General features: G+C 46.3%; 50 protein-coding genes and 1 pseudogene (1 of these 51 cut by a window edge). 15 read left to right on the forward strand and 36 right to left on the reverse strand.

Annotated elements, in window-relative coordinates; translation table 11 throughout:
- The 3 genes from BTJ40_RS12575 to BTJ40_RS12585 all read left to right on the forward strand — a co-directional run.
- Positions 1-2048, forward strand: the 3' portion of a protein-coding gene (locus tag BTJ40_RS12575; RefSeq protein WP_108733422.1) for a TonB-dependent siderophore receptor. It extends 70 nt beyond the left edge of the window; only the last 2048 of its 2118 coding nucleotides appear in the window; its start codon lies off the left edge, out of view; it ends in the stop codon at positions 2046-2048.
- Between the two features lie 53 nt (positions 2049-2101).
- Positions 2102-3295, forward strand: coding sequence for a PepSY domain-containing protein (locus tag BTJ40_RS12580; protein ID WP_108733423.1), 1194 nt, complete (start codon positions 2102-2104; stop codon positions 3293-3295).
- A gap of 202 nt (positions 3296-3497) precedes the next feature.
- Positions 3498-5270, forward strand: coding sequence for a cellulase family glycosylhydrolase (locus BTJ40_RS12585; RefSeq protein ID WP_108733424.1), 1773 nt, complete (start codon positions 3498-3500; stop codon positions 5268-5270).
- A gap of 174 nt (positions 5271-5444) precedes the next feature.
- On the opposite strand, the gene BTJ40_RS12590 is transcribed toward BTJ40_RS12585, so the two are convergent.
- From BTJ40_RS12590 to BTJ40_RS12600, 3 genes are all read right to left on the reverse strand, one after another.
- On the reverse strand, positions 5445-5975 hold the full coding sequence (locus tag BTJ40_RS12590; protein WP_157954051.1) for a T6SS immunity protein Tdi1 domain-containing protein: 531 nt from the start codon (positions 5973-5975) through the stop codon (positions 5445-5447).
- Between the two features lie 271 nt (positions 5976-6246).
- A complete protein-coding gene (locus BTJ40_RS12595) occupies positions 6247-6639 on the reverse strand; it encodes a DUF3224 domain-containing protein (protein ID WP_108733426.1) in 393 nt (130 codons plus the stop codon).
- Positions 6640-7132: 493 nt separating this feature from the next.
- Positions 7133-7813: a glutathione S-transferase family protein gene (locus tag BTJ40_RS12600; protein ID WP_108733427.1), complete on the reverse strand. Its 681-nt coding sequence runs from the start codon at positions 7811-7813 to the stop codon at positions 7133-7135.
- A 1014-nt stretch (positions 7814-8827) separates the two neighbouring features.
- On the opposite strand from BTJ40_RS12600, the gene BTJ40_RS12605 reads away from it, so the two are divergent.
- The gene (locus BTJ40_RS12605; protein WP_108733428.1) at positions 8828-10624 is read left to right on the forward strand and encodes a hypothetical protein; all 1797 of its coding nucleotides are present in this window, start codon (positions 8828-8830) and stop codon (positions 10622-10624) included.
- Between the two features lie 648 nt (positions 10625-11272).
- Here the strand turns inward: BTJ40_RS12605 and BTJ40_RS12610 are convergent.
- The 8 genes from BTJ40_RS12610 to BTJ40_RS12650 all read right to left on the reverse strand — a co-directional run bounded on the left by BTJ40_RS12610 (position 11273) and on the right by BTJ40_RS12650 (position 20719).
- Complete coding sequence (locus tag BTJ40_RS12610; protein ID WP_108733429.1) at positions 11273-14401, reverse strand: efflux RND transporter permease subunit; 3129 nt, start codon at positions 14399-14401, stop codon at positions 11273-11275.
- Positions 14398-15759, reverse strand: a complete 1362-nt coding sequence (locus BTJ40_RS12615) for an efflux RND transporter periplasmic adaptor subunit (protein WP_108733430.1) — start codon at positions 15757-15759, stop codon at positions 14398-14400. Before BTJ40_RS12615 ends, BTJ40_RS12610 begins: the two co-directional genes overlap by 4 nt.
- Positions 15749-16441, reverse strand: a complete 693-nt coding sequence (locus BTJ40_RS12620; RefSeq protein WP_108733431.1) for a TetR/AcrR family transcriptional regulator — start codon at positions 16439-16441, stop codon at positions 15749-15751. Before BTJ40_RS12620 ends, BTJ40_RS12615 begins: the two co-directional genes overlap by 11 nt.
- Before the next feature lie 382 nt (positions 16442-16823).
- On the reverse strand, positions 16824-17207 hold the full coding sequence (locus BTJ40_RS12625) for a hypothetical protein (RefSeq protein ID WP_108733432.1): 384 nt from the start codon (positions 17205-17207) through the stop codon (positions 16824-16826).
- A gap of 659 nt (positions 17208-17866) precedes the next feature.
- Complete coding sequence (locus BTJ40_RS12635) at positions 17867-18445, reverse strand: AraC family transcriptional regulator (RefSeq protein WP_108733434.1); 579 nt, start codon at positions 18443-18445, stop codon at positions 17867-17869.
- Positions 18446-18472: 27 nt separating this feature from the next.
- Entirely contained in the window at positions 18473-18754 is a 282-nt protein-coding gene (locus tag BTJ40_RS12640; RefSeq protein ID WP_108733435.1) for a hypothetical protein, read from the reverse strand.
- Between the two features lie 310 nt (positions 18755-19064).
- A complete protein-coding gene (locus BTJ40_RS12645) occupies positions 19065-19430 on the reverse strand; it encodes a VOC family protein (protein WP_108733436.1) in 366 nt (121 codons plus the stop codon).
- 65 nt (positions 19431-19495) lie between these two features.
- Positions 19496-20719: a CaiB/BaiF CoA-transferase family protein gene (locus BTJ40_RS12650; protein WP_108733437.1), complete on the reverse strand. Its 1224-nt coding sequence runs from the start codon at positions 20717-20719 to the stop codon at positions 19496-19498.
- A gap of 276 nt (positions 20720-20995) precedes the next feature.
- Here BTJ40_RS12650 and BTJ40_RS12655 point away from each other — a divergent pair, with 276 nt between their 5' ends.
- The gene (locus BTJ40_RS12655) at positions 20996-21313 is read left to right on the forward strand and encodes a DUF962 domain-containing protein (RefSeq protein ID WP_108733438.1); all 318 of its coding nucleotides are present in this window, start codon (positions 20996-20998) and stop codon (positions 21311-21313) included.
- Positions 21314-21318: 5 nt separating this feature from the next.
- Here the strand turns inward: BTJ40_RS12655 and BTJ40_RS12660 are convergent, their stop codons facing one another.
- A complete protein-coding gene (locus BTJ40_RS12660) occupies positions 21319-22746 on the reverse strand; it encodes a TyrR/PhhR family helix-turn-helix DNA-binding protein (protein WP_157954052.1) in 1428 nt (475 codons plus the stop codon).
- Between the two features lie 196 nt (positions 22747-22942).
- On the opposite strand from BTJ40_RS12660, the gene phhA reads away from it, so the two are divergent.
- The 3 genes from phhA (at position 22943) to BTJ40_RS12675 (ending at position 25751) form a co-directional block, all read left to right on the forward strand.
- Complete coding sequence (phhA, locus tag BTJ40_RS12665) at positions 22943-23746, forward strand: phenylalanine 4-monooxygenase (RefSeq protein WP_108733440.1); 804 nt, start codon at positions 22943-22945, stop codon at positions 23744-23746.
- 268 nt (positions 23747-24014) lie between these two features.
- Positions 24015-24485: an Lrp/AsnC family transcriptional regulator gene (locus BTJ40_RS12670; RefSeq protein ID WP_108733441.1), complete on the forward strand. Its 471-nt coding sequence runs from the start codon at positions 24015-24017 to the stop codon at positions 24483-24485.
- Positions 24486-24581: 96 nt separating this feature from the next.
- Positions 24582-25751, forward strand: a complete 1170-nt coding sequence (locus BTJ40_RS12675; protein WP_108733442.1) for a cation:proton antiporter — start codon at positions 24582-24584, stop codon at positions 25749-25751.
- Positions 25752-25820: 69 nt separating this feature from the next.
- Here the strand turns inward: BTJ40_RS12675 and BTJ40_RS12680 are convergent, their stop codons facing one another.
- The 4 genes from BTJ40_RS12680 to BTJ40_RS12705 all read right to left on the reverse strand — a co-directional run bounded on the left by BTJ40_RS12680 (position 25821) and on the right by BTJ40_RS12705 (position 30002).
- Complete coding sequence (locus BTJ40_RS12680) at positions 25821-26624, reverse strand: amidohydrolase family protein (RefSeq protein ID WP_108733443.1); 804 nt, start codon at positions 26622-26624, stop codon at positions 25821-25823.
- A gap of 101 nt (positions 26625-26725) precedes the next feature.
- Positions 26726-27373, reverse strand: a complete 648-nt coding sequence (gene lepB / locus BTJ40_RS12685) for a signal peptidase I (protein ID WP_108733444.1) — start codon at positions 27371-27373, stop codon at positions 26726-26728.
- A gap of 668 nt (positions 27374-28041) precedes the next feature.
- The gene (locus BTJ40_RS12695) at positions 28042-28953 is read right to left on the reverse strand and encodes a LysR substrate-binding domain-containing protein (RefSeq protein WP_108733446.1); all 912 of its coding nucleotides are present in this window, start codon (positions 28951-28953) and stop codon (positions 28042-28044) included.
- 752 nt (positions 28954-29705) lie between these two features.
- A complete protein-coding gene (locus tag BTJ40_RS12705) occupies positions 29706-30002 on the reverse strand; it encodes a DUF885 family protein (RefSeq protein WP_238151992.1) in 297 nt (98 codons plus the stop codon).
- Between the two features lie 21 nt (positions 30003-30023).
- Here BTJ40_RS12705 and BTJ40_RS12710 point away from each other — a divergent pair.
- Positions 30024-30191 (forward strand): annotated as a pseudogene (locus tag BTJ40_RS12710) (IS3 family transposase); the annotation flags it as partial.
- A 70-nt stretch (positions 30192-30261) separates the two neighbouring features.
- On the opposite strand, the gene BTJ40_RS12715 reads toward BTJ40_RS12710, so the two are convergent.
- The 7 genes from BTJ40_RS12715 to rmuC all read right to left on the reverse strand — a co-directional run bounded on the left by BTJ40_RS12715 (position 30262) and on the right by rmuC (position 35684).
- Positions 30262-30582, reverse strand: coding sequence for a hypothetical protein (locus BTJ40_RS12715; protein ID WP_108733449.1), 321 nt, complete (start codon positions 30580-30582; stop codon positions 30262-30264).
- Positions 30583-30651: 69 nt separating this feature from the next.
- A complete protein-coding gene (locus BTJ40_RS12720) occupies positions 30652-31053 on the reverse strand; it encodes a hypothetical protein (RefSeq protein ID WP_157954053.1) in 402 nt (133 codons plus the stop codon).
- A gap of 204 nt (positions 31054-31257) precedes the next feature.
- Positions 31258-31716, reverse strand: coding sequence for a hypothetical protein (locus tag BTJ40_RS12725; protein ID WP_108733451.1), 459 nt, complete (start codon positions 31714-31716; stop codon positions 31258-31260).
- Between the two features lie 417 nt (positions 31717-32133).
- Entirely contained in the window at positions 32134-32487 is a 354-nt protein-coding gene (locus BTJ40_RS12730) for a hypothetical protein (protein ID WP_157954054.1), read from the reverse strand.
- A gap of 318 nt (positions 32488-32805) precedes the next feature.
- Positions 32806-33270, reverse strand: a complete 465-nt coding sequence (locus tag BTJ40_RS12735; RefSeq protein ID WP_108733453.1) for a DUF2489 domain-containing protein — start codon at positions 33268-33270, stop codon at positions 32806-32808.
- Positions 33270-34199 (reverse strand): AEC family transporter, encoded by a 930-nt coding sequence (locus BTJ40_RS12740; RefSeq protein WP_108733454.1) that lies wholly within the window; start codon positions 34197-34199, stop codon positions 33270-33272. The genes BTJ40_RS12735 and BTJ40_RS12740 overlap by 1 nt, the downstream gene beginning before the upstream one ends.
- 6 nt (positions 34200-34205) lie before the next feature.
- Positions 34206-35684: a DNA recombination protein RmuC gene (rmuC, locus tag BTJ40_RS12745; protein WP_238151993.1), complete on the reverse strand. Its 1479-nt coding sequence runs from the start codon at positions 35682-35684 to the stop codon at positions 34206-34208.
- A 155-nt stretch (positions 35685-35839) separates the two neighbouring features.
- On the opposite strand from rmuC, the gene murI reads away from it, so the two are divergent.
- The 3 genes from murI to BTJ40_RS12760 all read left to right on the forward strand — a co-directional run bounded on the left by murI (position 35840) and on the right by BTJ40_RS12760 (position 42926).
- Positions 35840-36673, forward strand: coding sequence for a glutamate racemase (murI, locus tag BTJ40_RS12750; RefSeq protein ID WP_108733455.1), 834 nt, complete (start codon positions 35840-35842; stop codon positions 36671-36673).
- Positions 36674-36771: 98 nt separating this feature from the next.
- Positions 36772-39471, forward strand: coding sequence for a PD-(D/E)XK nuclease family protein (locus tag BTJ40_RS12755; RefSeq protein ID WP_108733456.1), 2700 nt, complete (start codon positions 36772-36774; stop codon positions 39469-39471).
- Positions 39468-42926, forward strand: a complete 3459-nt coding sequence (locus tag BTJ40_RS12760) for an exodeoxyribonuclease V subunit beta (RefSeq protein ID WP_108733457.1) — start codon at positions 39468-39470, stop codon at positions 42924-42926. The genes BTJ40_RS12755 and BTJ40_RS12760 overlap by 4 nt, the downstream gene beginning before the upstream one ends.
- A 93-nt stretch (positions 42927-43019) precedes the next feature.
- On the opposite strand, the gene BTJ40_RS12765 is transcribed toward BTJ40_RS12760, so the two are convergent.
- Together BTJ40_RS12765 and BTJ40_RS12770 are read right to left on the reverse strand one after the other, a co-directional pair.
- Complete coding sequence (locus BTJ40_RS12765; protein WP_108733458.1) at positions 43020-44750, reverse strand: ATP-binding protein; 1731 nt, start codon at positions 44748-44750, stop codon at positions 43020-43022.
- A 9-nt stretch (positions 44751-44759) separates the two neighbouring features.
- A complete protein-coding gene (locus BTJ40_RS12770) occupies positions 44760-45782 on the reverse strand; it encodes an SIR2 family protein (protein ID WP_108733459.1) in 1023 nt (340 codons plus the stop codon).
- 646 nt (positions 45783-46428) lie between these two features.
- On the opposite strand from BTJ40_RS12770, the gene csrA (BTJ40_RS12775) reads away from it, so the two are divergent.
- Entirely contained in the window at positions 46429-46617 is a 189-nt protein-coding gene (csrA, locus tag BTJ40_RS12775; RefSeq protein WP_108733460.1) for a carbon storage regulator CsrA, read from the forward strand.
- A 204-nt stretch (positions 46618-46821) separates the two neighbouring features.
- On the opposite strand, the gene BTJ40_RS22325 is transcribed toward csrA (BTJ40_RS12775), so the two are convergent.
- A complete protein-coding gene (locus BTJ40_RS22325) occupies positions 46822-46983 on the reverse strand; it encodes a hypothetical protein (RefSeq protein ID WP_157954055.1) in 162 nt (53 codons plus the stop codon).
- The gene (locus tag BTJ40_RS12780) at positions 46980-47513 is read right to left on the reverse strand and encodes a hypothetical protein (protein ID WP_108733461.1); all 534 of its coding nucleotides are present in this window, start codon (positions 47511-47513) and stop codon (positions 46980-46982) included. Before BTJ40_RS12780 ends, BTJ40_RS22325 begins: the two co-directional genes overlap by 4 nt.
- A 287-nt stretch (positions 47514-47800) precedes the next feature.
- Here BTJ40_RS12780 and csrA (BTJ40_RS12785) point away from each other — a divergent pair, with 287 nt between their 5' ends.
- Entirely contained in the window at positions 47801-47974 is a 174-nt protein-coding gene (gene csrA, locus BTJ40_RS12785; protein ID WP_108733462.1) for a carbon storage regulator CsrA, read from the forward strand.
- Positions 47975-48078: 104 nt separating this feature from the next.
- Here csrA (BTJ40_RS12785) and BTJ40_RS12790 read toward each other — a convergent pair whose 3' ends face one another.
- The 6 genes from BTJ40_RS12790 to BTJ40_RS23180 form a co-directional block, all read right to left on the reverse strand.
- Positions 48079-48759 (reverse strand): hypothetical protein, encoded by a 681-nt coding sequence (locus tag BTJ40_RS12790; RefSeq protein WP_108733463.1) that lies wholly within the window; start codon positions 48757-48759, stop codon positions 48079-48081.
- A gap of 326 nt (positions 48760-49085) precedes the next feature.
- Positions 49086-51593 carry an NACHT domain-containing NTPase gene (locus BTJ40_RS12795; protein ID WP_238151994.1) on the reverse strand — a complete coding sequence of 836 codons (2508 nt, stop codon included), beginning with the start codon at positions 51591-51593 and terminating at the stop codon, positions 49086-49088.
- An 847-nt stretch (positions 51594-52440) separates the two neighbouring features.
- A complete protein-coding gene (locus tag BTJ40_RS12800; protein WP_108733464.1) occupies positions 52441-52863 on the reverse strand; it encodes a hypothetical protein in 423 nt (140 codons plus the stop codon).
- Between the two features lie 667 nt (positions 52864-53530).
- Complete coding sequence (locus BTJ40_RS12810) at positions 53531-53713, reverse strand: hypothetical protein (protein ID WP_108733465.1); 183 nt, start codon at positions 53711-53713, stop codon at positions 53531-53533.
- A 163-nt stretch (positions 53714-53876) separates the two neighbouring features.
- Complete coding sequence (locus BTJ40_RS12815; protein WP_108733466.1) at positions 53877-54515, reverse strand: hypothetical protein; 639 nt, start codon at positions 54513-54515, stop codon at positions 53877-53879.
- Positions 54516-54803: 288 nt separating this feature from the next.
- Complete coding sequence (locus BTJ40_RS23180) at positions 54804-55055, reverse strand: hypothetical protein (protein WP_157954056.1); 252 nt, start codon at positions 55053-55055, stop codon at positions 54804-54806.
- 263 nt (positions 55056-55318) lie between these two features.
- On the opposite strand from BTJ40_RS23180, the gene BTJ40_RS12825 reads away from it, so the two are divergent.
- A complete protein-coding gene (locus tag BTJ40_RS12825) occupies positions 55319-55642 on the forward strand; it encodes a hypothetical protein (RefSeq protein WP_108733467.1) in 324 nt (107 codons plus the stop codon).
- Between the two features lie 203 nt (positions 55643-55845).
- Here the strand turns inward: BTJ40_RS12825 and BTJ40_RS12830 are convergent, their stop codons facing one another.
- From BTJ40_RS12830 to BTJ40_RS12845, 3 genes are all read right to left on the reverse strand, one after another.
- Complete coding sequence (locus tag BTJ40_RS12830; RefSeq protein WP_108733468.1) at positions 55846-56361, reverse strand: YcxB family protein; 516 nt, start codon at positions 56359-56361, stop codon at positions 55846-55848.
- A gap of 474 nt (positions 56362-56835) precedes the next feature.
- The gene (locus BTJ40_RS12840; protein ID WP_108733470.1) at positions 56836-57045 is read right to left on the reverse strand and encodes a hypothetical protein; all 210 of its coding nucleotides are present in this window, start codon (positions 57043-57045) and stop codon (positions 56836-56838) included.
- Positions 57045-57560: a hypothetical protein gene (locus BTJ40_RS12845; RefSeq protein WP_108733471.1), complete on the reverse strand. Its 516-nt coding sequence runs from the start codon at positions 57558-57560 to the stop codon at positions 57045-57047. Before BTJ40_RS12845 ends, BTJ40_RS12840 begins: the two co-directional genes overlap by 1 nt.
- Between the last annotated feature and the right edge of the window lie 111 nt (positions 57561-57671).

Raw genomic sequence — 57671 nt, forward strand, 5'->3', positions numbered from 1 at the left:
AAGCAGGTCAAAAGATAGAGGAGGTTGAGGTTATTGGCAGAGCCCAACAGTTTTACCTCGACTCAAATACTCAAGTTGGAACCAAAACAGACGCAGACCTTCTGAATATTCCTATGTCTGCGCAGGTGCTGAGCGAGCAACTAATTGAAGATCAGGCCGCCCGCGATATCACCGACCTGTATCGCTCTATCGCTGGAGTTAGCGAATTCAGCTACTCCGGGGTCACCTTCCGGGGTTTCCGGGACGATGAAAGTGTATTTTACGATGGTGTCCGTGGTGACCCATTCTCCGGCTTTAGCGTACCTCAAGTATTTAATGTAGAGCGCATTGAAGTGTTGAAGGGGCCCTCCGCTGCTCTCTACGGCGGCGGTGAGCCCGGTGGGATGATTAACTACGTCTCCAAAAAACCAACCTTCTTTGAGAACCGTGAGTTAAAAGTCACCACTGGCAGTGAATCACTATACGGGGCATCTATGGAACTCACAGGCGGCTTGAACGAAAGTGTCGCCTACCGTTTAGGAGGTTTTTATGAGTCTCAAGATAGCTTCCGCAATAATGCGGATAGCGAGAATACCGAACTTGCCGGTGGGCTATTGTTTGACCTCAGCACAGATACTCAACTGACAACGACTTTTGATTACATTGAACAAAACCTAGGTGGCAATCGCTTGCGTGGTGTGCCCGTTGATGATGATGGCAACTTCCTGGTAGACCCGTCATACAACGCCAACGAAGAGTTTGATTATCAAAACCTGGAAGCTTTGGTTTTACAGACCAATGTGAAGCATAACTTCACTGAAAAACTGAATCTTAATGCAACTGTTCGTTATATGGATAACGAAAGAGAGCAAGCTTACCACGAGTCACGCGGTTGGGTAGATGTTAATGGTGATGGCGAGGCAGATGCAGAAGATGAAACTATTCAGCGTGAATACCGCGACCAGTACCGTGCAAATGAAGAACTGAGTCTTACTCTGGATTTTGTGTATGACGCTCATATAGCGGGAATGAATCATCAGGTTTTGTTTGGTGGTGATTACCACGATGTTGATACCGAATACGATTACTTACGTGCCCGCTATGAAACTGACGGTGTTACCAACCTCAATATCTACGAACTGAATTACGGAATAACCGATCCATCAACTTACGATCTTACCGATATGGAAAGAGATGGCATTACCAGCACCCGAGCCAGCTTCTACATTCAGGATACTATAGCACTGACTCATCAATGGTTTTGGATGCTGGGCGCACGATTTGATCAATTTGAAGAAACGGAAAAAGAAAGTGGTAATAGCTATAAGGATGATGACATAACCTACCGCACAGGCATCACATACAAGCCCTCAGAGTCGCTGTCTCTCTATGCCAACTACTCCCAAAGCTTTAACCCAGTGAGTGCAGACGACTTTGAGGATGGCGCACAGGAACTTGAACCCAGCACTGGTGATCAAGTGGAGATCGGCCTGAAGAAAGAGTGGCTAGATGGACGTATTCTTACCACCCTGGCCTTCTATCAGATCGATAAGGAAAATATGGCATTGAGCAATCCCGATTACATCAGTGCCGACGAAACACCGAATGAAGTGGAAATTATCAATCTGGGCTTGGTTGAAAGCGATGGAGCTGAATTTACTTTGGTGGGTGATATCACTGAAAAGCTCAGTTTAACGGCTAACTATGCCTATAACGATACTTATATTTCTGAAGGTGATTCAAGTAACGTATCTGAATCAGGTCGGTTCGTAAATGCCCCGAAACACCAAGCTGGCTTATGGGCCCGTTATGACATTGGAATCTGGGACTCAGCATTTGCTTTTGGCGCCGACTATGTCAGTGAGCAAATCAGTTTTGACGACCAAAAAGTAAAACCCTATACAGTGTTCGATGCCAGCTGGACAACTCACTGGGATGATATTCTCCTGAGTATCAATGTAAACAATATTTTCAATAAGGAGTATGCGGTGAGTGGCTTTAGTGAGAGAAATGGCCATTTTCCGGGCCAACCAAGAGAAGTCATTGCCCAGCTAACCTACAGCTTCTAACTTCCTACCTGTTATATCGCCAGTGGATTTCTGCTGGCGATATCCCATACAGCATGAAAAAAGCAACTTGGTATCAATGGCATCATTGGCTTGGTGTAAAACTCTCGATATTGCTATGTTTTATTTTAGCAAGCGGCACCCTAGCTGTTATATCCCACGAACTTGACTGGCTAACCCAGCCAAACCTCCGCGCAAAGCCAACACCCTACTATCACCCTATCCCATGGGGACAAGTGTACTCCAGTATCAAGCTAGAGAGCCCAACTGACCGACTCCTTTCGCTCTCTGCTCCAATCCATCAGGGGTTTGCCATTGAGGGAATCGCTAAAAGACAAAGCGGTGATCGATATCGAATATATCTCGACCCCACAGATGGTAAGTTTCAGGGAATCGGCCCCTGGTACAATTGGCAAACCGTTTTACGCAGACTGCACCGGCACCTAATGCTGCCAGCAACTCTGGGCATCACGATAGTGAGTTTTTGTGCGTTTATTTTCCTTGGCCTTCTCTTTTCTGGACTAATCCTTCATCCCAAATGGGCCTCCGGCTTAATTCAATGGCCCCGCCGGAAAAACCCACGAATTTTTTGGGGGGATCTACATCGATTGGCCGGTCTCTGGAGCAGCTGGTTAGTCTTAATAGTATCAATCACTGGTGTATGGTACTTGGCCGAACGGTGGGGGCTGGATGCAGCTTACCCAGAAGATGCCAAGCCAATTTCAGACTATCACAACCAATCAAGCCCACTGCCATCTCAGGAAAATTTTGATCGGATAGTAAAACAGGCCAGAGCTTTGCGCCCAGAACTAAAGATCAAGTTTATTCGCTTCCCTCAGAATGCAAGGCAGTCTCTCGTAGTTGAGGGACAAGCCAACAACTTATTAGTGAGGAATCGAGCTAACAATATGACGTTTGACCCAAATAACGGAACATGGCTATCATCTCGCCACGCTGAAAATTTGTCGCTCCATGTACGCATTTCAGAAGCTGCAGACCCATTGCACTTCGGAATATGGGGTGGTTACCCTACAAAAATCATCTATTTTATCTTTGGATTGATACTTACCAGCGTTGCTATATCTGGAACCTATATCTTTGCCTTACGACAGGCCAAAATGGCTAAGAATGAACCTCTAATAAGCTTAAATCGTTGGGGCCTTGCCTGGCAGAATATGGGAAAACTACGCTGGATAGCTCTAGGGGGAGTTTTACTGGCCTTGGGGTTTATACCCTTTTATATTCTTTAAGCAAATTTGGAGCCCAATATCTATTCCCCCTATAAGGAATACTGTGGGTAAGAACTAGTAAAAGCCTATTCACCTCAGTCACCAAAAAACAAAAAATTACCAGTTGGATAGTTACAACCTTTTGTTCCGGAACCCAACAGCATCACACTTGTCCCAATTTACGTATAATTTGAGTTATTAGCTGATTAGGGGCAATAGTTACATGTTAAAAATGAAAAATGGGAATTTAACCGCTCTTATAACGCTAGCAATTAGTTTCTGCATAAGCGCAGGAAACACAAAAATTGCACTTGCAGCAGAAAATACAAATCCGGTTGATTACTTTGGAGAAATGCAAGTAAGTGGGAATAAAATAAATGGCTCCAACACCGGGGAGTCAATGCAAGTAAAAGGCATGAGCTTTTTCTGGAGTAATTGGACTACATATTACAACACTGAAACAGTCGACAGAATGGTTGATGAATTTCAAGTAGAAATTCTAAGGGCTTCATATGGCGTCGATGACAATGGAACCCCCTACGACAATGACGAAGATAAAATACGAACGGTTGTTGAAGCAGCTATAGACAGGGGCGTTTACATAATTATTGATTGGCATTCACATGGAGCACACAACAATGTTGATGCGGCAAAAGATTTTTTCTCCAGAATGGCACAGGACTATGGCAGCTTTGATAATGTGATATTTGAAGTCTATAACGAGCCAACCTATGTTACATGGAGCACCGTGAAAGAGTATGCAGAGGAAATAATCTCAGAAATAAGAAAATACTCTAACAATTTAGTAGTTGTTGGATCACCTACATGGTCCCAGGATGTTGGCTCTGCTGCGGATGACAGAATAAATGATGATAACGTTGCTTATTCATTACACTTCTATGCCGGAACCCATTTTTCATCATTAAGAGACAAGGCCGATTATGCCTTGAGCCAGGGAGTACCACTTTTTGTTACAGAGTGGGGCTCAGTAAATGCAGACGGTAACGGTTCGATTAACTACGATTCGACCAATGAATGGTTGGAGTGGATGGATGAAAACCAGATATCATGGGCCAATTGGACAATTAATGATAAAGCAGAATCATCCAGTATCTTTTACTCGGATGGAAGCCTTACGGAGGCTGGAAACCTCCTAAAAGGTATATTTGAAGATTCGGTTCCAGGTCGGGCATGGATTAACATCAACAATGATACTGTCAATACTGATGAAGGCAGCGATGACAGTAACAGTAGCGACAATAGTAATACCGATGATGGCGAGACTGGCAGTGAAAATGATGATACCGGAAATACAGATAGTGGCAACTCTGATAATGATAACTCCAGTGCAGATTCAACATCAGCAGTAGTATTTAGTAAGACATCCGACTGGGGTAATGGATTTAATGGTAAATTGACCATTAATAATAGTGTATCAAGCGATATAGAAGACTGGGTTTTAGAGTTTGATTTTGATGGACAAATAAATTCATTCTGGACTGCAGAGATTATATCTCATTCAGGAAATCATTATATTGTTAAGCCTTTAAGCTGGAATTCAACGATAGCCCCAGGGGAATCGATAGAACTGGGCTTTACTGCAAAGGGCGGCCAGGAAGTTACCAATATCATTCTCAACGACAATAGTACCAGTGTCGACGAGCCAGATGAAACTGACAACAACAATAGCGATTCCAAAAATGAAGATGCCGACTATAAGGTAGAGATAAGCACTATCAAAGATTGGGGTACCGGCTTTAACGGCCAGTTTCAAATTAATAATACTGGCTCAGATAATATACAAGATTGGGTGTTAGAATTTGACTTTGAAGGACAAATAAATTCATTCTGGACTGCTCAGATAATCTCCCACTCAGGAAACCACTATATTATTAAGCCGCTAAGCTGGAATTCAACAATACAATCAGGACAATCACTAGAATTAGGTTTTACCGCGATAGGCAACCAGAGCATTACCAATATAACCCTTAAGTAAAATTACACTCTCGTTATTAGAGAGAGGACATCAGGCAGGTTAATTCAGACCGCCAAACTACATACATCTGCAGTAGATATTCTCTAACGCTTCAGTGCGACTGCATACACGATAAAAAAATCTACAGATGTACGCAGTTTGGCGGTTTTTCATCAACTTTTGAATAACAATCTATTAATCAGCTAGCTCTAAACTGATACCTGATATCTTGGTTCCTGGTGGTACATCTTTAAGCTTATAATAAAGCTGTCCCATTAGAGAAATATGGACTGTTACATCGCAGGTACTTATATTACCAATAACCATATTTCCACCAAAACAAGGGGGCTTTTTGAAGCTATAACACTGTCCAGAGTTCAGGATAATGCCGGACTCCCTCAGTTTCGCAACGAAATCCGGTGCATATCTTGTACCAAACTCTTCGTCATTTCCCCAGGGGTCTTCCCTGAATTCCTGATATCCCTTTTCGAGTGCATCAGATTGCCCCCAGTTAACATCAAGAAAGAATATACCATTTCCTGATCTGTAGAAGACATCACCAAGTGCAGTTATCAATAGTGGTTCAGCAGACTCGCCTACCAACCAGTGCCAATCCAATAAGAGCTCATTTTTATTTATGCCAGATACTGGTGCAAATAAATCATCGTAGGTTGTTTCGATCTTAATCGCTTTTTTCAGATTCAAGATTTTCTTTAGAAACTTCACTAATAACCTCCTTGTACTTATGTATATCACAATACCGCAGGAAGGAGCTTAACAGAAGCTCACTATAATTGAAGCAACAACATCCAGCCGACTGATTGGCTATTAAAACCACTCACTGCAAAAAATAAGCGTACATAACCTCAGATTGAAGCTCTATACGCAGGGGGTTCAACCTGAGATGACTATATCAACCAAGTTTACAGCACTTCTCGTTAATTTTGCCTTGGCAGCTCTAAAGACACACTAAGTACAATAAGTCTACAAGTTGTTATCAACTATGAGAGTAATCAAACTCATAGAAGTGCTGTCCATCGTCCATACGGATAGACATTTTCCCAGACAAACCGACAAGTTCTCCAGTGGCTGAGTCAGGCACAACTTCTAGAGTAAGACGATCCTTACCTTTACTCATGGTGCCAAAGTGCTGTAAAACGAATGTGCCTCGTTTGCCATCCAATGTTCCGATGACTTGCTCTATAGCTACATATCCAGCCGACCCTTTTACAGGAGTCATTACACTTAACATTTCACCTCTACTTTCCGCTGAGAGTTCACCATAAAAAATTTTATTGATGGACATACGTCCCAAACTAGCCCCATCTACCCCTCTTGAGTATGGGTCCATAGGCTTAACAGTAACTTCGAACATTCCTGAGATCTTCATACTGGTTCCATTAAAAGTAAAGATATTTTCAATACCGCCACTTCACACCGAACTTGAATTGGCCTTTTTGGCCACCACGTGAGCACGACGGTATGTAGAAGGTCAATGATACTGTATATATGAACAGATAAAAAGAAGGGATTTATCAATTAGATATGATGATTGGATACAATCAAGGCTCAAATAGAAAGTATGTGTTTATAACGACCTCAAATGTCTTTATTAAAATACCCAAAATTGTAGGCGCAACCTTTTTAGGCTCAAAGGAATCAAACCAGGAATAGAAGTCGAAAGGTCAAACCAACGCCTAATACAGTATAAGCCAACCGTCAAAAAACCGGGCGAATAATGTGTTCCTCACTCGAACTCCAGAATACCTGGAGTAATCACAAAAGAGCACTTCTATTTGAATAAAAAATTTTTTGGCAGTCACAAGCGTTATTAAAGCTAAAACTTCACTTGTGACATGCCACACCAATACTAAAAACAATTATCAGCTACGTAAGTCCTCAATCACCACACCCATATTTCGAACTTCATCTTCATGCAGTGTTTCTCTCCAGGGCTCTTGTAATGCATCAGAAATCCACTTTTTCATAGAGGGCAAGCTTAGTAAGTGATCAATATACTGTTTAGCTACACCACTAAATTTCAACCCATAGTTTTGTGCACGGATAGCAACTGGCGCAAAGAAAGCATCCACCGCTGTAAACTCCTCTCCGGTAAGAAAAGGCCCTTCAAACCGCTTTAAGCCCTCCTGCCAAAGCTCATCAATTCGATTAATATCTTTCTGTAACAGTGGTGGAATCTCAACCAAATCCACAATCAAGCCACAGTTCATGGCACAGATATTCCTCAAGGCCGAAAAACCAGAGTGCATTTCTGCGCAAGCACTCCGGGCCCAGCTTCTTGCCAACCTATTGATAGGCCAAACCTGAGGAAAATCTTCTGCAACGTACTCCACTATGGCAAGGGAATCCCAAACAGTAATATCTCCATCAATCAAACATGGCACCAATCCAGTAGGAGAAAAGCTATGAAATTTCTTCCAGCTTCCACCCTCTTCAAATGTAACCAACTGCTCATTAAAGGGGATTTCCAAGTGGTGCATTAACAACCAAGGCCGCAGTGACCAAGATGAATAATTTTTATTTGCTATAAACAACTGATACATTCACTTTCCTTAGTAATTAATAATAAGACTCCAATAGCCACGGCTTTGTAATTTAGATTTACTTCTGCCAGTTAGCTATTATTGACATAGACGCAAAAACTCAAATTTCTCTTAATCTCCACACCAACTTCCAACATTCTTACCCAGCTCCATCAAGTTTTTCAATGATAAATTGCAAGCATTCTCTGTCAGCAGTAGTATTAGCCAATGTATAACGCAAATTATAATTTTTTGACTGATACTTATTTCCACAAGAACAATTCAATCACTGTCCATCCCACTGTGGATCTGAATTAAAGTATGATATTGCAGGTGTAATAGCCAGCTTCTTTCTTTTTTAGTGGGAGTCTGATCCCTCGTATTATGCAGCAAACTTGTACCGCTGGCTTTCTGCAAAGGTCATAGCCACTTACTAATTTATCGGAACCCTTCTCCAAAGCATTAAACTTGGAACCTGAGATCTGCTCAAATAAACTGCTTATTGACCTCCTATGAATTGAGCCAGATTCATTCCTGGCTGCCAGTGATTTGCTTACGAAAAATCTATTATGTTCCTTCATTTTAACTAGTGAAAACCAGCTTTTGATGAATAAAAAGTATACAGAATTAATAAGCTGCTAATACTCTATGCCCTACTCGCCCCCGATCTGAAAATTAACTATATACCAAGTGCCTAATACATATTTCTTTACTTGCTTACAAGCCAAACTATTCTACTAGCCGCCTGGGGGAAAATTGGGAAACGTCACACTAAAATTGGCAATTATCTCATTAAGTAACTAGCTTTTAACAAACTCATCATCGCAATAGCATTCTGCTACCTCAAACATCAATCTGTATAGTACTATTGAGGAGGAAATAATCTAGACAACATTCTTGCCCCCAGAACCATCCTAATCTCTACTTTTTAAGGAATATTGCTCTCCTGTAAGGACTGGCATATTCAGCTCAAACCTGCCTTTTGACCCGTAGTATCACCCGCCAAAGCGGTCTGTAGTAGAGGAAGGGATGCTCATGAAAGTTACATCTTGTTTTGCACTCTCAATCTTTTTGGCGACACTGGTTGCACCCAGTGCGAACGCACAGTGGAGCGGAAACGATGAAGAATCCTCGGGGTACCCTGGCAAGCACTGTAAAAGAGTTAAGCCCCGGTTCGATAAGCTGTTTAAAGCTCCAGTAGATGAGTGCTTCAATGGTGTAGGTGAACCCTACCCAGAACTGATTGACGGCGTATGTTCCGCAGGTGAACCCAAACGAAACGGCGCCCAGATCTGGGGTATGGCTGAGTCACCCCGCTTTCTCTACTGGGGTACTGGGGCAAATGTCCCCTGTACCGCACAAGCCTCTCCAAATGCCATGTTGACGCCTATCTTTGCCCCCAACCAGGGCTGGGTATGTGAGTTTGCAGAAGGAATACTCGCTCAAGAGAACCCAAATCTTAAAAATCTTGGTGATTGGCGTGCTCCAATGGCCTATCGCATGGATACCTGCACGCTTGAGGTAACGGAAATAACCCCTACCTACGACCCCCTGTTACAAGACACGTTGGGCTTCCGCTCTGGCGGTTACGCGGATGATGTGGTATTTCTCGCCGGCCCCGGAGGTGTTCAGGAGGGAATCGCCGGTGAAGGTGGCGGTAACAGCATCATTATGATGGCCTGGCAGGCGAGTACAGGACTCTACCTCGGGTCAAAGAAGTTTCCCCAATACTCCAATATTCGCAAGTTCCTAACTCATGAGGGAGTTCTGTATACCGGCGTGGCTCTTCAAGAGTCCCTTGGTGGCACAGGAGAGGTTTTACGCTGGATGGGTAATATACATCACCCATTTAAGTTTGAAGTTGTCGGCACAATGCAGAGCACCCCAGCAAATTTCACCGTGCATGATGGCCGCTTGTTTTTCTCAACCTGGCCAACTGGAGATTCTCAGACCGGGCAGATCCGCGCCTATTCTGGCATCGTAATGAGCCCCAAAATTCCGGAAGGCGGATTCCTGCCTGAAGACGTAACAGAGTGGGAAGAGGTCTGGAACATTACAGAATATGAGCCAGACACTGTTTCATCTAGTGCCTATGCAGGTGGCGATATCACCTCATGGCGCGGCAAGCTCTACTGGGGCACGATTAACATCCCGCTGGGGGGTTTTAGGGCACATGTTCTCGCCTATGGAGAAACCTGGAATAACCCGATTGGTGAGCTAGAAACCATTATCGCCACCCACAGAGCAACAACAGTGTTCCGCGGTGATCGATTTGGCAAAAAGAAGAGAAAGCCCAAAGTGGAGGTTCTCTACGGATATAAGAGTGTTGAGGTATGGGACCCTGACAGCAATATGTTTGTAGAGAAGAGTACTTTGGCAGGCCCGCCCAAACTAGGTAGAGCCGGTTTAGGGTGGCCATTTAATGTCTATACTTGGCGCCTCGGCGTGACGGGTAGCGATATGTACTTGGGAACTCTGGATGTGAGTAGACAGTTTGCAGGCCTAATTGAAAGTGGAACTGATCCAGCCAACGAACTCCCCGCAGAGCTTCTAATGCTTTTGGAAGATGCACTTTCAAATCCCAAGACCTCAGGCGGGAAGCTCTATCGTTTCTTCTCACCAAATCGCAGGGCTATTCCAGCAACATTCAATGGCGTTGGCAATTCCGGGAACTTTGGTTTTCGCACAATGATCAACCATCCCAAGTTCATGTGGCTTGGCACTGCAAATCCTTTTAATTTAGACCCAAGGGGTGGGTGGGAGCTATATAGATTTGCTCCTATAGCCCCAGGAAAACCTAAGTGGGTTAATGACACCGAGTTGGATCAATAAGGAATTTCCCCTTTTTACTCCGATTCTCTAGAAGCTTCTCACCTGAAATAGGTGAGAAGCTTTTTTACTGCCTTAACACTGACGCCGAAAATTCATCAACTGGATTTAATCATTATTTTTATCGACCTGATTATTAGGCTCCTAGAATAAAATCTTCCCGAACTCCTTTTCACGAGCTTAATAACTGAGCACTTCAGGCAAGTTACTGCAAGGTAAAGAGAAGCGAAATCTGCAAAAAAAATAAAGGCGCAGACTCTAGTAAAAATAGAGTACTCATTCCGACATATGAAATATTTTTAATTTTATAAAAATGCACTAAAACACCTAACGCTTGTACCTGCTATCCGGTTTTACCAACCTGTTAATTGGGAGAAAAATTTTCTGAGCCGGGCCTATATGCCAGGGATTTTCAAAATCTGAAATTCAGGCGATGGAAATGGCGATAGATACGTCCAGAAAATTGAAATCCAATCAATAAATAGTCATTTTTAACTGCATGAAACGTAAAGTAGAAGCCCATTTTTCAGAGCTTCCTTATATCAGCACCCGTTATAGTTATTGCATAATTTCTTATACGGCAATTTTCATATATGGGCCGCCTTTGATTACTAGCAGTAGCGGTAAAAGAACTACGACTACAGAGTCTTTTTATCCCATTGTTACCACCCCACTCTGAAGTGGCTCTCCTCCGTCATTATCCTCTTGGGACTCGGCAAAACCAAAATCTTCCAATATCCCATAAAGCGCAGGCAGTACTAAGAGAATCAGAACCGTAGAACTACTAATACCAAACACAATACTTATTACTAGCGGTACTAATACCTGGGCCTGCAAGCTGGTTTCAAATAGCAGGGGCAACAGGCCTGCAACGGTAGTCAGTGAAGTGAGGAAGATTGCCCGGAAGCGGTCGCGACTGGCTTGACTTGCAGCACTGTGAACATCCATCCCTTCACGCACTCGCCGCTTCACAAACTCCACCAGCAAAATTGAGTCATTGACCACAATTCCTGTGAGAGAGACAAAACCCATCAAACTTGGCATGGACATATTGTGCCCCATGATCAGGTGCCCCCAAATTACACCGATCAGTGCCAAAGGAATAGCCATCAGAACAATCAGTGGCTCCACATAGCTTCGGAATTGCAATGATAGAAGTAGATAGATACCAATTGCCCCTATCAATAGTGCCCGGACAAGAGATGAAGCGGTAATTTTAATGTTCTTCATCTCCCCTTGCATGTCTACACGCAACCCTGGAAATTCACGGGTAAGTTCAGATAAAAACTTTTCCTGGGTGTCACCGAGTACCTGGACAGTATTTGCTTTCTCAGTGAAAACATCAGCATACACACTCACTACCCGCTCGCCATCAATACGCTGAATTCGGGCGTATTCCCGATTCATTTCTATATCTGCAATTGCAATCAGCGGAACACGTTGTTTAGTAGATGGGTGAATGATAACCAGTTCATCGAAACGGCTAAGCGCCCCTCGGGAATCTGCATCCATACGTACCTGGATCTCATAGGTTTCACCCCGATACTGGATCTCATCTATTTCCATGCCCTGGTAAGCAGCCCGCAGCTGATTGGCGACATTGCTGGCATCTATTCCAGAGGCATAGGCGCCCTCACGCATTTTTACTGTGAGCTGAGGTTTGCCGGGACGCAGGTCGTCCACCACATTCACAACGCCATCGTATCCGCGTAGCCAATTCTGCAAGCGGATGGACACCGCCTTTAACTGATCTAACTCCAAACCAGTAAGGCGTATGTGAATTGGGCGCCCGGCAGGGCCGAACGATGGCTCTTTATAAAGAATGGCGATTGCCCCAGTAGTATCACCAGCGGCCTCACGCCACGCATGGCGCAATTCATCAATGCTGGTATTACGCCCCTCAGCAGCAAGCAAGTCAACGTTAATGGTGGCTACATGGGGGCCTGTTTCAAAGGCATCTCCGTTGACACCAAAAGTTACACTTGTGTGATTCACCAGAGGTGCACTTTCATTTTCAGATAGCCCTGAGACAACTCGATCTAGTGCTGTCAGTTGCTTGTCGACCACTTTTTCCATATCGACAAGAGAGGTCCCCTGGGGCATCAAGATCCGAGCCTGTAATAAATCGCCCTCCAAGGTAGGGAAACCCTGGAACTTCACGATACCTGCCGTCATCAGACTTACAGTCACCAGAAATAGGCTAAACACTCCGCCGACAAAGGCGTAGCGATATTTCACAGCCCAGTCCGCAGCACGTCCCATATTTTCTCGCCAATCTTCAAAGCGCTTGGCAAACGCCTGCTTCCAGGCAGGTGTGCGACTTTTGTGCTCAAGGGCATGACGCAGATGCGCCGGCAGAATTAAAAAAGCCTCCACCAAGCTGATGAGCAATACAGAGATCAAAACAATTGGCAGCGCCTTAAGTACCTGCCCCATATCTCCGTTAATAAAAATCAGCCCTCCAAATACCATCACTGTAGTAGCGAAAGAGGACAAGACACCTCGGGCCACTCGCTTGGTGCCATTAATTACCGCGTCCAATGGAGGGCTTCCTTTGCGGTGCTCAGTCGCAATACTCTCCGACAGGACAATGGCATCATCCATCAATATACCAATAGCAATCAGCAGCCCCACCAGGCTGATCATGTTAATGGACACTCCCATAGCCGTGATCAATGCGAAAGAACCAAGAAATGAAACCGGTAAGCCCATCACCACCCAAAAGACATAGCGGCCACTAAAAAACAGATAGAGAGCCAGGGCTACCAGAATCAGGCCCTGCCAGGCATTAGCCATAATCATCTGCAAGCGATCGGCAACAATAGAGGCGCTGTCCTGGGTTAAGGTCAGTTTCATGCCTTCAGGCAAGTTTGCATTTTCACGATCTAAAAATGCGCGCACGGCTTCGAGCACATTCAAGCTATCATCCACACTATTCTTCTCGACACTGAGAAGCGCCGTGCGACGCCCATCAAAAATGATTTTATCTTCTGCCAACTCAAAGGCATCGTAAATTTTTGCAATATCGCCAAGTCGAACTTCCGCCCCATCAACACCTTTGAGCACGACGAGATTTTCCAACTCTGCCACCGTGCGACGCTCTTCTGTGAAGCGCAGCTGGTATTCTCGAGCAGGGGTGGAAACCTTACCGGCAGGCATGTCGATAGCTTGCTGGTCAATAATATTGGCCAGGTCCATCACACTGAGCCCGTACTGACGCAAATTGTAATCTGAAATTTCAATCTGGAGCTGGTGGTCAGAAAAGCCGGAAATGCGCACGATAGGGATCGCGGGATCGCGGAGTAATTCGCGGCGATAATGCTCTGCCAACTGGTTCAATTGAGGTAGAGGAAGGTTGGCACTGATGGCAATACTTACCACCCGCTGAGTGCGACCTAACTCTTCGATCACCGGACGCTCGCTCTGGGCTGGAAGCGAGTTGATACTGTCTACCGCAGACTCCACATCAGCAACAAACTGGTCCATATCACCTGCTTCTTGCATTTTTAAGGTCATCAGGCCCAGGTTATCTTTCGCCTCACACGATCGCTCATCAATAAAGCTGATTCCATCGGTGGCATCTTCCAATGGAAGGCAGATACTATCTTCTATCTCGGCTGCTGCAGCGCCGGCATAGGGGACCGAGACCTGAACCTCAAACTTTTGGATTTCCGGCATAGTTTCGCGTTTCATGCTAGGTAAAACAAAAAGTCCACTTAGCATTAGTGCAACCATCAATAAATTAGCTGCCGTAGGGTGACTGGCAAAATAACGAATCACTGCTGGGTACCTCTAGTACTCGCGGTCACAGGTTGCTCATCATCGACCACAGAAACTGCCATGCCGTTAATCGCAGGAATAACATCAGTCACAATAACCATCTCACCGGGATTCAACCCTTCGCGGATCACAGTAGTATCCCCTTGGTGGTAATCTATCTGTACAGGGCGTACTCGTAATTGCCCATTTTCTATCAGATAAACTTTGCCCTCGTGCAAAGCACTACGGGGTATTGCGAGCACCGGAGTCGCGGGAGCCAATAACTCTACGCGGGCATACATACCGCGAAACAACGGTGGTTTTTTACCGGTCAGCGCTTTGCCATAAGGATCGTCTACCGCAACGACAACGGAGAGCGTTCGACTGGTACTATCAAGAGTCCCGCCCAAGCGCACGACTCTTCCCTGCCATTCACTGTCCCCCGGGCCACCGACCAGAGAAATCCGCGCATCCAGACCCAGCAGCATTTTGGGCAAGTCATCTGGGGTTGGATTGGAATCAATGCCCGGTCTTAGGTTACGCAATAGTGGGGCTACATGAACCATGGGAAGCTCTGCTGCAATTTCTACTTGGGCAAGGCCGCTTGCATCAAATAGGCGAGCATTGCCGGCAACATATTGGTTTTCCTCTACATGAACTTCGCCAATACGAGCATTAAATGGCAGGATCACCTGGGTGCGCTCCAGGTTGTATTTACTGTCCCGTACCTGAGCTTCAGAACGAGCTATCTGGGCTTCAATCACTTTACGGCGAGTCGGGAAAAGGGAAAGCTGGCTGCTCTGGTTTTGCACTTCTTGGCGCAAGCGCAACATATTTTGCTCTTCAATATCTACAGTCGAGCGGGAGACGGTTCCCTTAGCAACCAACTTTTGCTTGCGAGCGAGTTCTTTCTCACCCAATTTGAGAGTACGCTCGGCTATTTCCAGAGAGCGTTTACTATTTGTCTCCTCCACATCCAACTCTTGCAAGTTAGCGCGGTTTGCAGCCAGGTCGCTTTCCGCCTGGGCCAGGGCAAGCTGATAGCTGGTGTCGTCAATCTTCAGCACCAATGTACCGGCGGAGATAATATTTCCCCGCTCCAATTCCGGAGCTGTATATACCACCCTGCCACTGACTTCTGCATTGGCTTCCAGGAAAGTACTGGGCTTCACCTCCCCATATGCAATGGCTTGAGCTCGTAACGGTAACTCCTGCACTTTTATTGCGTCTACCGTCGTTATAGGAGCCGTGATCGCATCGTGTTTAGGCTCACCTTTAGTGGCGACCAGGGCCATAGATACAACTACCCCCACCGCAATCAGTGCCGGTAATGCTAGCCGGCGATTCATCAGTGCTTTCATATGAGTCTTAATTTCCATTGCCGACTTCCTCGCCTTTGGTCATAGATTTATTGGAAACACCACGGAGTAACAGTTGAACGGTATGGTTAATCCATCTCTCCCCACTTTCCTCCCCCAGAGCAAAGCCAAATTCCTCCTTAAAACGGGCGCCAGCAATAAAGGGGAAGGCAATCAAACTGGAAAAAGAGATTGGCATCAGGTCAATATCCAGATCCTCTCGCAACTGGCCGCTGGACTGGAGGATTTCCAGTAGCCCGCGCAGCTTAGGCACCAGTTTTGAGGCCAACCTGTCGGCAAAGAGTTCACGCATTCGGCCAGATTTGGAAGCTGCTTCATCAACAATCAGGCGAGGAATCCATGGCTCCTTGATATATAGTCGTATCATTCTGCTCATTGCTTCTCTCAGTAATTCTAAAGTGGGCTCCCTCCCATCCAGCCCTGCACTGATGAAAGCGGGGCCGTACTGCATAATTTGGCTCTGAATTACCTCGATAATCAGCCCTTCCTTGCCGCCAAAGTGGTAACTGATCATCGCAGAATTCACCCCTGCCCCTTGGGCAATCTCCCTGATAGAAATATCACGAAAGGCCTTATCCCGAAGTAGTGTGTAGGCTGAATGCATAAGCGCTTCGCGCACCTGGGATTCACGCTCAGGATCTTTTGGGCGCCCGCGGCCACGGGTGGATGGCTTATCAGTCAAAGAAACATACCCTTAATTAATCAAGCGATTAATTAAATGCCAGAAGCCGCCCAGATACAAGCTCAGTTTATGACTAATCGGTCAGCAGTTAGAGTGATTACCGTTTGGTAGCGAGGAATTGTCGATTCAATCTGGCAAGCCGCCCCTCTAAGACAGGAATCGGGTTTTCTCTACTTTCCTAATGGAACTTGGTGACCCAATGATCTGCGACATATATCCGCAGCAAATAGGCAAATCCGCCTGTCGTTGCACGCAGCCCGGTAGACTGAAAGCATCAAAAAGTTGGCCCGTCATAATGTTACAACATTACCTGTGAGGACCTTTTAGGAGGCACGGTGTAAAATTTACGGTAAACACCGCCAGCGCTCTATATCTACCCAATCTACGAAAAGGCTCCACGACGGAAGTTGTATACAGCCACCTGAGAAAGAATAAATAGTGTAAATGTCACTATCAAGCCAGTCAGCATTACGGGTTCATAGCCCTCAACCAATACAGAAATTACTCGTGAAGAACCATTAAATAGGAAGTACACCGAGGCAGGAAGTATTAATAACCACTCTTTGCGAAACGCTCCTATTGCCGTAATGATAGCAAGGCTAAGTGTCGGAGCACCAAGGGTACGTAGATTGGTGAAACCATAATTAGTTGTGGCATCAAATCCAGCGAGGCCATTAATGATCTCAGGGAAAAGCATAGTCACTAAGCCTGCTAAACCCAATACAAGTACAAATATACCGGAAAGAAATTGTGAGAAACGAATCATATTAAATACTCCATTTGGTTGGTAAAGCGAAAAGATTGAGTATTTGAATACCTTCTGAAAATTTCCTTATTATCTCTACTAGGCTTTCAGGGGCTCCTTAACTTGGATAGCCGCCGGAAATAGGCCAAAGCGATGTTCCTAATCGACCGTATCAAGCTTCACTATTCATTGATTACATAGGGGCCAGAGTGATTTGCGTTAGAGCTTCCAGCAAAGAACCGTTGCCCTACTGCCCATTACTTAAATGATATAAGTAGTAACTTGCAGCCCAATTGGACTTTTGGCTCCACTTTCAGTGTTGCTATTCAGGATCATTAGAATCCACGAATAATCGCGTTTATTGTCCTTTTCAACAGGCATCAACAAGTAAAGAATAGTGAACGATTTATATGCAACGCAGGTATCAGTTGTAGCTCGCGCTAGGAAGGTACCAATCAGACCTCTAGGGTGATAACTAATGCGCTTCGGGCAAAAAATAGAACCAATATCACAATTTGCTTCAGCAGTGAGAATATATTCATTCTTTAGCCCCTCAGTAACAAGAGGGTTTAAATATAAGGACATATCGGTGAAGACGTACGCTGTTAAAACAAGGACTAGGTTAAGCGGTAAGTCAACAATTCACTTGAAACATCCAGTCAAGGATTTGTACAAATCCGTCAAATCGCCTTTTTACGCATTTGGGAAGGGGCTACTTGGTAGTGCTGTTTAAACACCCGGGAGAAGTAGCTAAGCTCGTCAAAACCGCACTCCAAAGCAATCTCTGTCAGGCTAAGATCGCTATTTAGAATCAACCTCTGTGCTTTCTCCATTCGTTTCGAAGCAATATATTTCGTGGCACTGCAGCCATAGACTTGCTTGAATTTACGAGTAAATGTTGACTCACTCATATGACAAAGAAAAGCTAGATCCGCCAGTTTCAGCGAAGTGTACAAGTGAGCTTGCACCACTTCCTGTAGCTTAGGTTGCTGCCTGATGAACAGCTGCCCCAACATCTTGGCAACTCTTCCACTACTATCAAGCCTGGGGATAAGCTCTACTAATTCTCGAATCTTTAATACCACCAGTGGCTCACTGAATACTTCTGACTTCTGGATATAGTCAATTATGCTACGCATATAATTGGAGAGCAGTACAGATTCCTGCAGGCACTCAGCCGACGGGTGCTGCTTGAGGGTCTTATTACTCTCTTTAACAACACTCCTACTTTCACCATTATTACCAAAGACATCAGGCATACCATTTGGGTAGAGTCGCTGTAATAGCTATGACGTTAGCCGAAAACCGATGAAATTAATTTCATTGTTTATTCCACCTTCACGCCACTGATTAATAAAATTATCTGTCTTCATTAGCACAGTAACACCTGGGCTCAAGGTGAGGGTTTCATCACCACAAACCAGGGTTGAACAGCCACTGATGACGTAAACAAGCCTTGCCTCATCAACCAAACGGCCTTGATAACTTAACGATGCCCTGAATTTACGCTGACCAAGTACCATTTTTCCTTGTATTTTAAATACAACTGATTCTTCACTATCTGGCATAAATTATTATCTTTATCAGGGACTTAGTCATTTGTAATAAAACATGAAGCACATCAGCTTTTCAATCAGAGAAAACGACCAATCGAAAGTGATAACCAAAGCTTCTCCGGCAGGGAATCAAGTTAAATCCAGGGGTGATAAAGAACATACACTACAAAGAATCTTCTAACCTAAGAGACTCAAAAGCCTCTGAAATGAATAAAACAACTTAATTTTTATCGGCACCATCTATTATCGCAATATATCTGGAATCGGGTTTTACATTACCGAACTAAAACGAGCACCTCCACAAAGTTATTTCTAGAAGTTGCTACACCACCGCGTTAACTTCCACCTTATTCCCTACCGGATCAAAAAATACTAATTGCCGTACATTGCGCCCGGGCACATCCATTAGGTGATTGGCGACTCCCAACGCATCCAGACGCTGCTTAACCGGCTCAAGTGCATCTGCACGAAAAGCAATATGGTCCAGGTAGGGCCTCTCAGGCTGCTCATCACTTACTTCATCATCAATCAGGTGCAAAATAGCCCTGCCATTGCCATAGAGCCAGAACCCATCATTCTTGAAGTTTGGCCTATCACCCTCAATGAGACCAAGCACCTGTATATAGAAGTCTCGCACCCGTTTAAGAGTTTTCATTGGGGCGGTAATATTGACGTGGTCGAGTTCCATCTCTTAGCCCTAGGTTACAAGGCACATCCTTGTGCCTGATTAGCAGTAAGTTATCTCTCTATAACTTACACAATATTCTTGTTTCGCAACTCTTCTACTTGCTCGTCACTTTTGCCAAGCAAATCTCGCAATACTTCCTCAGTGTGCTCACCCAATACTGGCGGCGCCTGGGTGTAGTCGAGTGCGGACTCGGAGAAGATTACAGGGTTACGCACGGTCTTCACCTTTCCAGCTTCCGGATGATCCTGCTCAACCACCATACCCCGGGCCTGTACTTGAGGATCAGCAAAAACCTCTTCCAATGTATTGATAGGCCCACAGGGAACATGAGCATCACTAAGATGCTGGAGCCACCAAGCGGAATCGTGCTTACGAGTCACAGCTTCGATCTGCGGCACCAATTCTTCACGGGCCATTACCCGCGCTGAGTTAGTTCCGTACGCAGGATTTTCTGCCAGTTCTTCTACACCCGCGATTCCGCAGAAGCGTTTAAACTGATCATCATTACCCACTGCCAACATAAAATAGCCATCTTTTGAAGGGACTGCCTGATAGGGGACTATATTGGGATGGCCGGTACCCTGTCGCTCAGGGCTTTTACCAGAAGTAAGGTAATTTTGGGCTTGGTTAGCCAACCATGAAACCTGGGTATCCAATAAGGCGAGATCGATATGCTGACCAACGCCCGTATGCTGCCGGTGAACAACAGCTGCCAATACAGAAGATACCGCGTACATCCCTGTCATCAGGTCGGCTACTGCCACCCCCACCTTTTGCGGGCCCGCGCCCGGTTGCCCTTCTGGCACACCGGTAATACTCATCAGACCACCCATCCCCTGGATCATCGCATCATAGCCTGCTCGATTTTTGTACGGGCCAGTTTGCCCAAAACCTGTAATCGAGCAGTAGATAACACCAGGATTGAACGCCTTAATGGATTCATAATCCAAGCCGTACTTTTTCAGCCCATCTACTTTGTAGTTTTCAAGAAGAATATCGCATCGGGCTGCCATCTCCTTGATCAGGGCCTGGCCATCTTCAGTAGTGATATCTACGGTAACTGATTTTTTTCCGCGATTGGCACTTAGGTAGTAAGCAGCATCGGCAGTGTCATTTCCCTTCTCATCCTTTAGGTAGGGAGGGCCCCAGTGGCGAGTGTCATCCCCTCGCTCCGGGCGCTCTACTTTAATAACCTCAGCCCCAAAATCAGCAAATACCTGCCCAGCCCAGGGTCCGGCGAGAATACGACTTAAATCGAGTACCTTTAAGTGTGCGAGTGGACCTGCCATAACTTCCTCATATCGCTTACTTGCGGGTTAACCGCATATTTTTGCGGCAGCCTAACAGATAATTTGTGCCCGCGCCCTGATTGGCGTCTGTAGATATTCGTCTTAAACTTAGGAGTCTCTGAACAAACCCGCGATACGGCTAGCTTACGGAGCGATTCATAGTTAAGGCGCGACCTCGCAGCAATGCCTGGACCTTGCAAGAATTCGCAACGCAGAGATATTACGGATTTGTTCAGCGGCTCCCCTGATTGTGCAATAAAAATAAGGAGGCACAGCATGGCCGCAATAGAAGCGCAAAAATTTGAATCTTTTCGCGAGTTTTATCCATTCTACTTACAGGAACACAGCAACCTCACCTGTCGTAGGCTGCACTTTTTTGGTACCAGTCTGGTGTTCGCGACAATAATTGCGGCTGTAGTAACTTCCAATTTGTTGTGGCTGGCAGTTACTCCTATCGCAGGCTACGGGTTTGCATGGATCGGGCACTTTTTCTTTGAAAACAACCGCCCGGCAACCTTTAAGTATCCGTTCTACAGTTTTATCGGAGACTTTGTTATGTTTAAAGATATGCTGATCGGGCGAATCGAACGCTAAACAAACTATTTTTTATTGGCCGACAAGCCGTATTTCCGCAATTTGTTGGCCACAGCGGTATGAGAAATACCCAGCTCCTTAGCCAGCTCCCTGGTTGAGGAGTGACCTTTGATAATATCCGCCAACAACGCCCTCTCCAGTTGCTCCATCATTTCCTTATAGGTAAGTCCACGGCCCCAGTCCCGCCAGGGAAGTTCCGCCTTAACCATTAAATCCGGCACATCTGCACAACTGATCGACGCCGCCCCTCTAATCAAGCATTGACTGGATGCGGCCATTAAATAGTCCTTGAGGCCGTTGAAGTTATCCGGCCAGTCGTGGAGTTTGATCAACTCCACCACCTCGCTATCAAAATTGAGCTCACTAGCCTCTGGAGACTCCTGGCGCATTAAAGTACTGGCATAGCGCGGCAGAGCCGGTCGCATATTTCGCAACGGGGGCAAGGACATCGCTAACGACGAAAAGAGCTGCGCAAGTGGCGGCGCAATAGATTCCCTATCAATAGCGGTGGCCACCAATCTCAGCGATGCCGGCAAATTGCGGAGTTTTCTCAATAAATCAACTTGAGCTTCTGTTTTGAGAGTATGTATATCCTCAAGAATCAAAGTACCCGTTCGACGAAGATGTGAAGGCAGCTGTATAGTCCCGTCACGGGGGATAATTCGATAGCAATCAGCCCTTGAGGCCGATGGGGAGAGGTAATGTACCGCACAGGCAAACGTTGTCTTTCCTGTGCCCCGCTCACCCAGTATCAATAGAGGTGCGCTGAGTTCAGATAAGTCCTGCAACTGGAGGCAACTCCTTCGACGCAAATCAAAATCCCACAACACCATTGGTCTTGGCAGCTCAGTGACAAACTCACTGCTATCCCAAGGCTGTAAACGCAGTACCGCCCCAGCCAGTGAGTCAACCGCTCCGGGATTTCCCTCCAGAGTGATTGGGGACCAGTCCACACGAAAACTCTGCCCCCTTACCACCAGAGGCAGTCCGTAGCGAGGCACTGCAAAATCCCGCAGCAATTCAGCGACCTGCATAAGCGGCAGGAATCTCTGCAGCTGTAGACCTGGCACCTTGTCCAAGCTCACACCGAAGGCCCTTGCCGCAGCCAGATTCGCAGCGACCACCCTGCCCTCGCGATCCACACTAAGAACCGGATCAGTCACATGACTCAGCAAAGTGTCCAACTCGAAATGACGTCGCTCCAGAGGCAATAGAGAGATCCTCCGCACCCGCTTAACTCCAGGAACCTGGTGCAGGGACTTCTCGATAGTCTGGTATTGAGTAGCAAGCATCCCGGGCGCTATCAGATAGACCTTATCTCCACTGTCACCCCCGAGCTCACCAGAGGTCACATTTATCCGATATTTACCGAAAATTTGCATTATTTCGTGCAAAATGCCGACACGATTTGCACAAGTTATCTCTACTCGCACAGCCCCACCTGTAAAGAAATGTTTACAGAAAGTGTAATTTGAACTCCCTGGAAGGCGCAATAGCTCGCCGCTACCTCTCCCCACTAAGGGCACGCCTGGCTAAAAATAGAGGTCGAAACATAACAACAACAGGTTCAGCGGCAGGTGCTGGGCACTGGGAATCAGCGAGAGCTACCGAGCCGCAGGAGAGACATTCATGAAGAAAGAAGCAAAGAAGGCAAGCAAGTACGTTGCCCGTGAGCCCAATGAAGACGGCTTTATCGAGTATACCGACCTTGAACACCAAACTTGGCAGCGTCTGATTGAACGCCAACTGGATGTCTTACCTGGCCGCGCCTGCGATGAATATATGCACGGCCTGGAGCTGTTGGACCTACCGAAAGACCGCATACCCCAACTCGAGGAAATCTCCAGCGTGCTGCGCAGAGAAACTGGCTGGGAAGTCGCCCGGGTTCCCGCCCTTATCGGCTTCGAAACCTTTTTCGGTCTTCTAGCGGATCGTAAGTTCCCAGTTGCTACCTTTATACGCACTCCCGAAGAGTTTGATTATCTGCAGGAACCGGACATCTTCCACGAGATTTTTGGCCACTGCGCCATGCTCACCAACCCAGCATTTGCAAACTTCACGCAAAAATACGGACAACTGGGCCTTAAAGCCTCGCCTAAAGAACGCGCCTATTTAGCCCGCCTCTATTGGTTTACAGTGGAGTTCGGCCTACTGAACACCGACGATGGTTTGCGCATTTACGGTGGCGGCATTCTGTCTTCCCCGAAAGAGACACTCTACGCACTGAGTCACCAACCAGAGCGCTACGATTTAGACGCGGTTACCGCACTGCGCACCCCATATCGCATCGATATTGTTCAACCCATTTACTATGTCCTCAACAGCTTGCAACAACTGCAGGAACTGACAGAAATTGACCTGATGGCCAAGGTCCGCGAGGCTATTGAGCTGGGACTATTCGAACCCCGCTTCCCGCCCAAAGACGCAGCCTGATCTGCATTCAAGATTGGGCGGCCAACTTCCGCCCAATCTCAACTCTGCTAAAAAGCTCCCCCAGAAGCGTTGCACATCTAGGGAAATTCCACTACCAGCACCCTCCCCCTGAGCCTATCGTATCTGCAGTAGGTGTGATGGTAGTTCGATGACTTTCATCCAATAGCCCCCACACCCACTCGCCCAAATACCGTTAGGGGTAGCCAGGGAGGCAATGCGATCAGCGCAAGGACACAAAACCCCTGCTTTATAGGGAGCGCATAGCACTATGTCCTCACTTGACGCGATTGATAGAAAACTTCTTGCGATTCTGCAATCTGACGTCAGCCTTTCGATCGAGGAGCTGGCGGAGCGTGTGGGCCTGACAAAAACCCCATGCTGGCGCAGGGTGCAGAAACTGGAAAAGAGCGGCATCATTCGACGCAAAGTCGCCTTGCTTAATGCCGAGATTTTAGGACTTCCGGTCTCGGTGTTTGCCCAGGTTAAAACCGACCAGCACACACCGGAGTGGGCCGACAACTTTGCCGAACACATGGCACAGTTGCCAGAGGTAGTGGCTTGCTACCGTATGGCGGGCGACTACGATTACCTGTTGCGAGTGGTAGTCAGCGATATCACAGCCTACGACCGCTTTTACAAAGAGTTAATCCGGCATGTTGGCATCAGCGATATTGTCTCCAACTTTGCCCTGGAACAGATCAAAAGCACTACCGAGTTACCGATTCCATCCGGTGAATAAGGTCTCAGCACAACCACTTGGTAGGCACATAGCTCTTTCAGCTGTTCGCACATCTATGGATAATGGTTAAATCTCGCTCACCAACAAGGATGGCCTGTGGCGGACAGCTCCCTTTTCCAATCATTTTTCCTGATTTTTAGTGGCGCAGCAGTTGTTGCCTCACTGGCTCTGTTTGGACGACAACCGCTCCTGGTCGCCTACATAGCTCTCGGTGTTTTACTCGGTCCATCCGGCTTTGCAGTAATCGATAACCTGCGACTTCTATCTGATATGTCCAGCGTTGGGATTATCTTCCTGCTCTTCCTGTTGGGGCTGGATATGCAACCTCAGGCGCTGGTAGCTGTATTGCGCAAAGCTACATTTGTGGGAGTCGTAAGCTGTGCGATCTTCCTCGGCCTTGGCTTTGGCATAGGTTTGCTGTTCGGATTTACTACCGTTGAATCCTGGGTAATCGGCATGGCGCTGATGTTCTCTAGCACCATTATCGGTATCAAACTGCTTCCCACGACCGTACTTCACCACAAGCACTTGGGTGAACTTATGGTGGGACTTCTTCTTTTTCAAGACTTTGTGGCAATAGTCTGCCTAATGGTACTGCTGAGTGATAACACCGGTGACGAACAGATCTGGCAATTGGCTCTCTCCTTTGGATCGCTGCCACTGCTGATCCTTTTTGCCTGGCTAATAGTAAAATATATTTTATTGCCACTTTTTACCCGCTTTGACCGCTTTCACGAATACGTATTTTTAATGGCACTTGGATGGTGCATGGGCATGGCAGAGCTGGCAGAAGTTGTTGGCCTTTCAAGAGAGATCGGCGCATTTATTGGCGGTATCACGCTGGCTGCCAGTCGGATTTCACAGTACATCGCCCTCAGTCTTAAACCTCTGCGAGACTTCTTCCTGATCCTGTTCTTTTTCAGCCTCGGAGCGCAATTCAAGCTGGCCATGCTGCCCGAAATTCTACTTCCTGCCCTGGTCACAGCTGCCGCAGTGCTGGTAATAAAACCCGTTGTATTTCACTTCCTGCTTGGAAATCGCAGTGAACACAAGGTGCTCTCGTGGGATATTGGATTTCGACTTGGGCAAATTAGTGAGTTTTCCCTGTTAATCGCCCTGCTCGCTTATACGCAAAACCTGATTGGCAGCGCAGCATCACATTTAATCCAGGCAACCGCGATTCTTACATTCCTGGTGTCGTCTTACATTGTGGTGATGAACTTTCCCAACCCCATTGCAATCAAGGATGAGCTGCGAAGAGACTAAACCTCTTAGCCTCTTCCTGTAGCTGGATTTAGCAGACCACTGCAATCGACTAACAATGGTGACAGCTTATTAAAGCTTAAACACCCTTTCAGCATTCTTATATAAGAAGAGCTCGGCAACCTCATCCCCCAACTCCAGAAGGTGCATTTCCTTTAAACACATCTCCGGTGTCAGCATGGGATAATTAGTCCCGAACATCACCTTATTCTTACCGTGCGACTTGATAAATGAAACCAGCTCGCGGGGGTATCTTTTTGGCTTATAAGCAGAAGTGTCTATGTAGACATTGGGAAACTTGGTCGCAAAAGCGATCATTTCATTGTGCCAAGGATACCCAATATGGCCACAAACAACCTTTAGATCAGGAAAATCGAGAGCAACCCGCTCAATATGAGCAGGACGGCCAGAATCAGAGCTGCGCAACGGCCCGGTAAGGCCCACTTGCAAACAAACTGGCACATCCAGCTCAACACAAGCCGCGTATAGCGGATAATACAAAGGGTGAGTACAAGGCAACTCCCAGAGCCACTGCACAATACGCAACCCTTTAAAGTCATGCTCCAAAACGTACTTGCGCAGGGTTTGTACAGCCTCTACTGGCTTTCGCAAGTCCACTGATGCCAGACCGCAAAACCTGTCAGGATGAGTTAAAGTAAGATCCAGTACTTCATCATTGCTAATCAAGGCTCCGCTCGGCCCATGCCAAGCAGAAATCAATGCCTTGGACACATCTGCCATATCCATAGCTGACAGGGTCCACTCAAGGGGCACTTCTTTAAAATCCTGCCCCATCCAACGCTTCAAAGTATCAAAGAAAGGTTCAGCAAGAAAACGCTCTGTAGGATGCTGGGCCCAAACATCAATCACTTTCATGTTAGCAACTCCCTGCTATTGCAAGCCTTCCCTCTATTCTCTGGTAGCACAAGTATTACCAGTGAATAGCTGCACCCTTTTAAAGAAATATTATTGACTACCTACTTGAGAGGCATCGCCACACTACTAAAGAAATCTCTCTCCTTAGAAAAGGAAAACGCTAAAGATGTAACTTTGCCCATAACCCTATCACGGTCAACCAAGCCCCAATATCTCGAATCCAAGCTATCGTTGCGATGATCTCCCATGACAAAGTACTTACCTTCAGGGATCTCAATAGTCTTCCCAATGTATGGCAATTTCTTATTACCACTAAGCTTGAACTGATGTTCCCTGCCACCAATGACTTCCCTACCCAGGATGTCCGAACCCACCCCACTTTCCAGGCGATACTCAAGCTGAGCCCCATTAACAAACACATTCACCCCTTCAATACGTAAGCTATCACCAGGGACGCCTATTACACGCTTCACATATAGTTGATCAGTTTGAGGTGGCAAAAAGGTAATAACATCTCCTCGGGAAGGGTTCCCCCATTGAGCAACCTGCTTATTGAAGAAAAATAAAGTTGGCCCATAACTCGTCTTATCTACCCACAAAAAGTCACCAGGGTGAATAGTAGGCTCCATAGACCCACTTGGTACTGGAGACCAATCAGCATACGCTGACTTGAAAAAGTACATAAGAAATAGAAACAATATTGCACCGCGGTTGTTTCTTACCGCACCCTTAAAGCTAAACCTGCTCATTCCCTAAACTCCTTTCCCAGGGCAACGCACCACTTAAAACTGATTACTCAGAAATAACAGAATCTCCGAAAACTAAAAAATCAGCCTCCAGCTTTCATTAGGTGGGACATTATCCTTATCAGAACGTTCGGAAAGGATTACCCTATTTACAGCACATCCGTACTAAACAAAAGGGAGCCATAAATATCAAAGGGCACTCGCATTACACATGCGTTGGCTTGACCGGCACTCTTATGCCAACCAAGAAATTCAACAATAAATCCAGAGTAACTAAGAGCCGTAATAATTAAGCATTGAGTTACTCCTACATTGAACAGAGCACCTTACCCAAAAGCATGAATAAAAAGTTCAGCATTAAACCTGACAAAATCGAAACTCCTACGAGGCCAGCATCGATATCGCTTCTCGCTTGCTCGACTATACCGCTCCAAATACAAGAAGGTCGCTTTGCCCTGGAAAACCATTAGTGCGGCAAATAGGATGAGCATGAACTTCCGTTGAGGCTTTTTAACATTGGACATTTGAGCGAAGACAGTTTTCACTACCTCTTCCATGGGCAGATACTGTGTTGATTGGATATGAGAACCTTAATTTCTCAGCACCTGCCTATGGATCCTACCAATTTCTTGCCCAAAACTGACCGAGGTGTTGATCCAAGCATCCTTCGTTTATAAACTCGGATAAAGCTCCAAAATTTTTTCCCTTAGCCATCGATGAGCTGGATTTGTTGTCTGCGACTTATGCCAGGTGAGCTGAAGTACTACCTTTGGAAATGCCATTGGCAGTTTGAGCATACGTATGGGAAGCCCTTTATAATAGCTTGAAATCATCATTCTTGCTGGTACAACGCCAATTAAATCGGTTGTGCAAACCACATAGGGGAAAGACGAAAGGTGTGGGACTCGTAAACAAATATTGCGCTGTAACTTTCTGGGCCTGGCTAGCCTTTCCATTGGAGAGCCCATAGGGTTTCCTCTTAATAGAGATACTTGTGGCAGCGATTGAAATTTTTTTTCACTGATTGTCTCACCCACATTTTTATTATGCTTGCTGACAATAATCACAAGCTCTTCTTCTGCAATAGGCTGGTTAACATGGCTGGGGGAATTGACAGGTAGGTAGTCAATGATTAGGTCTACTTCCCCATTACTCACCATTCTGGCTGTCATTTCTGACTCATCGGGGAGTACAGTAAGCCTGATGCCGGGTGCAAATTCTCGAAGCCATTTGCAGAAGCCGGGGATCATCAGAGTTTCCACCACATCGGGCATAACGATGGAGAATTCCTGCTCTGCTTTCCGGTAATCAAAAGACGTTTGCTGGAAGCCTGAACGGACGGTATTGAGCGCCTGGTGAATAGAGGGGTGCAGTACCAGTGCGCGTTCAGTAGGACGCAATCCCCTAGCGGTCCGTATAAAAAGCTCATCTTCATAAGTAGCTCTCAACCGCTTGAGGGCGGCACTGACGGCAGGTTGGCTCATATGCAGTTTTACTGCGGCTCTGGTCAGGTTTCGCTCAATCATAAGTGCCTCAAACACGGGGAGCAGATTTAAATCCAGTGATCTAAGATGCGTAGACATTATCAACCTGATGAATAATGTATTTAATAATTATTTATTAGACGATACATGATGTCCCTAATTATATTTATCGTCAATAGCATGAAAAACCGTAAATACTATAAAAAGTCAGGTGAAATATGTCGAACATGCATGATACGGCGGCTTTCAGAGAGCAATATAGAGCCTATACCCATAGCCGCTATAGCGGCTGGTTCCATTTAGGGAGCATTCTACTAATCAGCCTAATCGGTGCTATTTACTGTATTTTTCAGATAAGTGAGTTGAGGACGTATGAACTGCTGATAATTCCAATAGGAATTCTTGTTTACAACGCTGTAGAGTATGCCACCCATCGCTGGCCTGGGCATAATAAGTTGAGGTTTACCAAACTGTTTTACAAGCGGCATACTGGCGATCATCACAGTTTCTTTTCTGCGCCTTTGTTGTCTTTTGAGTCAACTCGTGATTGGCGTATAGTACTGTTTCCAATCTATTTAACAGCTGTTATCACTTTTTTTCTGGCACCACTTTGTGGTTTTTTTCTATCCTGGGTGGCTTCAGGCAATATGGGATATATCGCAGCGGCAACCATAATATTAAATCACCTGGCTTATGAGCTAATGCATATCGGTTATCACCAACCCAAGAGTCACTGGTTCCATAAAGTGCCAGTGTTTCGTGAGTTAGCCCACTTACACAGAATTCATCATCACCGTAAACTAATGAAAGTTTATAATTTCAATTTAACTTTTCCGCTATTCGACCTTTTATTAGGCACTTTCTATTGGGAACCGCAGGATTCCTTTGACGATTTTCGCGACTGATAGTTTGTAGATTACTTGTACCTTATTACGCACTCGGTTCTGCCTTTGACCTTGATCTTCTTCCTGCAATTTTGCCAGCATTAATTTTCGGATAATTGGCACTGGCGCATTACCAAAACTGAGGAACTCCTTATGGAAGGCCTTTAGATCAAACTTTTTCCCAGTTTTTTGTTTAATTTCCTCACGCAGAGAGAGGATATCTGAGTAACCGGCAAAATAGCTGGCTAGCTGTACCTGGTTCAAGGTGGCCCGCCGCAACTTGTCTTCAGCTCACTTAAAGTAGAAGCAATTCATGTTAACCGCTTTCCCACAAGGCGCCTCATGCGAGAAACCGTACTTGAGTATATAGAGATAGACTACAATCGAAATCGCCTGCACAGCGCCAATGGCTATCTCAGTCCTGAGGCGTTTGAGGAACAACCAGTCGCTTAGTAGTGTGTCCGTTGTTGATGGGTAGGATCACTATGTAATCGAGCGGTAAAACCCGTTCCCACATATCAATTCATTGGCCCATAGTATTGAGCCGTTCTTTCACCGCTGCAGAATCCACCGCTGTGTAATTCGAAATTAGCTTTATTCGCTCACAGTCTTTACCAAGCATAATTGCAATACCAATCATTATTCCAGCCGGAATTGTAAAAACCGCCACCCAAATCTCACCCAACTCCAAAAATCTAACAAAAACCATTGAGATTACACAAAGGAAAAGCGCCCCAACTTTAAGCAGAACCTCACCTGACTTATAGATTTTCAAAAGACCTTCAAGATCCTCTTCCCTTTTCAAAAGCTCTTGCAAGACCCCTATCTCGAGTTCTTTTTTCATCTTAGAATCCAATACTTGCCTTAAATGGTATACACCAATATCAAAAGGATAACGATATCCAGCCAAAAGTTAGTCAGTGCCCTTTCCTATAGCAATGAAGCGTCCCTCATTGACAAAATCAACAACCTCAAGTGAACTAAATTGGCTCGATAAGTTTTCACCTTCCAGGTTCCACTTCCAGCCTTCTTTCTGCCAATCATAAATATCCTCATCTTCGCAAGAAATCACTTGATCTTTGATCTGAAGCTTTTGGCAATAACCGGAAGCACTCCATAAGTGATGTTTTGACGGCATCAGATAACTATTTTCTCGTGTAAGCAAGAGAAACACTCTTACCTCGCCCCCATCTTTTAAAATCAAATACGAGTGCCCCCAATAGCCATCAAAGCCACTATCTATAATTACAAAGCGCTTTTCTTTCAGCTCGCCTATGTCGAACCTTATCAAATGCTCACCAGCATTGGCAGGCATACTCCACGATTCTATTAGTGGCTTAAAGCTGAAACCAATACCAACAAGAAGCAGAGATATCACTAAAGCAACTAAAACCCTCTTCCTACACATGGAGGCTCCCTCTCCCAAGAACCAACAACACTACTTACAAAAGGCACAGGGATCATTCGAAGCTTCCCGACCATCTAACCCAACCTTGTTAAACAAATAGCAGAACCTGTTCTAGACCTCCCTAGCACGGTCAACCCTATCGATTAAATCTACAACAACAGGGCTTTTAGAGAAAAAATTAAGCCTCATTGGGGGAATAAAAGCCAACTCCTTTCCAATATCCCCCTCCGTGCGCACTTGCAAAACAATTCTCTCGGGCGCATTCATTTGGGCATAGTTGATATTAACAACATCTTTAAGTTGAACTCTTTGCCGCTTACTCCCTTTTTGAAAGAGCAAGGATTCCCCCTCATCGTATACTTCATCAGCCAAACTCCACAACAGCTTTTTAAAAAAGACAAAGCCAAATACAGCCATAAAAATCGGCATGACTAAAAACATAAACGAATCTTTAACTGCACCTCCAGATATAGAGGCAGCCACAAAAAGCACCAAGAAACCAAACCATATACTTGGAAAAATCTTCTTAAAATAGAATGTAGACCCTGATATTTTCTTCATATTTTCCATACAACTCTACGCGCATTTAATTCTAAACATTACCTTTCGGTGCGGATTGCGCCACCGCTCAGCGAGCGGCGCCATTCCACTTAACCACAGAAAAATTCCCATTCAATATTACAGGAACTTATCGTGATAAACCCTAGAAACCAAACAACTACAAACTCCACAAGGAAGTTATGCATACCATATCGTTTTTATGCCTCAATCGATACAGTCCCAAGAGAAATGAAACAAATCATAAAAACTTCAAATATCCCCATATCACTCTATTTGAAAAATCACCCAACCTCGTGAAAGAACTGTAGTAAAAACACCACAACAATCTATTTTTAACCTAGGACAGAGCAACAATTATCGCATTTCATTTTCTTGCTCCCTCCCAGGCAAAACTTCGAGATGCAAATTAGATCATGAAAATAATACTTACAAGCCTCTTTTCAGGTCAAAATAACATCCACCGTAGCTAACCTTAAAATGATAAGTCTTGAATTTCTTACCACTTGGTTTTAACTCGATATGAGCTTCCAAAGGCACCTGAAAAATATTATCAACTCCCTCAGGACCTATCCATGCTGAGCCCCTGAAGCGAACAGCTCTCTTACCAGCAATATGTATATCTTCAAACTCAACCCCATCACACCACATGAAATCAGGGCAGCGTTCTGTTTTTAGCTTCCAGGAAAGTAGAAATTCAAGGCTGGTCGCAAAGCGACGATCACTAAGTGATCTTTTCTTAGCCAGCAGCAGACTAAGTCTTCTCGCTGTCAGCCGCTCCATTCGCAGCACTCGTCGCTTAATTCTCAGCTTGCTGGAATAAATATATTTCCAGTACCGATCCTCTCTCGATCCAACTTCTTCCGTCATAAGTCAGGCTTGTATTCGAAGCTAATTGAAGGGGTAATGGTTAGGCAGGTAGCTAACTCGATAAAAACAATACTATAAGTCGATATTTATAACATTCTAAAGGTGAGCAGGCGAGGGAGAAGTGATATGAAGGGCCAGGAGGAAGGCTGGCGATACGATACTCCTCAATCAGCAGGCAGCCCCCTGCCCGCTGATCCACAAAGCCACCCCCAAGCAGGAAATGATTCAGTACTAAAAAGAACGCCCCAAAATCCGCTTGGCGGCATCCATCGCAAAATCCTTATAGTCCGCCTCTACTTGCGCCATCTCCAACTCATACTTGAATTGTTCTTTACGCGGCAGTTCTTTCCAGTCTTTTAGAATTGGGATATGACCGGTTTTCTCTGCGATGGTATAGAAGGCTACAAACTCTTCACGCACTTTATCTTCCACCTGAAGCGCATCCAAAAGAACACGAATACGAATCGAAGCTTCGGTGAGCCCTACCCCATCATCCAGCAATGTGCGGGCAATAATCTGGATGCTGTCGTTTACTCTTTCGCGCTGATCTTCGGCAGCTTGCTCTAGCTCCGCCAGTTGTTCGGCCTGCTTCTTTTGCGCTACTGATAATTTGCGCAGATAGTAGCCAGCTACAACCGCCAGGGAGAAGATAATCAGAGCTGCAACAACCAGCAGCCAAGTGGGGAACACCGTCATCAAATATACACCTTAAGTAACGCCAGCCCGATGCTGGCCGAAATAACAGAAAGCACTGTACTGAGGCCAACAATATTGGCCGCCAGCTGGCTATTGCCACCCATGGTATGGGCCATCACAAAAGCTGATATCGCACAGGGCGAGCCTGTAATCAACATCAGATATCCCAAGTAGGTTGGGCTCATACCCAGAGCCCAACCTATCAGCACTGAGAGTATCGGCACCCCAAACAGCTTGAGCACTGAGGACGTCAGCGCTGTTGGCGAACTACGCAGTAGCTGGCCCAGCTTCATACTCGCACCGATACAGATCAACCCCATCGGCAAACTCGCTGAGCCCAGTATTTTAACGGTATCAAACACCATTTGTGGCACTTTGATATTCAGCACCCTGCACAAAATTGCCAGAAATACCCCGATGATTAATGGGTTCTTTGCCAGCTCCCTCAGTAGCAAGCCAAAGCTGAACTTCTTTTCTTCGTTGTAAAAAACAAACAGTATTACCGCGAATATATTGAACTGGATTGTCAGCGCAGCAACCAGCACCGCAGAGTGCGAAACTCCCGATTCGCCGAAGGCCTTCTCCACCCAGGCGAGGCCCACAATGGCAACGTTTCCACGAAATGCCCCCTGGATAAACGCACTGCGATCCTTCACAGCGATAGGCCGAGCCATCAGCCAAGATATGGGGACTATCGCACAGGTACCCAAAATACCCGCTGTTAAAAGAGGAATCTCATCTGCGGGCTTTGCGTCCGAAGAATAAATACTATCGAACAGCAGCGCGGGCAGCATCACGTTGAAAACCAGCACCGTTGCATCATCGATAAACGATTTGTGCAGCATGCCCTGCCTGGTTAGCAGATAACCACCAATAATCATCAAAAAGATCGGGCCAGTAACCAGCAGGGCAAAGGCAATATTTTCCATAGGGGATTAATCTTCCGCAGCGACTCCCTCTTCCTGAGGAAGCGCTAATTGTCCAGAGTCATCAGCTCGCTCGCGTACCTGGGCAGAAATCTGCTTTCGGGTTTTAGCACCCAGCTTACGCAGGCTATCAATCCGCTTCACCGCGTTACCACGCCCTGTCACCAGTCGTTTGTAGGTCTGCTGGTAAGCGTCATCCGCTTGGCGCAGGCGGTCACCAAGAACATCCAGTGACTCCAGCACCATAGCAAACTGATCGTGCAGCTTGCCGGCTTCGTCGGCGATTTTTTCCGCGTTCTTGTTTTGTTTCTCATAGCGCCAAATATTCTCGACGGTGCGCAGGGTCGCCATCAGGCTGGTGGGGCTCACCAGGACAATTTGCTTCTCATAAGCGAAACGGAACAGGTCCGGGTCCGCTTGCATAGCCAACATATACGCAGCCTCAATGGGCACGAAAATAAAAACGAAATCCAGGGTGCGAACACCCTCCAACTGCTCGTAGGCCTTCTTGTTAAGGCCGGTGATATGGGCGCGCAGGGAATTCACATGCTGTTTCAGGGCTTGGGTGCGCCCCTCATCGGTTTCCGCCGAGCTGTAGCGCTCGTAGTCCACCAGGGAGACCTTGGAATCGATAATCAGGTCTTTGTTTTCCGGCAGGCGCACAATCACATCCGGCTGGCGCCTGCGGCCATCGCTCGTCAGGGTTACCTGGGTTTCGTACTCGCGCCCTTTCTGCAAGCCGGATTCCTCCAGCAAGCGTTCCAGCACCACTTCACCCCAGTTACCCTGAATCTTGCGGTCCCCTTTCAGGGCCGAAGTCAGGTTCAGGGCCTCATCGCTGATACGCTGGGTTTGCTCGCGCAACGCTTTGATCTGCCCAAGCAGGCTGTTGCGCTCGGCATTTTCGCGATCGTAGACATGCTCCACCCGCTTACGGAAATCCCCCAGCTGGCGCTCCAGCGGATCGAGACTTTTGCGCAGGCTGTCTTCACTGCGGCGCACGAAGCTCTGCTGCTTCTCTTCAAAAATCCGGTTAGCCAGATTCTCGAACTGCTCACCCATGGCAATACGCATTTGCTCCATCAGCTTGCGCTGCTCCGCCAGGGCCGCCTCCCCTTTTTCTACCAGCACTTGGCTTCTCGTGAGCTGCTGGAGCTTGTCCGCCAGCTCGGTACGCAGGGATTCCACCTCAACCCCAAGTTGGGATTCCCGCTCGCGGCTGCTTTCGATACGCGCCTGAGCCACCTGCAAAGCAGCTTGGCTCTGCAGTAAAGCGCGGCGGCTACTGGCTCGCGCCAACCAAAACACCAAGCCCAACAGAAACAAGATGGCAACAGCCGCCATCACCGCATGATCGGCATTCAATTGCAGCGGGAACGCTGGCATAGAGTGGTACTCCCAGACCTGGAAAGAGATAGATAAATCAGGAATTTGCCAGGAGCCTCGCCCACTGGCCTGCCCGGGAAACCGCCCAGGCGAAGGCGCCATTCTACCAGCTTGCCCCTGGAAAGTACCCCACGCCAGCCCGGTCGATAACCTCAGTATCAAGGGATAGGTTTGCGCCCGAGAAGACCCAGCGGGAATTTTTACGGGGTTTTAGGTATTCTTGGAGGATTGGTTTCGATGTTGGTACTCCAGAACGCATGCACAAACACAGCGCCCACCCAGATAGCCCAGCCCCCAGCGCCCTGATCTTTGATTCCGGCGTGGGCGCCATCAGCATTGCGCGGGAGATCCGCCGCCTGATGCCGGGCTTGACCTTGCACCTGGGTGTGGACAACGGCTTTTACCCCTACGGCAACAAAAGCGAAGAGGAACTACGCCCCCGCATCGTCCAGCAGGCCCAAGCCATGATGGAGCACTGCGAGGCTGATATTTTAGTGGTGGGCTGCAATACCGCCAGCACCCTGGCCCTACCCCAGCTGCGCGAATCCCTACAGAAACCCGTAGTGGGCGTAGTGCCCGCGGTGAAACCCGCCGCTGCCGCCAGCCGTTCCCGCACTATTGCCCTGATTGCCACCGAAGGTACTGTCAATCGCCGCTACACCCGCGAGCTGATCGAGCAATTTGCCAACGGCAACCGGGTAATTAATGTGCCCGCACCGGAGTTGGTGCATCTGGCGGAAAGCAAACTGCGCGGCGAAGCCATCACCGCAGAGGATTTGGAGCCGGTCTTGCACCGCGTATTCCACACCGCCGGTGGCGATCAGGTAGATATTGCCGTATTGGCCTGCACCCACTTTCCCCTGCTGCGTGAAGAACTGGACCAGTTCGCCCCCCGCTCAATCCAATGGCTGGATTCCGGTGAAGCCATCGCCCGGCGCGTGCGCTGGTGGCTGGAAGAACTTGAGCTGATGCTGCCGAATGCCCCAAATACTGGCCGCCTGATCACCAGCACGGTGGACCTAACCGGCAATATAGAACGGGCCTTCAGCGAGTTCGCCCCAGTTGCCGAACCCCTCGAATCCAACCCTTAGGATCATCAAAATAGTGACAACTGCTCGTCAAGGTTGACAGCTCCGCCACAAACCGCGACCGTTCCCCGAATAACAAGCCCTAACCGGTACCCGAATTCATGCTGAAGCCGGCATTTCCCGCTCTCGAAATATTTGCACAGCTGCCCCCCGGCGGACTGCTGCTCACCCCCAACAGCCGTCTGCGCAACCGCTGCCAACAGGTGTTTGCCGCGCAGCAGTCGCCCGGTGCCTGCTGGATGCCGCCGCCGGTGGAATCCCTGCGCAGCTGGCTGGACAAGCTCTGGTTCCAACTGCAACAGCGCAACTGGCAGCCCGCCTTGCAGCAGGTATTGAATCGCGAGCAACGGCAATTGCTCTGGCAGCGCGCCCTGGATGAATCCCTGGACCGGCAACTGCTCAACAGCCAGCAACTGTGCCGGGATGCCGATAGCGCCCTGGCGCAGCTGCTCCAATGGCAGCTGATCTCCGATCTCTCGCAAATAGATGAAGCGCTAACTCCCCTACTGGAACAGTTCGCACTCTCTATGCGCAGCGATGAACTGCCGCTGTGCGCCATGATCAAGGCCTTTGCCACTGAACTTCAGGCCAACAGCGCCATCACACCAGACCAGCGCGATCAATTGATCCTGCGCGCATTCCAGGAAGGCATTCTGGAACCCGTCGCACAAATTGATACCGCCGGCTTTGCCCAGATTTCGCCCCTCGCCAATGCCCTGATTCACGCAGGTGCAACAGCCGTTAATGAAAGGCCGGGACTTACCCAGCAAAGTGAATTATCCGTAGCCGCCTGCGCCGATTTGGATGAAGAGCTCTACCAAGCAGCTCTTTGGGCCGGACAAAAGCTCGCCGAAAACCCCGGCCACAGCGTCGGTATAGTGGTGAACAATCTGGGCCAGTGCCGCGCTCAGGTGGAAGCGGTATTTTCCCGCGTGCTCGAGCCCCAATGCCTGGACCCGCAGCAACCGCGCTACACACTGCCGTTTAACTTCTCCGCCGGTACACCCCTGGCGCAAACACCGATCGGCAGCGCCGCCCTGCAATTGCTATCGCTACTGCAAGACGAATGGGATTACCCCCAATTGCAAAATATCCTGTTCAGCCCCTTCTGGGGTGACAACAGTGAAACCTGGCTGCGCAGCGCCCTATTCCGCCGTTTACAAAAACTGGAACTTCGCCGCATCGACGGCGCAACCCTGCGCTACTGGGCCGAGCGCAGCGCAGAAGTCCTCCACTTGGAATCGCCGCAACTGCCCCGCCAGCTGGAACAAATGGCCGAACGCGCCCGGCGCTGGCAGCGAGCCCCCGCAGAAATTTGGGCCGCGCGTTTTTCCGAAACACTTACCGCTTTAAATTGGCCCGGCAACCGCAACCCGGACAGCCAGGAATACCAGCAGCTGATGCAGTGGGAATCCATCCTGGAAGAGTTCGCCGCACTCAGCGCCTGTGGTGGCAACCTTACTCTCACCCAGGCCCTGCAATTGCTGCGTCAGATTGCCAGCCGCACCCCCTTCCAAGCGGAAACCCGCGATGGCCCCCTGCAAATTCTCGGAGTACTGGAAGCCGGCGGCCTCGCCTTCGATCACCTGCGCCTGGTCGGCTTCGGCCAACAGCAATGGCCGCCGGCACCGGCGCCCAATCCGCTGCTGCCGATTCAATGGCAAAAACACTGGAAGATGCCCCGCGCCAGCGCCGAGCGGGAATTGGAACTGGCCCGCGAACTCACCGCCGACCTGCTCAATGCCAGTGGCGATATCATCGTGAGTTTCACCTGCGAAGAAGACGGTGTGCAGCAAGGCCTGAGCAGCTTGTTTGAAAGCCCGCAACAAGCCCAGCACTTTGCCAAAGGCGCCCTGCACCATCACTACAGCCAACTGGCGCAAGCCTGTCAGCTGGAAAAAGTCGAAGACAAAAAGCTACCGCCACTCACCCCCGCCGAATGCGAACGGGTGCGCGGCGGTGCCTCGGTGCTCAAGGCCCAGGCCCTGTCCCCGTTAAATGCCCAATTGCGCTTCCGCCTCGGCGCCAGCAGTTTTACCCAACCGGATATCGGCCTTGGCCCCGCCGAGCGCGGCAATGTGGTGCACCAGGTGTTGGCGGAATTCTGGCAACAGTGCGGCACCCTCACACAACTGCAAGCCATGGACGATGAGCAACGCCAAGCGCAAATCGAGCGCGCGGTAGAACGCTCTCTCGGCAGTGTGCGCAAAAAATACAATCACCTGCCGATCGGATTTTGGGCCATGGAAAAGCAGCGCCTGGAGCGCCTGCTGCAACAATGGTTGTCCGTGGAACTGGACAGGCCCAACTTCTCCGTAGAGAAAGTCGAATGGGAACAAGCCGTGGAAATCGGCGGGCTGCACTTTAACCTGCGCCTAGACCGATTGGATCAACTCGCCAGCGGCGAACAACTGGTAATCGATTACAAAACTGGCGTCCCCAGTATTCGCGACTGGCTTACCCAGCGCATCCGCGAACCCCAGCTGCCGCTCTACGCCCTATTCCAACCGGACGCCCACGCCATCGCCTTCGGCCAGGTGCGCAACGGCGACTGCAAATGGAATGGCTGCGGAGACCTGGAGCACCCCATTACCGGCATTAAAGCCGTGGGCGATACCGAAAAGGAATCCCCCTACGGCACCTGGAGCAATCTGGTGGAGCACTGGCGCTACAGCCTGGAATCCCTCGCCACCGAATATCGCAGTGGTGTAGCCACCCTCGCCTTTGATCGCCCCACCGATAACAATAGTGAACTCTGGCCCCTAAACCGCTGGCCGGAAAGGGAGCAAATAACCGAATGAACGAAGTCGTGACCACTCCCGCCCTACGCCGCCCCATTGATGCTGACGCCCGCAGCCAAGCCCTGGATATCAGCCGCAGCTTTGCCGTGTCTGCCCCGGCGGGCTCCGGTAAAACCGGCCTGCTCACCCAGCGCGTATTAAAGTTGCTCGCCGCCTGCCAGCAACCGGAAGAAGTGCTGGCCATTACCTTCACCCGCAAAGCCGCCGGTGAAATGCGCGAGCGCCTGATCGACGCCCTGCACAGCGCCCGCGACCAAGCCCGGCCAGACAACCCCCACGATGCCATCACCTGGGATTTAGCCCGCGCCCTGCTGGAGCGGGATCGCGAACTGGAATGGGAACTGCTGCAAACACCCCAGCGCCTGCGTATTCAAACCATCGACGGCCTCTGCCGCAGCCTCGCCAGCCAACTGCCGATCGAAAGCGGCCTTGGCGCACCGGGTGAACCCCTGGAGCGCACCCAAATCGCCTTCGAGCTAGCGGTGGTGAACCTGCTCAAACACCTCGATGGCGAAACCCCAGACGCAGACCTACAGCAACTACTGCTCCACCTGGACAACGACCTGGGTCAGCTCAATAAGCTACTGCGTATTTTGTTGGACAAGCGCGAGCAATGGCTCGGCCCACTTTTAAGCGTTAACTTCGATGGCGCCCAGGACTATTTCCATTTTGTTATCGACGAACTGGTGACAGAAAAACTGCAAGATCTCACCACAGCCCTCGGCAGTTACGCCGGGGAACTGCTGGAGCTGGCCAGTTATGCCGGCGGCAATTTACAAAAGGAAAACCCCAGCCACGGCCTGTGCCTCTTCGCCGAACTGGACGATTTCCCCAGCACAGATAGCAGCGGTCTGCCCGCCTGGCTCGCCCTCGGCAGCCTGCTCCTCACCACCACCGGTGATCTGCGCAAAGGCGGCGGCATCAATAAAAAACTCGGTTTTGGCCTGCCGGATAAAAAAGATCCCGAGCGCCCCATCGCCGAAGAATACAAACAGCGCATGAAAGACCTGCTGGCAGAACTGGCCGGCAACGAACCGCTGCTCTCCGCCCTGCGGGAAGTGGGCAAGCTCCCCAGCGGACTGCAACAGAGCCAATGGCAACTGCTGCAAGGGCTCGCCCAGGTACTGCCCAAGTTGGTCGCAGAATTAAAACTGGTATTCCAGCAGCTGGGCGCCACCGACTATACCGAAGTGGCCCAAGCCGCACTGATCGCCCTGGGCGATAGCGATAACCCCACAGACCTGGCCCTAAAACTGGACCTGCAAACCCAGCATATTCTGGTGGACGAGTTCCAGGACACCTCCCACACCCAGCTACAACTGCTGGAAAAACTCACTGCCGGCTGGCAGCAGGGAGACGGCCGCACCTTATTTATTGTCGGCGACGGCATGCAGTCCTGTTACGGCTTCCGCAATGCCAACGTGGGTATTTTCCTGGATGCGCGCGAACGCGGTATCGGTGAAGTGCCCCTTGAAACCCTCGACCTCCAGGTAAATTTCCGCTCCGAAAGCGCAGTGGTGGACTGGGTCAACGAGACTTTCCAAAGGGCTTTTCCGCAAGCGGACAATATCGGTCGCGGCGCCGTGCGCTATCTGCAATCCGAAGCATTTAAAGGCAGAAAATGGGCCGAGCCCTCGGTGAATTTTTACGGCTGCATCGATGACGAAGACCGCAACCGCGAAGCCATCCAAGCGGTTGAACTGGTGCAGCAATTACAAGCGCAAGATCCGGAAAGCCGCATCGCCATTCTGGTGCGCAAGAAAAAACATCTGCAAAAAATTCTGCCAGCCCTAAGTACTGCCAATATCGCCTTCCAGGCCCCAGAGCTAGCACCGCTCGCCAGTAAAATGGTGGTGCTGGATTTACTCAGCCTCACCCGCGCCCTGCTCGACCCCAGCGACCGAATCAGCTGGCTGGCCGTACTCCGCGCCCCCTGGTGCGGACTGCAACTGCCAGACCTTTACACCCTGGCCAACTGGGGCAATGGGGATATCACTGTAACCGACACCAGCGCGCGCCCACTATTAATGGCCTTGCAGGAAGTGGACGATATCGCCCTACTCAGCGATGAAGGGCGCACGCGCCTGGCCCAAGTGGCCCCCAAACTGCTTCACGCCTGGCAACAACGCGGCCGCAAATCCTTGCGCACCTGGATTGAAGGCCTCTGGCTGGAACTGGGCGGCCCCGCCACGGTAGCGCAAAAATCCGACCTGAATAACGTGCAGGATTTTCTGCAATTGTTAGAAGCCTTCGATGCCGGCGGAGCCATTACCGACTGGCAACAGTTCACCCTGGCCCTGGAACAGCTCTACGCCCGCCCCGCCCAGGATGCCAAAGTGCAGGTGATGACCATTCACAAATCCAAAGGGCTGGAGTTCGAACACGTACTGATCCCAGGCCTGGACCAAGGCGGCAAACCCGGCAGCGACCAGCTGCTGCGCTGGAGCGAATGGCTCAGCCGCGAAGGCGAAAGCCGCTTTCTGCTCGCCCCCAAAAATGCACGCGGCGGCCGCGACCCGGTTTTTGAATACCTGAAGCACGACAACAGCGAGCGCGAACGTCTGGAAGGTACGCGCCTGTTGTATGTAGGCTGCACCCGCGCCATCCGCTCGCTGCATCTTTTGGCCTGCATCAACCGGGATGAAAAAAAGGGCCACCTAAAAGCCCCCGGCAGCGCCGCCCTACTCGCCGGCATCTGGCCCAGTGTTTTGCACCACCAGGAAAGCGATTGGTGCCACTGGCTGGAAGCGGAAGAATCCTTACACAACCAAAACGAAGCCAGCAGAGATCACGACTACCTGCTGCGCCTGCCCAACCAATGGCAACCCCAAGCTATGCCCCGGCAGGAATGGCTGGCCCAATACCGCATGCCAGACTACCAACCCAAAACAGAGGAAGAAGACAATATTCCCGAACTGGGCCAGGTAGCCCTGCGCTGGCTCAAACACGCCGGCACCGTAGCCCACGAAACCCTCGCCACCATTGCCGAGACCAATATCAACGACTGGCCACCCAGCAAACTGGAAGCCCAACGCCCCCTATGGCAACTGCGCCTGAAACAATTGGGCCTATCTGCCACCAGCCTGGAGCGCGCCGTCGAGAAAGTGGAAATCGCTGTACGCAACAGCCTTAACTGCCCCACCGGCCGCTGGCTATTGGATGGCTCACTAAGAGAATCTGCCTGCGAACTGGAACTCCACAGCGGTGGCCGACAGTTGCGGCGCTCCATTGTGGACCGCACCTTTATCGATAACGAAGGTACCCGCTGGATTGTGGATTACAAAACCGCAGAGCCCAGTGGTGAGGAAAGCCAGGAAGAGTTTATTGCGGCTCAATTGGAGCAGTATCGGAATCAGCTGGAGAATTACCGCAAGCTCTTTTATGCGCGGGGAGAGCGGAATATTCGGTGTGCTTTGTATTTTCCGTTGATGCAGAGGTTGGTGGAGTTGGATTAGGGGGATGTATAGATTATCGTGCGGCTTAAAGCCGCACTCAGTATCATAGATAGAACGCTCACATTTTTCTGATAAAAACGATTTATATAAGCATCACTCTACTTTCTGCTTCCTCCAGTTGTCTATGGCAGAGGCAAGCCGTGTTTGATCAACCTCGCCTTGCCATTCTCTCCAAAATTCTATAGTTCCACTATTCGGCTTTCTTACTGGCTCATCTATTCGTATTCTACTAGGCAATAGACTGGCATCACCCACTACCAAAGCTTCACCAGTATCGAGCGTAGGTAGTATGTCACTAAAGCTACCCAGGCTATCTGGAAGCAATTTTTTAATTACACCTTGGTCATCAGAATTAGTAAGCCTCATTGAAACAAAATTACTACATTGACTAAGAATTGTTTTATTAACCTCAGATGGCCTCTGGCTGATTACCACCAAACTAAGCCCATATTTCCTACCTTCTTTTGCAATCCTTTCAAAGATCTTTATTGATATATCATCTGCTGATCCGGTGAGATTTCTATTTGGTATATAAAGGTGAGCTTCATCACACATCAAGGCAATCGGGTGCCTTTTCTCTAGCGGAGTCCATTGCTGAATAGAGAATGATAATCGCGCTACCAATGAAACCATTAACGGCAATACATCAGACGGCACTTCTGAAAAATCTATAATCTTAACTCCACCAGTACCATTTTCATCAGCACAGCCTAACAGTAAATTAGCCAAGCGATTAAGGTAATCAAATTGCAGAACATCACTGCCTCCTTTAAAAAGAAAACCCAACCTCCGGTCTGATATTTTATTTTCGAGCCTGGAGATCAATCGACTTAGCTTCCCATTGAACTCTCCAGCTTTGGTACTCCCAGCCTTTGCACCAGCAACTCTCTCTTCATTAATTTTATTCAAACCTTCCATCACAGATGAAAGTCTAAAAGGAACAGGGCTATCTATAGTAAAGTTTTCTAAAATATCTTTATATTCATCGCCAGATAAATATCTAGTTTTTGCCGCATTAACCTCTCTAGAAATGATCATCGCCTGATTTGGTGCATTTTGATCACTTCTATCTACGAATAATGAAACCATTGCCTCATAAGAAAGAAGCCAATAAGGCAAAAATATAATGCCATCAGAAATGGTTCTCCCCGACTCCACATCTCCAGGCCCGGCGATCTTGAAATACTTCACCTCGTCACCAGCCAGTGGGGCATACTCGCCGTGAAGGTCAAAAATAATTGCATTCGAATTTTTTAAGTGTGCGACTTGCTCAATAATCTTTGCAGTCGCCCATGACTTCCCCGCCCCTGTACTTCCACCTATAAAAGCATGCCGTTGGAAAAACTTATTTCCATTAAGAAAAGCTTCGGCTTTATCATCTAAAGTATATCTACCTAGCACCAAGGAATTTCCATCATTCTCCGAATGAGAGATAACACGCATGAATTCTGTAAGGTCTTCTCCCTCTAGCGAAAAACAATTTGCTTCAATCTCAGGTACGCTCTCCAATGTTCTTCGGAAAACATTTCGGTTAAGGCCCTCCACATCGAGCAATGATCCTATCAATGAAACTTTGCAAAGATTCTGTTCATCAAACTCTTCGCCATGATTTTCATCCTGATCTAGAATCAACCGCTTTCGGGTAACTTGACTTATAAGACCGATCAAGTGCTGCCCTGGCTTGCTGCTTTGTAAAACAGCAAGTCTATTTACTTGCAATCTTTTTAGCTTTTCACTGTCTTCAACAGACACGATTACAGTTGCAGTATCAACTGAAGAAACGGTCCCAAGTGCATCATCATCTGAAAAGTTAAAAATTGCCATAGCTAAGCCCTACATTATTAAATTTAAAAATCCACCTAAAGACCAACAGTTGCGCTCAATCTTAATCGGCTCTACGCATTTAGAGCTATATACTAACGAACCGGGACCATCTTCACACATTTCAATTGCCAGATATCGCGACAATTGACTGCTAAATAAAAAATTCCTAGCTGATTCAGAAAGCTTTTGTGTAACAACAGTTATTGAGGCATCACCTTTTGCACAGCGATTCACCAGCTTCTCTTGAATATGATCATCATTAAACCCGAACCCGATACAAAGATATGAGGATGCAGCATCAATGACATCATCAGCCTCATGAATGATTGTTTTATATGGCTCTCTATGAGTACTTCGGTATTTTTCATTGCCTGGAGTAACTATGAGAGGGGTTAAACCTTCAGGTGTTCTACCAATATTACCAAGCGAACAGACAACCCCTTGATCATTAACAAACCACCCCAAAGAACCATGTACCTTCCAAATGTTAACCTGTCTCAAGGGTTTCAAATAATCTTTTTTTTCTGGAAAGCCCTTATACCCATGTGAAAATCCACAAAAATGATGAATACCCTCCTGTTCACAAGCATACTCTGCCAATCGATCATAGTTTGGGGTAATAATATTGACCTGCCTTACAGTACTCCTCAGCATATGTCTTAAAAGCTTGCCGAGCGGAAATAGTTCTTGATCAACTAGAGCCTTCTCAAACACTGCAATATCTTCAGGAGAAAGTAGATTCCATGTAGACAATACGACTTTACTTGTTAATGCTGGAGTTAAGTTAACCTTATGAAGAGCGGTCTCAAGATCAACCCCATTCTCAAGAAAGCCGCAGAATTCCCCCCATAATCCAACCTCTTGACAACTTAAACCCTCAACCTCAACTGATCTAATTAGATGTTGAGATAAAGCTCCCATACCTGACATACCATGAGCAGCGGATGCACCACTACCCAAAATAATAACTGGTGTACTTCCATAATAGTCTTGTGCTTGTTTAGATATTAAATCGATTTCCATACCAGCCATCAAAATTCCTTTTTACAACTTCACTATTAATAAATGGTGACCCCATACACCTTCTAAACAGAAGTATAAATCGCCAAGAGTTTCGACTGAAGAAGAACATTACACAAAACAATAGTTATTCAATGGCTTTTCTTACTAACGCATCAAAGAATATATAGGCGCCTAAATTATCTTATTGAAACTTATTTGGTTTTCCCTTTCGCCAAAGCCACGTAAAATCAAAAGATAACCGTCAAAGTTGTGGTCTATAGCTAGACAACCCCTCACAAGGCCAACACTCTGCAAGAGCCACAAAAATTTTCTAAAAGAACCTGCCCACAATAGGAGAAGGTAGCGTGAAGTAAAAATAGAGAAAAGGCGCTGACCCAAGGTGCTGCAACACCAGGGGCCAGCTAACCAAATTGATAGGATAATTATCAAGATGGCTGTATGCATACTACGCTAGAAACCCGCTCGTCTTCAATAAAGTGGAGCACAATCAGCAGCTTGGAGCAATTCCCCAAGCTCTGGGAGCCTAGCGCCCGCCTTTTCCTATTCTGCGCCCACCGTCCCCGCGCCCCACCCCACTCTTCCTCCAAGTATCACTTACCAAGCTTCCTCACCAAGGAGTGCCCACCCACAGTTTGATTATCGGTAGGAAATAAATATGTTGATCCTAAAGCGCCGAACAGGCGAGAACCTAAGAATTGGAACGAATGTCTCGATCACAGTGTTGGAAGTGAAGGGAAATCAAGTAAAGATAGGCATCCGCGCCCCCAATTCTCTTCCCGTCCACCGTGAAGAGATCTATGTGCGTATAGAGAGAGAACGAAAAATAAACAATGGAAAGCGTTGAGGAAAGGTTCTCCAAGGAAGGAGGCTCCACCTCAATAAAGGCGCTATTAATAGCTAGTTATCTTCGAGGTATAGGGCAGTGAACTTATACAGCCCTCTTCACAACTACAAAAAGTCACCTCTCCATAGAAAGGTAAAAGTCAACACAAATTGGATCGAACAAGCAGTATAACTAGTTCGCAGAAGACTGTGGTCATTTTTCAACCTATTCTTCTTCATCACTACGATCTATTAGGTTTTCCGGTGAGCCCAAAGTGCTATCTTTTTCAAGCTCTTCCTTAATATCTTCAGGAAGTGGCTTGAACAACTCTTTTGCCCTCTCTTCGGCTTTCTTTTTTGCCTGTTCGTATCTTTCTTTATCGTTCATAAGTCTCTTACCAGATAATGTGGATTGCCTTTCTTTGAACCAACCAATTTAAACCCACCATGAGACATATAGTACTTTATGAGCTTGTCATTCATAGGCTCCATGATGCGAATTTTCTTTGCACCAATTAGATCCCCATAAATTTCATACGCCAATAGAGAAATACTGAACATTTCACCGGCGTATGGACAATTCTTAGGGGCTCTCTCTATAAAATCTAAACGCATTTCGGTGCCCTTGAATGTAGGGCGACCAAGGGACATTGAACATAAAGTATTTCCTAACCAAACTGACATATCGAATGACTTCGGATAGAAAATCTTATAGCTCCGGGAAAATTCCCAATCCCATGAAACCTTTCGTTCAGCGGTATCCTTCCAAGCCTGGAAAGCATTTAAGGTTTTGTGATCTATACCTTCAACATTTAGAACGCCCTTCAGGTTTCCGGGCAGGCTTTCTTTTGCTATATCTCTTGCTTGCGCTCGAAATACATCATACCGTTCTAACGTTTCCTTATGTGACGGTTGCATTTCTTCTCCTTGAATCTGCCTGTTGAGATCCGCCTTTAGCCGTCACTGAAGGCAGTATTTTCCCGGTTCATTGCGGTCCGACCAATCATGGACATTAATAAGTGAAAGCCTGATATGGATGGGTAATGATAACGCGAATGACCATTTGAGCCTAGCGCCCGCCTTTTCCTATTCTGCACTCACCGCCCCCGCGCTCCACTCTACTCTACTCTTTCACCAAGCATCACTTACCAAGCTTCCCCACCAAAGAATACCCACCCACATCTTGAGTATCGGTAGGAAAAAACATGTTGACCCTAAAGCGCCGAACAAGCGAGAGCCTAAGAATTGGCACGAATGTCTCGATCATAGTGTTGGAAGTGAAGGGAAATCAAGTAACGATAGGCATCTGCGCCCCCAAATCCCTCCCCGTCCATCGGGAAGAGATCTATGTGCGCATCATAGGCAATGGGAGGCGTTGAGAGCAGGCTCTCCAAAGAAGGAAACCCCGGTAAATCCTCAATCTCTACAAAGTCAAATCAACCGGCCAAACAGCGATAACTTGCGCTTGCTATAGGTCACATACCTATTGTATCTCAAATGACATGTGAGTATCCGAAGGGGTACACGGGAGCCCCTCACTATACCTACTAATCATCAACTCAAGTTTTCGAGCCATTACGGTTGTTCTTTCAATGTAATCCGCAAGGTATATAGTTTTTCCATGTGCATCAAGACTAACTAAATTAACCCCAGTAGAAACTTCTTTTCCTAGTGGATTCTCTACATTAATTTTTCCTTCAATTACAGCGCCTGCTGATATTAGATGTGTTTTTATAGATCCATCTTCACTTAACATCACCCACCGAATCTCACCCCAAGTTGCCTGTTTTTTAGCTGCCAAACTCTCATAGCGCCCCCTTAAATGATTAATCATATTTCTTAAAAGAGACGCATCTTCTGTATCATTTAAAAATCCCTTTACTTCATCGCTATTTCTTTCCGAATCAAATTTTGGCACAAGCTCCCTAATACTGTGTATTGAATTAATGATACTCCATACATCTGAATAGGCGGCCGTAAAACAAAAATGCCTATAGTTTTTATCTCCTTTTTCATAGGAGATATCCGCTAGGGCAACATTCAATCTATTCATTGCCAAATCAATGATCCTAAACGCATATAACATCCCATCTAAAATAACTCTTTGCTTTGAATCAATATTGTCTGGAAGTGCTCCTAAGGAAGAATCATAATTTACAATCATTTTAATCTCTTTCGCATTTTTTTAGTAATCCCGGACACCCAGTATATAAAAGCATAAACTGCCACATAATCAGACTGGCCAAGGTGGGATTCAGGGCGGTTAAAATTTGATCAGCAATCTCCTATTCTGAAATCTCCAAAACCTTATATCGGGTGGTTGAACAACGCACTGTATTACCTAGCAACACACTCTCAGTTGTTCTATACCGATCAACTAACGATTATGCGAAAGAACTTTTTAGTAGTCATTGACAGAACAAATATACCTTGCATCATATGTTTAGCATGACTGTTACATAAAATATGCCATGTCGGTAGAGTATAAATCTAATATTCGGATTCCAATGAATTTCTCGAGTTCTTTAGCTTTAGAACCGATCGCTTTTTAGCATTTTCGGCGCGCACTTTAACTGGAACAAGAGTACTTGCCGTTGGATTGGCTCGCCAAAACTGCTGTATCTTTTTCCTATCGCGTCTAAGTTGGGAATTAAGCTGATTTACTTCTTCCGAGTCTCGCTCATTTCTTGCTGGATATCGGAAACTGAGAAGTTCGCCTATCTTAAGCACAGGAAGCTTAACCGATGAGTTGCCGGTGCTATTATAAACAGCTTCAATATTAGAAATATAAAAATTTCCTCTAGTAGCATCTAGCAGCAAAGTCAGTAAGTTAGCTAAATCAAGCTTCACATTAGATACTTCACCTTTTGTAGTGAATTCGACACTAGCGCTCTTTAAAAAAGAGGTTAATAGGGTGCGGTCTAAATCGTTTTCTACAGCAAAATCTCGTATGTTTCCTTTATGAATTTTACACTTACTTATTATTTTAAAAACCTGCCAATGGAATAGGTCAATCAAAAGAAAAGCTTGTTTGTCGACTCCAGAGTTCATTCCTAGAGCCTTGATCAACGTTCCTATGAATATAGCAAGCTTTATATTGCTATCGGTCGTAAATTCGTAAAAATTTACTAGAGTAGAATCAAATCCCCTTAAACCGATTGTAGTAGGACAAGAAAAGGCAAGAAGTGCGTGCCACGGGCTCTGGCAATCATCATAGCTAGATGGCTCTATCAAAGAAAAACCGATATCAAAATCTAGCTTAAACGTTTCTGTTCTAATAAACCTATAGAAAGAAGAGGTGATTTCGCCAGTGAAAGAGCACATTTGCTCCAAAAGGTGCCCTATGAACTGTCTTTTCTGACCACTTTCTTCAATAAAATCGATGACATTTTGCCCTAATGCTCTATCAACATCAGAAATTGAATTGGTTCCCCACTCAAGGCTTAATATATGTTGGGATACGAGAAATTCCTGAAAAGATCGGTGAGCAAAATAAAAGAAATTGTCGCCTTTAGACTCGATAACACTTCCAATTATTAAATCTCGAAGGATGTCTTTTCTAGGCGCTTCCGGAGCTTTTAGGTTAAAGTTTAATGTTTCAACATCCTCAAACGAAAACCCTCTGTCACCACCTTTAATCCAGCGTTCCCAAGAAAGCTTGGTTATAAATTCCTTTCTCTCATCTTTGCTTATTTTTTTTCTTGCTGGTCGGGAATCTTCTCGTTCTAATATTCGTTCGTAAAAGGTTTCATATAGGTGGTAAGTAGTAAAGCTCGATAGTGCTTCCGTTGTGGCAAGTGCTATAAGTGTTAACATTCTGGCATGCACTGGGCGTGATATAAGCTCACGGTGTTTTTCATCCAGTAGCTCGCTTATCCTTTGATCACAAAAATCTTTGTTTATAAAATCATAGGAATTTATAGGCGCCTGATCTGCTGAATAACTAATAAATTTTGGGATGAAATCATTTAACTGTTCGCCCGTGAAAAGACCTACTTCGATTTCACGATAGTCTCTCATCTCTGCATCTTTGACTTCCTGGTCCCCGATATACTTGATACCATGTAACACACTGGATTTTTCATTTTCAGATGTAAATGCATTCGGTCGCCCCAGGATAACAACCTTTGACTGGTTAACAACCAGTTTATTGAACTCCCTTATATTTGATCTAAATGCACTGAAAGACATCGCATGCTTCATTTCATCAAAACCATCAAGGATAATAAGAAATCGACCTAATCGATTAAACTCAAGGAATAAAGGGTAGGTAAATCCACTAACATTATATTGTGATGCAAAGTATTTGCAGACCAACCCTTCAATTCCCTGTTCATTAAAGATATCTCCTAGCTTCAGATAAATTGGTATTCGCGATGTTTCTCCGTTTAAGCACCGACGAGCAAATTTGGATGCAAGCATAGTTGCGAAACTGGTTTTTCCCATGCCATATCCCGCAAGTATGGCTATTGGAGAACAATCCTCAGTTAATACCCACTTATTTATTGTATTTTCGATATCGTTCCCCTCTATATCCTTAATGGGAACGTAATAATCACACAGCCCTTCATTTTTGTACATGCTCACAACTGACGTGAGGTACTGTGAAAAATCCATTATCAAAGAGCTAAATTCATCAAAGGTTTTGTGGACCACTTGGCGGTTATTCTCGACAGTATCAAGAACCCCAGGTGTAGGTGGCAGGTCCGTAATAATAATCAAGTAGTCTATTGCGTTAGAGCTAAGAAGAGAAATATAGGTTGCTATGATACTGTCATAATCAGTACGGCCCAGAGCTTTTCCATAGTGCTTACACTCGACACCATATTTGATCACACCTCGCTGTAATCGATCTGATTCTTCGTAGTAAACATCGACATTCTTACCTGCAACATTCTTTTCAACCGCATAGTTCAATTTTTGAGCAGTTTTTACGACACTAAAAACAGCGTCCCTTAGCTCATTACCTTTTTCCGTGGTATTAATAGTCTTATCCACTGACATAGCTCTTAACTGTTGAATTGATAACCTATTGTCCCATAATTCGGCTAGTGCCCAAAGGGCCAACAATTCTGGACTCCCACCAAATAGAATGGCAAGCAGAGCAGTAGAAGTCAGATTAGAAAATTGACATTAGTCCTACAAAAATGATTTAAATTCAACAGGTTGTAGTGAAATATCAACTCAGGAAGACTAGCCCCCAGTCTTCCCTATTCTGCACTACTGCAGCCATTCCCCACCCGAGAAGCATCACTTATCAAACTCCCCCAACAAGGGATACCCACCCACAGCTTGTATACCACTAAGAAGCAAATAGGTTGACCATAAAGCACCGAACCGGCAAAAGCCTTTAAGCTGGAACTAATCTCCTATTTACTGCACTGGAATTGAAAAGCAGTCAAGGAAAGATAGACATGCACGCGTCCAATTCCCTTCCTGTCGATTGCGAAGCGACCTATGCGCGCACAAAAAGTGGACAATGAAAAGAGCTGGGGGCAAATTCGCTAAGGAAGGAGGTCCGAACCCAAGCTTTCACTTCCATAAATCATGAATATGGAAGCTGGCGAGGTAAGCCATCTTCGAAGGCGTACTAACACGCCCCCCCGGAGCCGGCTTTCCATATATGAGGTGGACACCTATCAACCTCAGCATAGGTGTAATCCTGCTGGATAACAATCACGTAAGCTGGTAGTGAAAGGTTCTAGCCTCTTGCGACTTCAAAGTCAGAATGACCAGCGTATAACACGAATACTCCAACCCAAGCCACGTGACATCTACCTTTAGGTAGTGAATCACACAACGTAAGGTTACTAGCTAATAAATTAAGTTGGACAACACTTACTTGCTAAGTAATCTTACCCTCAAGCTTTTCACGTTTTTCATGTAACTTGGCTTTAGTGCTTTTCAGGTCATTACTCTGGATAATGGCTCTTGCAAAGTGAAAACATACACCTGCGCCAATACCAAGTCCACCAAGACAGAGACCGTAAATTATGCTTCGAAATAACTCAGGTGGATTGAGAAAGTGAACCATTAATAGAAGTATGATTACAATAAAAAGTAAAAAGAAACAAATAAAAATTAGCGTAAGTGAACTTCTCAGCAGTTTAGTATTCCCTCTGCTCAACTTCTCGATAAACTCTTGATGAGAGTCTATCTCTTCAATTTTCTTTCGAATCTGATTTTCCCTGAAACGAATATATTTAATACCCGCTATTCCAGCGAAAAACGAAACTATGAAAGATATGACAATTGCTTCCAAACTCACCAGGTTACCCTCTCATATCGCATTAACATAATGCTATACTCACGCACCTGTTACGTAAACTATTTTATTACCAACCAAAATCTAGGAAACTCGCCAGCCTCTGGAAGCCTCACCCTCCTATCTCCAGCTCTGCATCCACCGACGCGATACTCTCACTTTTCTCCCAAAGTCACTAGCCATACATCCCAATCAAATAATACCTACCCACAGCTTTAGTATCCGTAGGAAACAAACACGCTGATCCTAAAGTGCTGAACCGGGGAAAACCTAACATTTTGACTAAATATCTCGATCACAGTAATGGAAGTGACAGAAAATCAAGTAAAGATAGGGACCAAAATTCCAGAATTCATCCCATCCTTTTTGAAGAAAGCTATGCGCATCAGAAGTCTGCAAAAAGTAGGCCATGGGATACCCAAGGACAATAGCTCCTAGAGGGAATCTCACCTATGCTTCTGTATCAAACGCCATTTTAAAAACAATCTTGTGCATGTTTATATACTGCTTGGCGTTCAAATTCAGTTATTATTGTTTTGTCCGCTTCCGTAAGTTGGTGAAGCCATTTTCTACCAATTAATACATTCGCCTCATCTCCTTTGCTATTTAAAAAGGCATCAAAAAATCCACTCCCGGGCAAGCCGGTACTTTTCTTCGATAAGACCGCACTCTATATTGCAAAACGCGGATATGCTAAGGCTCGTGACGCAGACTCTAGTGTGTCATATTTATCATTTTCTAGAGTATTATCTTTGAATAGCTTATGGAATGCCGCCATGGATAAGACACTCTCTTCTTTCGCCGACTGCAATAAAGCTTCTGCCACTTCTGTTATTTTGTCTACAATAATCATTTACAAAAACCTATGACTTTGGCTCTATAAATTATAGCTATAGCCACGAATAATAATTTTGAATTTTTGCTTCAACATATCCATATTGGTTTATGAAGATCTCGCATGAAATAGGATACATAAAAATTGCCGCAGTGTTCATATTATCAACAAATTGACTTTGCTAATTTTTCTGCATGAGTTTTCCAATTTCTTCCTGCAGTGCATAAGTTAAAGGAGACAGGCCTTCATGAAATATAACTACGGCACTCTTCCAATTCTCAGATTCAGAATTATACTCATTTGAATGAACCATATTTTCAATGTAATTTACGCTACTAGTTAGTTTACTCATATACTTTTGTAAGTGCACAATTTCCTTAAAGGCAAAAAAATATTGCATTGTATAAAGGCTTAGATCTTCAAAAGCCTTTGACATATGACTTGCTGCTTCTATATCTGTACCGAATTCTGTTCTTGTCCTTCGGGAAATACTTTTCTCTGCCCAAAACTGAATTTCCCCAATAATTTTTCCTGCATTTTCTAAATGACATGCTTTCAGGGTATATAGGTGATTGGCTGCATGCTTTTCTTTTGAGTAAGAATGATTTATAGCCGCAATAGTTTCAGAGTGAAGTCGATTTAAAGTGTTTTCGGTTTCTTCATGCTGCCTATTAAGAATATTTTCCGCTTTACCATGATCTCTATTAAATTTACCCTCTAAAACACTATGTATTCTGTTTCCACGATGAACCGAAATCAGCGCCAATGCATTAATAAAAGTCGCAACAACTGCTAATAATGATAATACTTCTGTACTCAATTGAACCTCCTATAAAATCTAACATTTCATTTAGAGAGTAATATAAGCCACCTTATAATGAAACCCTATAATGTTATAAAATGAAAACGTATATCAGAAAGAAATGTAATTCTAGACACCCACAAAATAGAGTAGCGAACAGGGCAGCAGAAGCCAGATTAGAAAATTGGCATTGGTCCTACAAAAATAATTTAAATTCAACAGATTATAGTGAAATACCAAGCCAGGAAGACTCCCCCCACCCTTCCCTATCCTGTACCACTACAACCGTTCCACACCCGCAAAGCATCACTTGCCAAACTCCCCCAACATGGGATACCCAGCCATACCACTAGGAAGCAAATAGGTTGACCATAAAGCACCAAACCGGCGAAAGCCTTTAAAGTGGAACAAAAGTACTAGTTGCTGTGCTGGAAGTGAAAAGCAGGCATCCACGCCCCCAAATCCCTCCACACCTATCGTGAAGAGATCTATACGCGCATCAAAAGAGAACAAAAAGTAGGCACTGAAAGACGGATGAGCACGGTTTGTCTTTCTCATCAACGGTCAAACATACTGTCTCAACAATGGAATTTCTAGGCAGGTTTTAAGAAAAGAGAACTAAAGTTAACTATGCTTATTGGATTATAGAAGACAGTCAGCATATCCTTTCCGGGATGAAATTTGTATAAGCCCCTGATAACCCAGCTCATTATTTACGGGCAGTGACAGAACGCATGGAGTTGATGAACTCGTTTTCAAACTTTGATCTATATCCGATAGAATAGCCATCATGACAGAACTGCAACTGGAGGCTTATAAAAGTGCTTAAATTTAAAGAATCTGAGTCTGATGCTAAAAGCCTCGCTTTACATTACGCTAAAGAAATGAGTGATGAACTTCTTGAAGAGTTTATCAATTCAAAAGTAAAAATTAACTCGAACGAAATGGCAGCTTCATTAACAGAATCATTTTGGGAAATGACAGACTTAGCAATCAAAGATAATGAAGAGCAAAAAGTCATAGAGGGAATTACTGATATAGAGTTCTGGATGCATAAACTCTTTAACAAATTTTCTGGCTACATGCTTATTAATGGTTTTGAAGAAGTTTGGGAAAGTACATCAAGCAAGATACGTGCTAATTAAAACCTGGTATTGCCTTGCTCCAATTTAAGGGAGTATAGGCTTTCCCACACCCCCTTGGTCTGTCAGTATTTTGGAAATAACTACTCTTGTACTTGGCGACTCCCATGTACTATACTTTATTTAGAAGCTAGGGCTTCCTACAAATAGTATTTTTCTTAAAAAGGCCAGATACCACATTCTGGCCTAAGTGTATCTTGGATGTATTATGTATGCATTTTCAATGTATCTAAAAGATCATCTTTAAACTCAATTTGCTCTAATGATTCAGCTGTAAAAATCAAAGCTAGTGCTTGATCCACAAAAACATAAATTGCCCCATTAACTTCCTCCACCTGCTCAACCACTGCCCAACTATAGAAACTATGGCCATGTTGACAAGTTTCTTTAATACCCTCTGGAGTAATCTCATACTCTTTAGAGCCTAATATTATTCCATCTTTGTTTGGTGTAAAGCACTCGCCTATTTTTACAGCCAACAACCTACTAAGAGCAACATAAAAAAGAAACGCAAGTGATATTACTATAACTAATATGAACGGACTCAGCTCAATTTTCCCAGCCTTAAACTGAACACAAGACATAAAAATTAAACCGATAGCCAACCAAACAACTAAGATCTTAAGAATCGATATCCATGTATGAGATTTCAAACGACTACATACCACATAGTCACAAAAATTATTATGGTCAGCTTTAGAGGTTACTACTTTAAGTTTCAAACGAATCTCCACAATCTACATCATATATAAAGGTCAATCTACCTTAAGCCCAAGCGTAAATTCTTTGGACACACAGCGAAAGCTAATCACATCACTATACTTCTACTCCCTGAGGCGCTTCTCTGCCTTAATAAATCTTCTGAACGTATATACCATTACGGCAATATAAAGGGCAATTACTATCGCCATAGCAGAAATATCATAGACATTTATTACCCAGCTTTCTGGGTGTTGATCTCCTTGCACCAATAGCGTAGTAGTTAGAAATGACACTAACAGCAGCAGTATAAATACAGCAGTTATCAATAGAAGTTTGCATGCCAGGAGTATAAATCTCTTCATAAAAAACCAGGTTAGGCAGTTGAAGGTAGATGCAGCCTGTACCTATATTTGTCTAAATAATTAGCTCAATACGACCTCCCTACATAAGGGAGGCCTTGACTGCTTTAATCTTTTTACTTTGTGTCCCGACCTTCAGACTGAGGTTAAAGTGGGGCCCTTGTTTTCCCACTCGTCAATCATTCTATCGGTCAGCGCCCTCAAACGCCCCATGTATAGAATATCTTCTTGAAGCTCTTCAGCTTCTTCATCATCACATTCATTAATATCAACATCACATAATTTTTCTTCGTAGCAAGCAAGGGCTTCTCGTATATAGTTCAAATCTTTGTAGTTATAAGACATCACTTAACTCTCATATATTTTTTTAAGGCGGCAAGCTTTTCAAAATACTCGGAAACAGGCATGTCGATTTCCGCTTCAATCGAGTAGTGGGTATTGCCTTCTGCATCGGGAAACATATCCTTTGCAATAATCAACCCTGGTTCCAATCTCGCATCTTTGGTAATTATCCACCAAGCATCCTTTCCCTCTCTAAATGGAACTTTACTACTGATACCATCGAAAAGTGATACACCACCCGATTTAGCCAAAATATACGGCTCTGAAGAGCCTGGCATCCGATAGGTTACTATATCGTTTCGTTTGGGCCTTTCTTCACCTGCTCTGTTATTTTTCACCATCATTGGCCGATGGTCCTCACGATACCTAACCTTATCGATCTGCGGATTATCAAGCTTTCCTTTCCTAAGCACCACATCCACATCAAATCTCTTCATGTAGACTTGATTGGCACGCTTGTTTAGCTTTGCATGCCCTACTGCATCATCGCGTGTAAAGCTCAAAACATTTAGATTCATTGACTCACTCCATAAGTTTCAATCCCATGCTGGTAAGCGATATTACTTCAATGCTTAACGACGAGCCACAGCCACTTGTAAACCCACTCCTCTTTGCCATTGGAGTCTATA

The organism is Microbulbifer sp. A4B17 (assembly GCF_003076275.1).
Lineage (GTDB): Bacteria > Pseudomonadota > Gammaproteobacteria > Pseudomonadales > Cellvibrionaceae > Microbulbifer.

Excerpts from the sequence above, each read along its gene's own strand:
- BTJ40_RS12580 (WP_108733423.1), top strand. The coding sequence starts at position 2,102 with ATGAAAAAAGCAACTTGGTATCAATGGCATCATTGGCTTGGTGTAAAA.
- BTJ40_RS12585 (WP_108733424.1), top strand. The coding sequence starts at position 3,498 with ATGTTAAAAATGAAAAATGGGAATTTAACCGCTCTTATAACGCTAGCA.
- BTJ40_RS12595 (WP_108733426.1), bottom strand. The coding sequence starts at position 6,639 with ATGAAGATCTCAGGAATGTTCGAAGTTACTGTTAAGCCTATGGACCCA.
- BTJ40_RS12600 (WP_108733427.1), bottom strand. The coding sequence starts at position 7,813 with ATGTATCAGTTGTTTATAGCAAATAAAAATTATTCATCTTGGTCACTG.
- BTJ40_RS12605 (WP_108733428.1), top strand. The coding sequence starts at position 8,828 with ATGAAAGTTACATCTTGTTTTGCACTCTCAATCTTTTTGGCGACACTG.
- BTJ40_RS12615 (WP_108733430.1), bottom strand. The coding sequence starts at position 15,759 with ATGGAAATTAAGACTCATATGAAAGCACTGATGAATCGCCGGCTAGCA.
- BTJ40_RS12625 (WP_108733432.1), bottom strand. The coding sequence starts at position 17,207 with ATGATTCGTTTCTCACAATTTCTTTCCGGTATATTTGTACTTGTATTG.
- BTJ40_RS12635 (WP_108733434.1), bottom strand. The coding sequence starts at position 18,445 with ATGCCTGATGTCTTTGGTAATAATGGTGAAAGTAGGAGTGTTGTTAAA.
- BTJ40_RS12640 (WP_108733435.1), bottom strand. The coding sequence starts at position 18,754 with ATGCCAGATAGTGAAGAATCAGTTGTATTTAAAATACAAGGAAAAATG.
- BTJ40_RS12645 (WP_108733436.1), bottom strand. The coding sequence starts at position 19,430 with ATGGAACTCGACCACGTCAATATTACCGCCCCAATGAAAACTCTTAAA.
- BTJ40_RS12650 (WP_108733437.1), bottom strand. The coding sequence starts at position 20,719 with ATGGCAGGTCCACTCGCACACTTAAAGGTACTCGATTTAAGTCGTATT.
- BTJ40_RS12655 (WP_108733438.1), top strand. The coding sequence starts at position 20,996 with ATGGCCGCAATAGAAGCGCAAAAATTTGAATCTTTTCGCGAGTTTTAT.
- phhA (WP_108733440.1), top strand. The coding sequence starts at position 22,943 with ATGAAGAAAGAAGCAAAGAAGGCAAGCAAGTACGTTGCCCGTGAGCCC.
- BTJ40_RS12670 (WP_108733441.1), top strand. The coding sequence starts at position 24,015 with ATGTCCTCACTTGACGCGATTGATAGAAAACTTCTTGCGATTCTGCAA.
- BTJ40_RS12680 (WP_108733443.1), bottom strand. The coding sequence starts at position 26,624 with ATGAAAGTGATTGATGTTTGGGCCCAGCATCCTACAGAGCGTTTTCTT.
- lepB (WP_108733444.1), bottom strand. The coding sequence starts at position 27,373 with ATGAGCAGGTTTAGCTTTAAGGGTGCGGTAAGAAACAACCGCGGTGCA.
- BTJ40_RS12695 (WP_108733446.1), bottom strand. The coding sequence starts at position 28,953 with ATGTCTACGCATCTTAGATCACTGGATTTAAATCTGCTCCCCGTGTTT.
- BTJ40_RS12715 (WP_108733449.1), bottom strand. The coding sequence starts at position 30,582 with ATGAAAAAAGAACTCGAGATAGGGGTCTTGCAAGAGCTTTTGAAAAGG.
- BTJ40_RS12720 (WP_157954053.1), bottom strand. The coding sequence starts at position 31,053 with ATGCCTGCCAATGCTGGTGAGCATTTGATAAGGTTCGACATAGGCGAG.
- BTJ40_RS12725 (WP_108733451.1), bottom strand. The coding sequence starts at position 31,716 with ATGGAAAATATGAAGAAAATATCAGGGTCTACATTCTATTTTAAGAAG.
- BTJ40_RS12730 (WP_157954054.1), bottom strand. The coding sequence starts at position 32,487 with ATGGAGCGGCTGACAGCGAGAAGACTTAGTCTGCTGCTGGCTAAGAAA.
- BTJ40_RS12735 (WP_108733453.1), bottom strand. The coding sequence starts at position 33,270 with ATGACGGTGTTCCCCACTTGGCTGCTGGTTGTTGCAGCTCTGATTATC.
- BTJ40_RS12740 (WP_108733454.1), bottom strand. The coding sequence starts at position 34,199 with ATGGAAAATATTGCCTTTGCCCTGCTGGTTACTGGCCCGATCTTTTTG.
- rmuC (WP_238151993.1), bottom strand. The coding sequence starts at position 35,684 with ATGGCGCCTTCGCCTGGGCGGTTTCCCGGGCAGGCCAGTGGGCGAGGC.
- murI (WP_108733455.1), top strand. The coding sequence starts at position 35,840 with ATGCACAAACACAGCGCCCACCCAGATAGCCCAGCCCCCAGCGCCCTG.
- BTJ40_RS12755 (WP_108733456.1), top strand. The coding sequence starts at position 36,772 with ATGCTGAAGCCGGCATTTCCCGCTCTCGAAATATTTGCACAGCTGCCC.
- BTJ40_RS12760 (WP_108733457.1), top strand. The coding sequence starts at position 39,468 with ATGAACGAAGTCGTGACCACTCCCGCCCTACGCCGCCCCATTGATGCT.
- BTJ40_RS12765 (WP_108733458.1), bottom strand. The coding sequence starts at position 44,750 with ATGGCAATTTTTAACTTTTCAGATGATGATGCACTTGGGACCGTTTCT.
- BTJ40_RS12770 (WP_108733459.1), bottom strand. The coding sequence starts at position 45,782 with ATGGCTGGTATGGAAATCGATTTAATATCTAAACAAGCACAAGACTAT.
- csrA (WP_108733460.1), top strand. The coding sequence starts at position 46,429 with ATGTTGATCCTAAAGCGCCGAACAGGCGAGAACCTAAGAATTGGAACG.
- BTJ40_RS22325 (WP_157954055.1), bottom strand. The coding sequence starts at position 46,983 with ATGAACGATAAAGAAAGATACGAACAGGCAAAAAAGAAAGCCGAAGAG.
- BTJ40_RS12780 (WP_108733461.1), bottom strand. The coding sequence starts at position 47,513 with ATGCAACCGTCACATAAGGAAACGTTAGAACGGTATGATGTATTTCGA.
- csrA (WP_108733462.1), top strand. The coding sequence starts at position 47,801 with ATGTTGACCCTAAAGCGCCGAACAAGCGAGAGCCTAAGAATTGGCACG.
- BTJ40_RS12790 (WP_108733463.1), bottom strand. The coding sequence starts at position 48,759 with ATGATTGTAAATTATGATTCTTCCTTAGGAGCACTTCCAGACAATATT.
- BTJ40_RS12810 (WP_108733465.1), bottom strand. The coding sequence starts at position 53,713 with ATGATTATTGTAGACAAAATAACAGAAGTGGCAGAAGCTTTATTGCAG.
- BTJ40_RS23180 (WP_157954056.1), bottom strand. The coding sequence starts at position 55,055 with ATGAGAAAGACAAACCGTGCTCATCCGTCTTTCAGTGCCTACTTTTTG.
- BTJ40_RS12840 (WP_108733470.1), bottom strand. The coding sequence starts at position 57,045 with ATGTCTTATAACTACAAAGATTTGAACTATATACGAGAAGCCCTTGCT.
- BTJ40_RS12845 (WP_108733471.1), bottom strand. The coding sequence starts at position 57,560 with ATGAATCTAAATGTTTTGAGCTTTACACGCGATGATGCAGTAGGGCAT.